Consider the following 54,487-nt stretch of genomic DNA (forward strand, 5'->3'; position numbering starts at 1 on the left):
CCCCCCCGCGGCGGGCGCCCACCCCCCCCCCCCCCACGCCCGCCCCGGGGGGGCCGGGGGGGCGCCCGGCCCCGCGGGGGGGCCCCCCCCCCCCCCCGGTGCGGCATGCTGCCTGCGCAGCGTTTGTCCGGACCCGGTGGTGCACACCTGTGTCCTGACGGACCTCGGTCGACCCAGGAGGCAGTTTTGGACATCACCGCGACCGGCGAGTGGAGCGCGCTCGCCGCCCACCACGCCGCGATCGAGGGCACCACCCTGCGGCAGCTGTTCGCCGACGACCCGGGCCGGGGGCACCGCCTCACCGGCACCGCCGGCGACCTGCACGTCGACTGGTCCAAGCACCGGGTCACCGACGAGACGGTCCGGCTGCTGGTCGCGCTCGCCGAGCGGGCCGGGCTGCCCGAGCGCATCGAGGCGATGTTCCGCGGTGAGCACATCAACGCCACCGAGGACCGCGCGGTCCTGCACGTCGCGCTGCGCGCGCCCGCCGACCGGGAGCTGGTGGTCGACGGGCAGGACGTGCGGGCCGACGTGCACGAGGTGCTGGCGAAGATGCGCGGCTTCGCCGACCGGGTGCGGTCGGGGGAGTGGACCGGCCACACCGGGCAGCGGATCCGCGCCGTGGTCAACATCGGCATCGGCGGCTCCGACCTCGGCCCGGCGATGGCCTACACGGCGCTGGCCGACTACAGCGACCGGGACATCACCGCCCGGTTCGTCTCCAACATCGACCCGACCGACTTCGCCGAGAAGACGCGCGACCTGGACCCGGCGACCACCCTGTTCGTGGTCTGCTCCAAGACCTTCACCACGCTGGAGACGCTGACCAACGCGAAGGTGGCGCGGGCCTGGCTGCTGGCCTCCGGCGCCGACGAGTCCGCGGTGGCCAAGCACTTCGTCGCCGTCTCCACCAACGCCGACGCGGTCGCCGAGTTCGGCATCGACACCGAGAACATGTTCGGGTTCTGGGACTGGGTGGGTGGCCGGTACTCCTTCACCTCCGCCGTCGGCCTGTCGCTGATGGTGGCGATCGGGCCGGACGCCTACGACGAGATGCTGGCGGGTTTCCACGCCGTCGACGAGCACTTCCGCCGCACGCCCCTGGCGGAGAACCTGCCGGTGCTGCAGGGGCTGCTCAACGTCTGGTACACGAACTTCTTCGGCGCCCAGACCCACGCCGTCCTGCCCTACAGCCAGTACCTGTCCCGGCTGCCGGCCTACCTGCAGCAGCTGACCATGGAGAGCAACGGCAAGTCGGTCCGGTGGGACGGCGAGCCGGTCACCACCGCCACCGGCGAGGTCTACTGGGGCGAGCCGGGCACCAACGGCCAGCACGCCTTCCACCAGCTGCTGCACCAGGGCACGTCGCTGATCCCCGCGGACTTCATCGGCTTCGGCGAGCCCAACCACGACATCGAGGACATGCACGACCTGCTGATGGCGAACATGTTCGCGCAGAGCGCCGTGCTGGCGTTCGGGCGCACGGCGGAGGAGGTCGCCGCCGACGGCACCGCGGCCGACGTCGTGCCGCACAAGGTGATGCCGGGCAACCGGCCGTCGACGACGATCCTGGCGCCCAAGCTCACCCCGGCGACGCTGGGCCAGCTGGTGGCCTTCTACGAGCACACCGTCTTCACCGAGGGCGTGATCTGGCAGATCGACTCCTTCGACCAGTGGGGCGTGGAGCTCGGCAAGGTCATGGCCCGCCAGCTCGCCCCCGCGCTGACCAGCGAGGGCGCTCCGGAGATCGACCAGGACGACTCGACGGTGGCGCTGGTCGAGCACTACCGCCGGCTGCGCAACCGCCCCGTCTGATGAAGGACCCCTCTGCCCCCCCACGCCTCGCAGACTCGGCGCGGGACCCTGCAGAGGGGCCGTTCCCGGCTCACCTTCGCGGTGGGCCGGGAACGAGCGGGACGACGCCCGGGAAGCTGCGGTGGCTGACCTCCGCGCCCGACTGGGACGATGATCGACGACGACGTCGCCCGTGCCGCACCATCCGCCTCCCGGTGGACCGGTGCGCCGGACAGGAGGAGCCATGCCCAACCCGTTCGTGAAGCTGTGGAAGTACCTGACGGCGTCGGCCAACCAGCAGATCGACCAGCGTGCGGACCCCAAGGTCCAGATCGCCCAGGCCATCGAGTCCGAGCAGCAGCGGCACCAGGCGCTGGCCAACCAGGCCGCTGCTGTGCTGGGCAACCAGCGCCAGCTGGAGATGCGGCTGAACCGGCAGCTGAGCGAGGTCGAGCAGATGCAGGCCTCCGCCCGGCAGGCGCTCGTCCTGGCCGACCAGACCCGCGCTGCCGGTGACGCCGCGAAGGCCGCCGAGTACGAGCAGGCGGCGCAGGCGTTCGCCACCCAGCTGGTCAGCGCCGAGCAGGCGATGGAGGACCTCAAGCGCAGCCACGACGAGGCGCTGCAGGCCGCTGAGCAGGCCAAGGGCGCCGTGGAGACCAGTCGCATGCGGCTGCAGACCACCCTCGCCGAGCGCACCAAGCTGCTGTCCCAGCTGGAGCAGGCGAAGATGCAGGAGCGGGTCTCGGACTCGCTGCGCCAGGTCAACGAGCTGTCCGCGCCGGGCAACACCCCCAGCCTCGGCGAGGTCCGGGACAAGATCGAGGCCCGCTACGCCAACGCCCTCGGCCAGGCGGAGCTCGCGCAGGACTCCGTCGAGGGCCGGATGCTCGACGTGCAGAAGGCCACGCTGGACGTGGCCGGCTCGTCCCGGCTCGCCGAGATCCGCGCTGCGATGAGCGGGCAGCAGGCCGTGGGTGGGGGCGGTCAGCAGGCGGTCACCGGCGGTCCGTCGGCCGCGGCCATCGAGCAGGGCACGGGTGCAGTCCCCGGCACCGAGCAGCAGCCGGCCGCCCAGCCGGCGGAGCGCCCCGAGCAGGGCTGACCTCCCGTTCCACGTTCCATCGCCCCGGTGCCGGATCTGGTCTGGCACCGGGGCGGTGTCGTGTCCAGGCTCCGGGCGGCGCCCAGAGGACTCCGCCGCTCAGCCGGCGGCCGCCTGGCGGTCCGAGACCAGGCGGCTCGCCTGGCCGGGGCGTGTCTCCGGGTGGTCGATGAGCGGCGTGGGAACATCCGTCGGTGGGTGGCGGCGTCGAACAACCGCCGTCCGAGGCGTGGACGCTCCGGTCCCAGGCGGCCGTGCGGTGGGGATGGGCTGCCCTGCTGGCAGCCTGTGTGCTGCTGGTCCTGTCCGTCCATGGGCTCTTCCAGGCGTGGAGCACCGATACCGCCCGCGACTGCTTCAGGCAGGGGATGACGTACAGCCGGGAGTACCGACTGGAGCACCACGCGACGTCATTCCCGTTCTCCAACCCGTGCAACGCACACCAGGACCTCGTTCCGGGCTACGTCAATCCGGGCATCGCGGCCGCTGCGTTGACCGGTCTGGTCTCCGTCGGCGGTGTGTGTGCCAGTGAAGTGCGATACCGGCGGTCGCAGCGGACCCGCAGGTACGCCGGGCTGGAGAGCTGGACAGCGCGCTGATGCCTCAGCGGCCGGCCAGTGACGGCGGGTGGTCGCGCTCGCCGGTGCGGGCGGTGGGGTCGATCGGGCTGCGCGCGGCCTGGCAGCGGGGGCACCACCAGGTGACCCGCTCCTGGGTGTCCGGGCCCTGGTCGCCGAGCAGGATCGTCGTCCCGCAGCGCCGGCACGGCCGGCCCTTGCGGCCGAACACCCAGTGGTCCTCCCCGCGCCGGGTGCTGCCGGTGGTGCTCTGCTCGGGGTGGTGCTTGTTGGCCTGCATCAGCGTGCGGGCCCGGGTGACCAGCGCGGCCAGGTCGGGGACGTCGGCCACCCGCGTCCACGGGTGCACGCCGGCGAGGAACAGCGACTCGACCTTGTAGAGGTTGCCGATGCCGGCCAGGTTGCGCTGGTCCAGCAGGGCGACGCCGATCTGCTCGTCGGGGTGGCTGCGCAGGCGGCGCAGCGCCTCGTCGAGGTCCCAGTCGGGTCCGAGGACGTCGGGGCCGAGGTGACCCACGAGCTGTGCCTCGTCGGCGGTGGCGACCAGCGCCAGGTCGTGCAGGCGGTAGCCGACGCACTCCCACTCGTCGCTGGCGAGCACCGCCCGGACGGTGAAGGCAGGGCCGCCCTGCCACTTCGCACCGGGCCGGTGGACGTGCCAGCTGCCGTCCATCCGGTAGTGGCTGCGCAGCGTGCGCCCGTCGGCGAAGCGGATGAGCATGTGCTTCCCGCGCGGCACCACCTCGGTGACGGTGGCCCCGGTGAGGTCGACGGCGGCGAGCTGGGGCACCCGGAGCTCGCCGCGGCGCAGGGTGGCCCCGGCCAGTGCGGTGTTCATCCGCTGGCTGGCCAGCCAGACGGTGTCTCCTTCGGGCACGCGGCCATGATCCCCCGCGCGCTCCGGGCCCGCCGGGGCAGGCGGACCCGGGCGCGGGTCAGCGGTGGACGACGACCTTGCCGACGGTGCGGCCGGTCTCCAGCAGGCGGTGGGCCTCCCGCAGGCCGGCGGCGCTGAAGTCCTCGATGGTGGTGGTCAGCGTCGTGCGCACCCGGCCGGCGTCGACGAGAGCGGCGGTCTCCGCCAGGATCCGGCTCTGCTCGGCGAGGTCCTGGGTGCCGTACAGGGAACGGGTGAACATGAGCTCCCAGTGCCAGGTGATGCTCTTGGACTTCAGCGGCAGCAGGTCCAGCTGCACGGGGTCGTCGATGGCGACGATGTCGCCGAAGGGCCTGACCACCGCGGCGAAGGCCTCGACGTTCCCCGTCGAGTGCGGGGTGAACAGGCGGTCGACACCGGTGGGGGCGAGCGCCTGCACCGAGGCGACCAGGTCGGTGTGGTCGACGACCTCGTCCGCGCCCAGGCCGGTCACCCAGGCGCGCGACTCGGCCTTGCCCGCGCTGGCGAGCACCCGCACCGAGGTCAGCTGCTTGGCCAGCTGGACCATGACCGAGCCGACGCCGCCGGCCGCGCCGAGCACCAGCAGGTCGCCGCTGGAGGAGGCGTCGAGCCGGAAGCGGTCGAACAGCGACTCCCAGGCGGTGAGGGTGGTGAGCGGGAGGGCCGCGGCCTCCGGGAAGCCCAGCGACGCCGGCTTCCGGGCGACGATCCGCTCGTCGACGGCCTGCAGCTCCGCGTTGGAGCCGGCGCGGGTGATGTCCCCGGCGTACCAGACCTCGTCGCCGACCCCGAGCGTCCCGACCTCGGCGCCGACCGCCTCGACGACCCCGGCCGCGTCGTAGCCGAGCACCCTCGGCGCCGCCTGGGGCTCGAGGCCGGCGCGGACCTTGACGTCGACCGGGTTCACCGAGACGGCGTGCACCCGCACGAGCACGTCGTGGGGTCGCAGTTCGGGGACGGGCACCTCGACGTCCACGAGGGAGTCGGGGTCGGAGATCGGCAGGCCGCGGAGGGCGCCGACGGCGCGCATGGTGGTCATGCACGCCATGAACCCGGCAGCGGGGCACCGCATGCCCGGTATCCGACGGAACGACGGCTCGCTCGTCGGAGTGGCCCGCTGTGAGGGGGCCGACAGGGCGGAACAGCCTGGGGTTCGTCGGTGCTGGTGCCCCTCGTGGACGTGACCTCGCGACTGCGGCACCTGACCGGCACCGCCATCACCCGGGAGCCGGCGCACGAGCCGGTCACGGTGACCGTGGCCCGGGTGGTGCGCCCCGAACAGCACGACGCGTTCGAACGGTGGGCGGCCGAGGTGCAGGAGCTGGTCGCCACGTTCCCCGGGCACCTCGGGTCCTCGCTGCTGCGGCCGGGGCCGGCCAGCGACGAGTACCACCTCGTCTACCGGTTCGCCGACGACGAGTCGCTCGCAGCCTGGGAGCGCTCACCGCAGCGGCGGGCCGCGCTCGACCGGGTGCACCGGCTGGTCGAGGACGAGCGGGTGGCCCGCGCGGTGGGCCTGGAGACGTTCTTCGCGGTGCCGCCGCGGCCGGGCCCGGTGTGGCGCAGCTGGCTGCTGACGGTCGCGGTCGTGCTGCTGTTCACCACCAGCTTCCAGCTGCTCGCCGTGCCGTTCGTGGGCGACTGGCCGTGGCCGCTGCGGCTGCTGCTGTCGGCGGTCTACGTCGTGACGGCGCTGCGCGTGCTCATGCCGCGGCTGAGCCGGTGGCTCGCCCCGTGGCTGCAGGGCCCGCGCCGCCACTGACCGGTCAGCCGCGCAGGCGGAGGCCGCGCGGGGTGGCGGCGAAGCCGGCGGCCTGCAGTGCGTCGGTGAGCGGGCCGGCCTGGTGCACCGAGGCGCCGTCGGCCTTCTGCACGGTCATCCGGCCCAACGCGCCGGAGGCGACGGCGCCGGACAGCGCGGTGGCCGCCTCCTTGAGCACCTGCTCGTCCTCGGTCCAGGACAGCAGCGTCTTGCCGCCGCGCTCGACGTAGAGCACCAGTTCGCCGTCGACCAGCACCACCAGGGCGCCCGCCTTGCGGCCGGCCCGGTGGCCGGTGCGGCGGGAGCCGGTGCCCTCGCCGAGGTCGACCGCGTCCTCCTCGCCGCTGGGCCGCTCCGGCCAGGGCAGCGCGGCGCCGTACACGTTGGCCGGGTCGGTCGCGGCCAGCACCACCGCGCCTGCGGGGGCCCGGTCGGGGCTGGCGAAGCTGCGCAGCCGGTCGACGGAGCCGGGGGTGCCGAACTGGGCGGCGCCCAGGGTCTCCACGAAGTAGCCACGACGGGCCCGGCCGTTCTCCTCGAAGGCGCGCAGCACCGGGTACACCGCGGAGAAGCCCCCGGCCACCTGCTCGGCCTGCACCGCCCCGCGGGTGAGCACCCCGTGCCGCTCCAGCAGCGCCTCGGCCCGCGCCGTCGTCCGCTTGGTCGCGTTGGTCTCCAGCGCGGGCAGCGCCGACCAGCGCCCGGCCATCGCCGGTGGGCCGGTGCGGCTGGGCAGCGCGGGGCGGCCCAGCCGGGTACGGCCGTAGCGGGTGCGGTCCAGCCGTGCGCGGGGTGCGGCCGGCGCCTTGCGGTGGGTGCCGCCGCCGGCCAGCCGGGCGCGCAGGGGAGCGAGGGTGTCGTTGGTCAGCGCGCCGCTCCAGACCAGGTCCCACACGACGTCCGACAGCGCCTGGTCGTCGGTGGACCCGACCCGGTCGGACAGCGACCGGAAGAACAGCGCCTGCCCACCGGCGAGCTCCTCGAGCACCTGCTGGGCCACCCCGCCCTCGAGCTGCGCACCGCCCGGGGGCTCGGGCAGCAGCAGCGGGGCGAGGTCGGCCGGCACCAGGGTGACCCACCCGTCGCCGCCGGAGAGCCCACCCGCGCCGGCCCACAGCACCTCACCGGCGCTGGTCAGCTCGTCGAGCATCGCGGGGGAGTAGTCGCGCACCCGCGAGGGCAGCACCAGTGACTCCAGCGCCGACGCCGGCACCAGCGCGCCGGCCAGCTGCTCGACGACCGCGAGGACGCCGTCGACGCCGCGCATCCGCCCGCCCACGGACTGCCAGGAGGGGGTGAACCGGGCCAGGGTGCCGACCGGGACCGGCTCGACCTCCTGGCGCAGCTTGGCCAGCGACCGGCGCCGGATCGACCGCAGCACCTCGGCGTCGCACCACTCCTGGCCGACCCCGCCGGGCCGGAACTCACCGGTCACCAGCCGCCCGGTGCCGACCAGCCGTTGCAGCGTCGCGGTGACCACGGCGACGCCCAGGCCCAGCCGGGTGGCGACGTCGGCCGGCACGAACGGCCCGTGCGTGCGGGCGAAGCGGCCGACGAGGTCACCGAGCGGATCGGCGACCGGCTCGGTGAACGCCTCGGGCACCCCGACCGGCAGGGCGGTGCCCAGGGCATCACGCAGCCGCCCGGCGTCCTCGATCGCGACGTACCGCTCCTCGCCGGCGATGCGGACGACGATCGCCCGGCGCGAGGCGACCAGCTCGGCCAGCCACTCGGCCGGCACGCCGCGGGGTGCGGCTTCGGCGACGGTGAGGTCGCCGACGCCCCGGAGCAGGTCGCTGGCGCCGTCGACGTCGCGGGGGTGCCGCTCGGCGGGCAGGCGCTGCAGCTCGGTTTCCACCTCGGCCATCGCGTCACCGTCCAGCAGCTCGCGCAGCTCCGAGCGGCCCAGCAGCTCGGCGAGCAGGCCGGTGTCCAGCGCGAGGGCCTGCGCGCGGCGTTCGGCCAGCGGCGCGTCGCCCTCGTAGATGAACTGGCCGACGTAGCCGAACAGCAGCGACTGGGCGAAGGGGGAGGCGGTCTGGGTCTGCACGTCGACGACCCGGACCCGGCGGCTGCGGACGTCGCGCATCAGCTCGACCAGGCCGGGCACGTCGTAGACGTCCTGCAGCACCTCCCGCACCGCCTCCAGGGTGATCGGGAACGAGGAGAACTCGCTGGCCACCGAGAGCAGTTGTGCGGCGCGCTGGCGTTGCTGCCACAGCGGGGTGCGGCGGCGGGGGTCGCGGCGGGGGAGCAGCAGGGCACGCGCGGCGCACTCGCGGAACCGGCTGGCGAACAGCGCGGAGTTGCCGACCTCGGCGGTGACCTCGCGTTCGACGTCGTCGGGGTCGAGGATCGCCAGGTCGGCCTCCGGCGCCTCGCCGGTGGTGTCGGGGAGCCGCAGCACGATGCCGTCGTCGGAGTGCATGGAGGCGACGTCGACCCCGTACCGCTCGCGGAGGCGGGCGGCCAGCACCAGCGCCCAGGGGGCGTTGACCTGCGCGCCGAACGGGGAGTGGACGACGAGCCGCCAGTCGCCGAGCTCGTCGCGGAACCGCTCGACCAGCATCGTGCGGTCGTCGGGCAGGTGCCCGGTGGCCTGCTTCTGCTCGGCGAGGTAGGCGAGCAGGTTGGCCGCACCCCAGTCGTCGAGGCCCGCGGCCCGAGCGCGCTCCGCGCCGGCCTCGGGGGTCGCGGAGCCCACCTCGCGCAGGAACGCACCCAGCGCCCGGCCGAGCTCCAGCGGGCGGCCGAGGGTGTCGCCGTGCCAGAACGGCATCTTCCCGGGCAGCCCCGGCGCCGGGCTGACCAGCACCCGGTCGTGGGTGATCTCCTCGATCCGCCAGGACGAGGAGCCCAGCAGGAACACGTCGCCCACCCGGGACTCGTAGACCATCTCCTCGTCCAGCTCGCCGACCCGCTTGCCTCCCTCGCCCTGTCCGGAGACGAGGAAGACGCCGAACAGCCCGCGGTCGGGGATGGTGCCGCCGCTGGTGACCGCCAGCCGCTGCGCGCCGGCCCGGGCGGTGAGGGTGTCGGTGACCCGGTCCCAGGTCAGCCGCGGCCGCAGCTCGGCGAAGGCGTCGGAGGGGTAGCGGCCGGCGAGCATGTCCAGCACCGCGTGCAGCGCGGAGTCCGGCAGCGAGGCGAACGCCGCCGACCGGCGCAGCACCCCGGCCACCTCGTCGACCGTGCGCGGCCGCTCGGACACCATCGCCACGATCTGCTGCGCCAGCACGTCGAGCGGGTTGCGCAGGTAGCGGGTGGACTCGATGGCCCCGGCGCGCATCCGCTCGGCGACGACGGCGCTCTGCACCAGGTCGCCGCGGAACTTGGGGAAGATGACGCCTTCACTCACCGCGCCGACCTGGTGGCCGGCGCGGCCGACCCGCTGCAGCCCGGAGGCGACGGTGGGCGGGGACTCGACCTGCACCACCAGGTCGACCGCGCCCATGTCGATGCCCAGCTCCAGCGACGAGGTCGCGACGACGGCGGGCAGCTGGCCGGACTTCAGCGCCTCCTCGGTGACCGCCCGCTGCTCGCGGGAGACCGAGCCGTGGTGCGCGGCGGCGATCGGGCGGACCTCCGGCGGCAGCCCGCCACCGGCGCCTGCCTGGGCCATCAGCTGGGCGGGGTCGGCCCCGTGCGGCAGCGGCTCGCCCGTCGTCCGCTCGTGGTGCAGCTCGTTGAGCCGGCTGGTGAGCCGCTCGGCCAGCCGGCGGGAGTTGGCGAAGACGATGGTGCTGCGGTGCGCCTCGATCAGGTCGAGCACCCGTTCCTCGACCGCCGGCCAGATCGACGTCCGCGGCTGGTTGCCCGCCGCCGACCCCTCCAGCTCGCCGGTGGGCTGCCCCAGCTGGGACATGTCCTCCACCGGGACGACGACCGACAGGTCCCACTGCTTGCTGGCCGGTGGCGCGACGATCTGCACCGGGCGGCCGCCGGCGAGGAAGGTGGAGACCTCCTCGATCGGGCGCACCGTGGCCGACAGCCCGATCCGCTGCGCCGGGCGCTCGAGCAGCTCGTCGAGCCGGTCCAGGGAGACCGCCAGGTGCGCGCCGCGCTTGGTGCCGCAGACGGCGTGCACCTCGTCGACGATGACCGTCTCCACCCCGCGCAACGCCTCGCGCGCCTGGCTGGTGAGCAGCAGGAACAGCGACTCGGGGGTGGTGATCAGGATGTCGGGCGGACGGCGGGCGAAGGTGCGCCGTTCGTCGGCCGGAGTGTCACCGGAGCGGACCCCGACGCTGATCTCCGGGCGCGGCAGCCCCAGCCGCGCGGCCGCCTGCCCGATGCCGGTGAGCGGTGCGCGCAGGTTGCGCTCGACGTCGACCGCGAGCGCCTTGAGCGGGGAGACGTACAGCACCCGGCAGCGGGCCAGCGGGTCGGCCGGGGGCGGCGTGGCGGCCAGCCGGTCCAGGGACCAGAGGAAGGCCGCCAGCGTCTTGCCCGAACCGGTGGGGGCCACCACCAGGGCGTGCTCGCCGCTGCTGATCGCCGACCAGGCGCCTTCCTGCGCGGGGGTGGGGCCGGCGAACGCGCCGGTGAACCACGCCTGGGTGGGCGTGGAGAAGCGTTCGAGGGCCGACACGCCTCCAGTCTCCCCGCGGGTACGACAGTTCGCCGTCCCCGCCCGCACGGATCCGGTCGGGGCCAGCGCCCTCCGGGCAAGCGCGGGGCCCGGTGGACAGCCCCCGGTGGCCAGCACGGCAGCCAGCACGGTGGCCGCACCGGCCAGGCGTCCGGTCAGCAGCCGCGCCTGCCCCGGGCCGGGCGCTCCCCGTGGCCCGCCCGGTGGACCAGGAGTCCCACCCGTCGGTCGGTGCCGCCTCGCCCTCCTCGACCAGGTCCGCGACGGCGCGCACCGCGACGGGGCGCGTGCGGCAGGCCGGTCGACAAGGGGATTCGTCGACGGCGCCCGAGCCGGAGCACACTGGTGGAACTACGCCGGTGTGGTTCTGGGGGACCGATGAGACGGGCACACGTGCGGTCGTCCAGCGTCCGGTCGGTGGGCTACGACCTCGACCACCGGGTGCTGGAGCTGGAGTTCGTCGACGGCGGGGTCTACGACTACCTCGACGTCCCTCCGGAGGAGGCGCTGGCCATGCTGGAGTCGGCCAGCATCGGACGGCACGTCAACCGGGAGATCAAGCCGCGCTACCGCTGCCGCGTGGTCCGCTCTGCGGCCTGACCGGGACCGCCCGACGGCTGCGGCAGACTCCTCGCCGTGACCGTGCCGACGACGATCCCCGACCGCGCGGCCGTGCAGCGACGCACGGTCGCCGTCCTCTCCGGCGCGGTGGCGCTGGGCGGGCTCGGGGTGACCGTCGGCATCACCGTGGGTGGGCTGCTCGCCCGTGAGGTCGCCGGCAGCGACGCCGCCGCCGGGCTGGGCCAGACCGCGAGCGTGCTGGGGGCGGCGCTCATCGCCGTGCCGCTGGCCCGGGTGAGTGACCGCGCCGGCCGGCGGGCCGGCCTCGCCCTCGGCTACGCGGTCGCCGTGCTGGGGGCGCTGGTCGTCGTCGCGGCGGCGGCGCTCTCGTCGCTGGCGCTGCTGCTGCCCGGCCTGCTCCTCTTCGGTGCGGCCACGACCAGCGGCCTGCAGGCGCGGTACGCCGCCGCGGACCTGGCCGAACCGGAGCACCGGGGTCGGGCGCTGTCGCTGGTCGTGTGGGCGACCACCATCGGCTCGGTGCTCGGGCCCAACCTGGCCGGTCCCGGCGACGACCTCGGTCGGGCCCTGGGTCTGCCCGCGCTGGGCGGTGCGTTCGTGCTGCCGGTCGCCGTGTTCCTCGCCGTCGTCCTGGGTGTGCTGGCCCTGCTCCGCCCCGACCCGCTGCTGCTGGCCCGGCGGCTCGCTCCGACCGCACCCGCCGCGGGGCCGGCGCCCCGCGCCGGCGCCCTCGGTGCCGTGCGCGCGGTCTGGGCGACGCCGGACGGCCGGCTCGGGATCACCGCCGTCGTGGTGGCGCACTCGGTGATGGTCGGGCTGATGGTCATGACGCCGGTGCACATGGGTGCCGGAGGCGCGCACGCAGACGGCACCACGCTCCGGGTGATCGGCCTGGTCATCAGCGTGCACGTCGCGGGGATGTACCTCTTCTCCCCGCTGGTCGGCTGGCTGGCCGACCGGTTCGGCCGTTCCGCGACGGTGGCGCTGGGTGGCGGCCTGCTGCTGCTCGCTGCGCTGGTCGCCGGCACCGCCCCGCCGGGCGCCGCCTGGCAGCTGGGCATCGGGCTGTTCCTGCTCGGGGTCGGCTGGTCGTGCGGCCTGGTGGCCGGCTCGACCCTGGTCACCGAGTCGGTCTCCGAGGAGCTGCGCCCGACCGCGCAGGGGGCCACCGACCTGCTGATGGGGCTCGGGGCTGCGCTGGCCGGGGCGGTCGGCGGGCCGCTGCTGGCCGGCGGGGGCTTCGGGCTGGTGGCGGCGGTGAGCGCGGCGCTCGTCGTCCCGCTGGTGGTGGTGTGGGCGGCTCAGCGCCGGTTGCGGTAGCTCCGCCACATCAGGACCAGCCAGGCGATCAGCGCGCACACGATCGCGATCTCCAGGACGGTGTCCCAGGTCGGGGAGCCGGTGCTCGGGACCATGCGCCGAGGGTAGTCCGGTCACCGCCGGCGGGTACCGTGCTCGCCGTGCGTCTGCAGGAGTTCTGGTCCCGGATGGAGCAGCAGTTCGGCTCGATGCGGTCGCAGAGCGTCGTGCGCGACCACTCGTTCGGTGCCCTCGGCGGGCGGACGGCGGCCGAGGCCATCGAGGCCGGCGTGCCCGTGCGCACCGTCTGGCTGGAGATCTGCAAGGAGTACGACGTCCCGCCGAAGGACCGCTGAGGCCGCTCCGGCGGGACGCCGGCGGATCAGGAGCCCAGGACCGTGCGGGCGTACTGCTCCAGGGTGGTCGGTGCCCGGCCGATGAGCCGGTGCAGGTCGGTGCTGCCGGTGTCCAGCGCGCCCTGCGCGATCGACTGGTCCAGCGCCACGACGAACCCGGCGGTGGCCTCGGGCAGCCCCGCCTCCACCAGCGTGCGCTGGTGCTCCTCGGGGGAGAGGTCGCGGTAGACGACGTCGCGGCCGGTCTGCGCCGCGACGACCGCGGCCAGGTCGGCGAGGCTGAACGCCTCGTCACCGCCGAGCTCGAGCACGCCGGTCTCCGGCTGGTCGGCGGTGAGGACGGCGACCGCCCCGGCCGCGTAGTCCGCCCGGGTGGCGGCGGCGATGCGCCCGCTGCCGGAGCTGCCGGTCAGCTCCCCGGTGTCGGCGGCCTGCTGGATCTGCTGGTCGTAGTTCTCCAGGTACCAGTTGTTCCGCAGCACGACCGCCGGGATCCCGGACTCGGCGATGAGCCGCTCGGTGGCGATGTGCTCGGGGGCCAGCGGCAGCGGGGTGTCGTCGGCCCGCGTCGCGCTCGTGTAGACGACCAGCTGCACGCCGGCCGCCTTCGCCGCCTGCAGCACGTTGCCGTGCTGGGCGACCCGCTGGCCGACCTCGCTGCCGGAGACCAGCAGCAGCCGGTCGGTGCCCTGCAGGGCCGCCTCGAGCGCGGCCGGGTCGGCGTAGTCGGCCTGGCGCACCTGCACCCCGCGGTCGGCGAGGTCGGCGGCCTTGGCCGGGGTGCGGACGACGGCGACGACCTCGGCGGCGGGCACGCCGGCGTCGAGGAGGCCGAGGAGGGCGAGCCGGCCGAGGTGGCCGCTGGCTCCGGTGACGGTGATCACGAGATCCTCCGAGAGGTGGGTGCTGCGTCGGTGACGCTAACTAATCGTTAGTGCAGTCCGTTCGCACCGTACACTCGGGGTCCGCACCGGAGAGGAGGGGTTCCGTGGAGCAGACGGTCGAGCAGCTGGTCGCCGACGTCTTCCGGCGCGCCTGCACCTCGCGCGAGGCCCTCGAGCACGTCACCGGGAAGTGGTCGCTGCTGGCGCTCTCCGCGCTGGCGGAGTCGCCGCACCGGTTCGGCGAGCTGCGCCGGCGGATCGAGGGGGTCAGCGAGAAGATGCTGGCCCAGAGCCTGCAGACCCTCGAGCGCGACGGCTGGGTGCACCGTGAGGTGCGCTCGTCGATCCCGCCGCACGTGGAGTACCGGCTCACCGAGGCCGGCGTGCAGCTGGTGCCGCACCTGCTGGCGCTGATCGAGTTCGTCGAGGGGCGGATGCCCGCGGTGCACGCCGCCCGGGCCGTGGCGGACGAGGCGCGCGCAGCCCGCTGAACCGGCGCCGGGGTCCGCTGGTGGGGCGCGTGTGGCGCTGCGGCGGCGTGTCGCTGGCTTCGAACACCTGTTCGGTCTACCGTGTCCACAGGTCCGGTGCTCGTCCACAGATGACGTCGGCCCGGCGAAACTGTCAGACCCCCGCCCTAGCGTCGGCGACGACCCGCAGACAGCGCACAGCGACACCCGAAGGTGGCCACCATGGCAGCAACCCTGGACCGCGACAAGGCCCTCGACATGGCCCTCGCTCAGATCGACAAGCAGTTCGGCAAGGGCTCGGTCATGCGCCTCGGCGACTCGCCCGAGGTCGCCATGAAGGTCATCCCGACCGGCTCGGTCGCGCTCGACATCGCCCTCGGTGTCGGCGGCCTGCCCCGGGGCCGGGTCGTCGAGGTGTACGGCCCCGAGGCCTCCGGTAAGACCACCGTCGCCCTGCACGCGGTGGCCAACGCCCAGGCCGCGGGCGGCATCGCGGCCTTCATCGACGCCGAGCACGCGCTCGACCCCGAGTACGCGCGGTCGATCGGCGTCGACACCGACGCCCTCCTGGTCAGCCAGCCCGACACCGGTGAGCAGGCGCTCGAGATCGCCGACATGCTGATCCGCTCCGGTGCCCTCGACATCATCGTCATCGACTCGGTCGCGGCCCTCGTGCCCCGCGCCGAGATCGAGGGCGAGATGGGCGACAGCCACGTCGGCCTGCAGGCCCGGCTGATGAGCCAGGCGCTCCGCAAGATCACCGGTGCGCTGAACAACTCCGGCACCACCGCGATCTTCATCAACCAGCTGCGCGAGAAGGTCGGTGTGGTCTACGGCTCGCCGGAGGTCACCACCGGTGGCCGGGCACTGAAGTTCTACGCCTCGGTCCGCCTCGACGTCCGCCGCATCGAGACCCTCAAGCAGGGCACCGAGGCGGTCGGCAGCCGGGTGCGCGTGAAGATCGTGAAGAACAAGGTCGCTGCCCCGTTCAAGCAGGCCGAGCTCGACCTGCTCTGGGGCCACGGCTTCAGCCGCGAGGGCGGTCTCATCGACATGGGTGTCGAGCAGGGCTTCGTCCGCAAGTCCGGTGCTTGGTACACCTACGAGGGCGACCAGCTCGGCCAGGGCAAGGAGAACGCCCGCTCCTTCCTGCGCGACAACCCCGACCTGGCCGACGAGATCGAGAAGAAGATCAAGGAGAAGCTCGGCATCGGTGTCGTGGCCGAGGCCCCGGCGGCCGAGCCGGCCGACTTCTGAGTCCGGCCGTGTCCGACTCGCTGTTCAGCAGCGACGGGCCGGCCGAGGAGCACGCACGGCCGGCCGGTGGGGAGACCCACCGCGCCGGCCGTCGTCGTCCCGGGCGGTCCGACGCCGGCCGATCGGGCGCCGGTGACCGGGGTTCCCGGCGTCCCCGCGGCGAGCGGCGCACCCGACCCGGCGATGACGAGGCCCCCGGTCACTCCGACGGCGAGCACGCCGATCCCGCGCAGGCCGCCCGGGCGATCTGCCTGCGCGCGCTGACGGGTGCGTCGAAGACCCGCAAGCAGCTCGCCGACCTGCTGGCCAAGCGCGAGATCCCCGACGAGGTCGCCGCGGCCGTGCTCGACCGGTTCACCGAGGTCGGGCTGATCGACGACGCCGCCTTCGCCGCCGCCTGGGTGAGCTCCCGCCAGTCCGGTCGCGGGCTGGCGCGCCGGGCGCTCGCCGCCGAGCTGCGGGCCAAGGGCGTGGACGGCGAGGTGGCCGCCGCGGCGGTCGCGGAGGTCGACCCGCAGGACGAGTGGGACGCCGCCCGGCGGCTGGTCGAGCGGAAGCTGCCGTCGATGCGCCGCCTGGACCGGGTGACCGCCGAGCGCCGGCTGGTCGGCATGCTGGCGCGGAAGGGCTACGGCGGCGGGCTGGCCGGCTACGTGGTCCGGGAGGCGCTGGACGCGCTCACCGCCGAGCTGCTGGCCGAGGACGAGCGCCTCGATGACGGCGCCGCGGACGCCCCGGACGACGGCCCAGGCCGTGTCGGGTCCGGTCCCGAGGTGGGGGAGGGGCAGGTGCGTGGGCTCCGTCGCCGCGCGGCACAGCCGGGCGACGTCTGGGAGGACCACCTCCCCTGACCTCCCAGGTGGTTCCCGGTGCGGTCGCCGGGGCACGTCGGGGTCAGCAGCCCCGCTGGTGGGCAGTCGAACGGAGGCCGTTGGTGGAGTGGGTCCTGGTCCTGGTGCCGACCGTGGTGGTGATCGCCGCCGTCGTGTACCTGGGGAGCCGCCGGCGCCGCTGGGAGCGGATGTCGGAGCCGGAGGTCCCCAGCAACGACCCGCCGGGTCGTGGCACCGGCGCGGAGATGCAGCCGCCCGATGCCCGTGGCGCGGTCAACAAGAACAGCTGGATGCTCGGTGGGGGCGGCTCCGGCGGCTGACGCACAGCCGGAACGCCGATGAGGCCGGTACGACGTCCAGGACGTCGTACCGGCCTCATCGGCATCAGCCCCTCGTGGTGTGGGCACAACGCTCAGTGCGCGGTGTCCGAACCCGCCGCCTCGCGGGGCCGGACACGTCGGGTCAACGCGGGCGCGGGACGAACGCGCCGGGGGCGCGGTCCAGCCAGGCGGTCACGTCGACCGCGACGCCGTCGGCGGCCTCGTCGTCGGGCACCAGCCAGCGCCGGCTGCGCTGCTGGCCCGCACCCAGCCACTGCTCGATCGAGGCGTCGAACTCCGACATGGACAGGTACTTGCCCAGGTCCGGGGAGACCACCGGCCCCAGGAAGGTCACGTCGCTCTCCCGCCCGCCGGGGTAGCGCAGCACCACCCGGCACCGGGAACGGCGGTGGCGGGCCGGGGGCACGGCCTCGCGGACGATCGCCTCCTCGGCGCCGGCGGCGGCGGCGAAGTTCGCGGCGGACGTCCGGAGCCGGTTCACGAACAGCTGCGAGGTGTGGTCCAGGTCGTAGTCCATGTCGAACCTCGCGGCGAGGGGGGAGGCGGTCACACCCCAGTTCTCGGCAGGCCGGGACCGCGACCCCACCGGCGGGAGTTGCCAAGCCGCCGGCCGCAGTACGGCGCGGTCTGACGTTCCGGACCGGCTCGTTCCGGTCGGGGGAGCGTCGCGGACCGCTCGGGACGCCGAGGGCCCGCACGCCAGCGGCGTGCGGGCCCTCGGTGGGTCGGTCGATGTCCGGTCCGCAGGTGGCGGGGCGACCGGCCTCAGGGAGCGCCTGCGCCGGCGCCCATCTGGTCCGCCGGCTCGGCCTTCACGGCCTTGCCGCGCCCCTTGCGGTTGCTGTTGGTCCGCCGCTCCAGGTACTTGGCCAGCATGGACAGCAGCACGTTGATCACGATGTAGATGAGTCCGGCCGCCACGTAGAGCTGGAAGCTGTACCGGTTGCCGAACTCGAAGGTGAAGAACTCGACGAGCTGACGGGCCTGCCGCAGCAGTTCGAGGTAGCTGATGATGAAGCCCAGTGAGGTGTCCTTGAGCAGGACCACCAGCTGCGCCACCAGGACCGGCAGCATCCGCCGGGTCGCCTGGGGTAGCAGCACGAGGGTCATCACCTGGGTCTTGCGCAGGCCGAGCCCGAGGGCCGCCTCGCGCTGGCCGCGGTCGATCGACAGGATCCCGGCGCGGAAGATCTCCGCGAGCACCGCCATGTTGTAGAGCACCAGGCCGCCGGTGAGGGCGGTGAAGGCGCTCAACCGGATTCCGTACTTCGGCAGCACGAAGTAGAGCGCGAAGATGACGACCAGCAGCGGGATCGCCCGGAAGAACTCGATGAGCGCCGCGACCGGGACCCGGATCCATCGGTGCTCGGAGAGGCGCCCGACCGCCAGCAGCAGTCCCATCACCGTCGCGAAGACCATGGCGACGGCCGCGACCTGCAACGTGCGCAGTAGCGCCCGGCCCAACGCCTGGGGCACTCCGCTGCTCGGGTCGAAGAGGATCGCCCAGCGGTCGGCCTCCAGTTGCCCGTTGCCGGCCAGCCGGACGAGCACGAAGGCGATGATCGCCAGGATCAGGGCGGCGCCGACGACCGTGCCGATCCGGCTGCGCGCCCGGGCCCGCGGGCCCTGGACGTCGAAGAGCACCGGCGTGGTCATCGCAGGATCGCCACCCGTCGCTCGATGCGGTGCACCGCCAGCGCCGACGGCAGCGTGATGACCATGTAGCCCACGACGACCCCGATCAGGATGGCGGTGAGGTCAGGAGCGCTGGCGTTGACCAGCCGGGGCAGCAGCGAGCTGAGTTCGCTGACCGAGAACCCGGCCGCGATCGAGGTGTTCTTCACCATCGCGATCAGCACGTTGCCCAGTGGCGGGACGACCGTCCGGAACGCCTGGGGGAGCACCACCTGGCTCAGCGACTGGCCGAAGGTCAGCCCCAGGGCGCGCGCTGCCTCGGCCTGGCCGGGGTTCACCGAGTTGATGCCCGAGCGCAGCGCTTCGCAGACGAAGGCGGCGGTGTACAGGCCGATCGAGAGCACCGCGCCGGGGAAGAAGTCGATGGCGAAGTCGATCTGCGGCAGCCCGAAGATCATGAAGAACAGCACGACCGTGAGCGGGGTGTTGCGGAACGTCTCGACGTAGAACGTGGCCAGCCCGCGCAGCGGTGCGATCGGGCTGACCCGCAGCGCCGCCAGGAGCGTGCCGAGGACCAGGGCCACCAGGCCGGCCAGCACCGACAGGCTCAGGGTCGTGAGGAAGGCGTCCCAGAAGAGGTCGAAGTTGTCGATCAGGAACTGCACCACGCCTCCTCTGAGGGCGAGCGGCGGCGAGGCGCCGGCGGACGGGGGTGGGCCCGCCGCCGGCGCCTCGCCGGGGTCAGCAGGGGATCAGTAGCGGTTGACAGCCGGCGGCTCGGGTGCCTCCGTGCCGGTGATGGCGCCGGCGGTGCGGTCCCAGGCCTCGGCCCAGGAGCCGTCCTCGTAAGAGGCTTCCAGGACGTCGTTGATGAAGCTGCGGAACTCGTCGTCGCCCTTCGCCAGCCCGATGCCGTAGGGCTCCTCGGTGAACGGGTTGCCCACCAGCTCGAACTCGTCGGGCGCGCCGGCGACCAGGCCGGTGAGGATGACGTTGTCGGTGGTGACCGCGTCGACCTGACCGTTGCGCAGCGCGTCGGCGCACTTGGAGTAGACGTCGAACAGCGTCAGCTGCGCCTCGGGGTAGTTGGTGCGGATCTCCTCCGCGGGCGTCGAGCCCTCGACCGAGCAGACGTTCCGGCCGGCGAGGTCGTCCGGTCCCTCGATGCCGAGCGGGTTGCCGGCGGCGACCATGATGTCCTGCCCGGCCTCGTAGTACGGGCCGGCGAAGTCGATCAGCTCCTTGCGCGTGTCGTTGATCGTGTAGGTGGCCACGACGATGTCGACGTCGCCGTTCTGGATGAACGACTCACGGTTGGCCGACACCGTCTCCACCCACTCGATGCCCGACGCGGGGATGCCGAGCTCGGCGGCGATCAGCTCGGCGATCTCGACGTCGAAGCCCTCGGGCACTCCGTCCGGGCCGGCCAGGCCGAAGCCGGGCTGGTCGAACTTCGTGCCGACGGTGATCGTGCCGGCGTCGGCGAGCTCGGCCATGGTCGTGCCCTCGTCGAACGAGACGTCGTCGGCCACCTCGGCGCTGCCGCCGGCCGCCTCCTCGGTCTGGTTGCCGGCCTCGCTGGAGCAGCCGGTCAGCACGATGCCCAGGGCCGCGAGGCCTGCGGCGTAGCGGGTGATGCGCATGAGGGGGTCCTCTCGTCGGTGGTGCGGCGGGTCAGTGGTTGAGGATCTTGGAGAGGAAGTCCTTGGCCCGGTCGGAGGACGGGTTGGTGAAGAACTCCTCCGGGGTGGCGGACTCGACGATCCGGCCGCCGTCCATGAACACGACCCGGTTGGCCGCCCGGCGGGCGAAGCCCATCTCGTGGGTGACCACGACCATCGTCATGCCGTCGCGGGCCAGCCCGGTCATCACGTCGAGGACCTCGTTGATCATCTCCGGGTCCAGCGCGGAGGTGGGCTCGTCGAAGAGCATCACCTTCGGGTCCATCGCCAGCGCACGGGCGATCGCGACCCGCTGCTGCTGGCCGCCGGACAGCTGGGCGGGCACCTTGTCGGCCTGGGCGCCCACGCCCACCCGGTCGAGCAGCTCACGGGCCCGCTTCTCGGCGTCGGCCTTCGACTGCCGGCGCACCTTGATCGGCCCGAGGGTCACGTTCTCCAGCACGGTCTTGTGCGCGAAGAGGTTGAAGCTCTGGAAGACCATGCCGACGTCGGCGCGCAACCGGGCCAGCTCCTTGCCCTCCTCGGGCAGGCGCTGGCCGTCGATGGTGATCTCGCCCTGCTCGATCGACTCCAGCCGGTTGATCGTGCGGCAGAGCGTCGACTTCCCCGACCCGGACGGGCCGATGACGACGACCACCTCGCCGCGGTCGACGGTCAGGTCGATGTCCTGCAGGACGTGCAGTTCGCCGAACCACTTGTTGACGCCGGACAGGCGGACGAGAGGCTCTCCGGTCGGACGTTCGGTCACGGGGAGGGACCCTAGGTGCCGCCCCGACGCCGGGAGGTCGCCGGGGCATCACGATGCCGTAACGAAGCCGTCCGCCGAGCCCGGGTTCCCGGGTCCGGTCTCGCTCCGGTCACGATCCGCGCGTCGTCGGGGCCGGTCCGGGTACCGGCGGGGCATGGCGACCTCTGGACTGCTCAGCTCCCTCGCTCGCGGCGCGACCGCCGGACTGGCCGGCACGGCGGTGATGACCGCCTTCCAGCGGTTCGTCGAGCAGCCGCTCACCGGCCGCCCGGACAGCTACGCGCCGGCGGCGATCGCGGAGGCAGTGCTGCGGGTGCGGCCCAGGACCCCGGCGGGCCGGACCCGGCTGAACTGGGCGGCGCACTTCGGGTTCGGCACCGTCTGGGGCGGCGGCCACGCGCTCGCCATCCGGGGCGGGCTCCGGGGGCAGCGGGCCGTGCACGTCGTGTTCGCCCTCGGCTACCCCGCCGACGTGCTGGCCGGGAAGCTGCTGGGCGTGTACTCGCCGAGCCGGTGGACCCGGCAGGACTGGGTGGTCGACGTCCTCGACAAGTACGTGGCGTTGCAGGCCACCGCGTTCGTCTCCGAGCGGTTCCTGGCCGCCCGCCGCTGAGCGGACACCGGCCCGCGCCGGCGGGTCCGTACGATGCGGTGGTGAACGGCAAGACCTACCTCGTCCGCACGTACGGCTGCCAGATGAACGTGCACGACTCCGAGCGCCTCTCCGGGCTGCTGGAGTCGGCCGGCTACACCGCCGCCGCCGAGGGCACTGACGCCGACGTCGTCGTGCTCAACACCTGCGCGGTGCGGGAGAACGCGGACAACCGGCTCTACGGCAACCTCGGTCACCTGCGCCCGGTGAAGGACGCCCGCCCCGGGATGCAGATCGCGGTCGGCGGCTGCCTGGCGCAGAAGGACCGCGGCGAGATCGTCCGGCGCGCCCCCTGGGTCGACGTCGTCTTCGGCACGCACAACGTCGGCTCTCTGCCGGCCCTGCTGGAGCGGGCCCGGCACAACGACGAGGCCCAGGTCGAGATCGCCGAGGCGCTGGAGGTGTTCCCCTCGACGCTCCCCGCCAAGCGGGATTCCGCCCACTCCGGGTGGGTGTCGATCAGCGTCGGGTGCAACAACACCTGCACGTTCTGCATCGTCCCGGCGCTGCGTGGCAAGGAGAAGGACCGCCGTCCCGGCGAGATCCTGGCCGAGGTGCAGGCGCTGGTCGACCAGGGCGTGCTCGAGGTGACCCTGCTCGGCCAGAACGTGAACGCCTACGGCGTCGAGTTCCGCGACCGCGGGGCCTTCGCCGACCTGCTGCGGGCGACGGGTGCGATCGAGGGACTGGAGCGGGTCCGCTTCACCAGCCCGCACCCGCGCGAGTTCACCGACGACGTCATCGCCGCGATGGCCGAGACGCCGGCGGTCTGCCACCAGCTGCACATGCCGCTGCAGTCGGGCTCCGACGAGGTGCTGCGCCGGATGCGCCGCGGCTACCGCCAGGACCGCTACCTGGGGATCATCGACCGGGTTCGGGCGGCGATGCCGGACGCCGCGATCACCACCGACATCATCGTCGGCTTCCCCGGTGAGACCGAGGCGGACTTCGAGCAGACCCTGCACGTCGTCCGGGAGGCGCGGTTCGCCAGCGCCTTCACCTTCCAGTACTCCAAGCGCCCGGGCACCCCGGCCGCGGAGATGGCCGACCAGCTGCCCAAGGAGGTCGTCCAGGAGCGCTACCTGCGGCTCACCGCGCTGCAGGACGAGATCAGCTGGGCGGAGAACCGCGCCCTGGTCGGCCGCCGGGTCGAGCTGCTCGTCGCGGCGGGGGAGGGCAGCAAGGACGCCGACCGCGGTCGGCTGTCCGGGCGGGCCCGGGACGGCCGGCTGGTGCACTTCACCGCCGCCGACGGCGTCCGCCCGGGCGACGTCGTCGAGACGGTGGTCACGGAGGGCAAGCCGCACTTCCTGGTCGCCGACGGGGAGCTGCTGTCCCACCGCCGGACCCGGGCCGGTGACGCCGCGGAGGCCGGCACCCGGCCCACCACGCCCGGCGTCCAGCTCGGCATGCCGGGGATCGGTGTCCCGGCACCGCTGCCGGCCGCCGTCCCCGCCTGCGGCTGACGCCGCCGCCCACCGCCTGGTCGCGCGGTTGTGCACTGATCGTCGGATTCAGCATCCGGGACCGACGATCAGCGCACAACGGCGGTGCAGTGCCTCTTACTGGCCGGGCTTGAGCAGCACCTTGGTCCAGCCCTTGTCCCGGTCGTCGAAGTGCTGGTAACCCTCGACGGCCTGGTCCAGGCCGAGCTCGTGGCTGGTGATCAGCCCAGGGTTCGCCTTGCCGTCGATGATCAGGTCACGCAGTTGCCGGTTGTACCGCTTGACCGGCGCCTGCCCGGTGCCCATCGACTGGCCCTTGGTGAAGAAGGTGCCGAACTGCCAGGGGATGCGCCCCTCCTTGGCCAGGTCGCTGGTGGCACCCGGGTCCTGCGGCATGTAGACGCCGACGACGCCGAGGCCGCCGGTCGAGCGGACCATCTGGACCAGGTTGTCCAGCACCAGCTCCGGGTGCTCCTCGCCGCCGGAGTCGTGCGCCTGGTAGCCGACGGCGTCGACGCCGCGGTCCACGCCGCGTCCACCGGTGCGCTCCATGACCTGCTCGACCGGGTCGCCGGCGCTGAAGTCGATCGGGGTGGCGCCGTACTTCTCCGCCAGCGCCAGCCGGTCGGGCTCCTTCTCCACGACGAAGACCTCCGACGCGCCGCGGATCATCGCGCTGTGCGCGGCCATCAGCCCGACCGGGCCACCGCCCAGCACGGCCACCCGGTCGCCGACCTGGAAGCCGGACAGCTCCACGCCGTGCCAGCCGGTCGGGAAGATGTCCGAGAGCATCGTGAAGTCGTTCTCGTGCTCGGTGCCCTCGGGCAGGTGCAGCAGGTTGAAGTCCGCCCACGGCACCCGCAGGTACTCGGCCTGGCCACCGTCGTAGGGCCCCATGTTGGCGTAGCCGTAGGCCGCCCCGTCCATCCCCTCGGTGGGGTTGGCGCGCAGGCAGAACGACGTCCAGCCCTCGGTGCAGTTGCGGCAGGTGCCGCAGGCGATGTTGAACGGGACCGACACCCGGTCCCCGACCTTGATCCGGTCGACGCCGTCGCCGACGGCCTCGACGACGCCCATGTTCTCGTGACCGAGGACCTTGCCCTCCTCCACGGAGGTGCGGCCCTCGTACATGTGCAGGTCCGACCCGCAGATGTTGGTGGTGGTGATCCGGATGACCGCGTCGGTCGGCGCCTGGATCGTGGCGTCCGGCACCTCCTCGACGGTGACGTTCTTGGGGCCTCGGTAGATGACGGCCTTCATGTGCGCGTGCTCCTTCCGGTGGGGGAGACGCTCAGCGGCTGCTGAACGCGCGGGTGAGATGCGCGGCGGCGTCCTGCTGGGCCTGCTCGGCCTCGTCCAGGACGGCGGCGGCGCCGAAGAACTCGTGCATGACGCCGGCGAAGTAGCGGTGGGTGGTGGGCACCCCGGCGGCCTCGAGGTCGCGGGCGAACTGCTGGCCCTGGCTGCGCAGCACGTCGCGCTCGTCGGTGATGACCAGCGTGGGCGGCATGCTCGCCCGCTGCTCGGGCGTCCAGTCCAGCAGCGCGACCCGCGGGTCGGTGGCCGCCTCCGGCTTGCCCTGGAAGGCGTGCATCGCCATCCAGGACAGCAGCGCCCGGTTCAGCGGGCGGCCGTCGGCGGCGTCCTCCATCGACTCGCCGAACTGCTCGCCGGTGGTCAGCGGGTAGACGCAGACCTGCGCCACCGGCGTCGGCTGGCCGTTGGCGGCGAGCTGCAGCGAGGTGGCCGCGGCCATCGTCGCGCCCACGGACTCCCCGCCGATGGCCATCCGGTTGGGGTCCCCGCCCAGCTGCCGGGCGTTCTCCCGCACCCAGGTCCAGGCGGTCAGGACGTCGTCGTGCGAGGCGGGGAAGACCGCCTCGGGCGCCCGCCGGTAGTCCGGGGAGACGACGATCGCGTTGGTCTTGTTGCACAACCCGCGGCAGGACGCGTCGTAGGTGTCGATGTCGAACAGCACCCAGCCGCCGCCGTGCACCCACATGATGATCGGCACCGGGCCGACCCCGGGGTTGCTCGGGGTGTAGACGCGCAGCTTCTGCTCGCCACCGGCGCCGTCGGGGATCGTCAGGTCCTGCACGGAGCCGACCGGCTCGGGGCCGGAGATGCCGCGGTCGGCCAGGACCTTCTTCACCGCGTCGTCCGGGCCGGGCTGCTTGCGGGCCTCGGCGGGGGTGAGGATCTCGAACGGCAGCGGGCCGAGCGAGGAGTGGGCGTCGACGATCGCCTGGGCCTGCGGGTTGAGCAGGCCGCTGGCGTCGGTGGCCAGCTCCTTCTGCCGCCCGGAGAGCATGTCGCGGACGTGGTCCAGCGGCTTGGCCAGCATCCCGGCGATCTTCTCCGCGATGCCCTCGTCGGGGGCGTGCGGGTGCGGCCGGGTGGGGGCCATCCGCTTGTTGGTCAGGAACTCCTCGCCCAGCTCGGCCATCCGCTGCGCACCGGCCTTGGCCCGGAACTCGGGCAGCTCCTCGTTCTCCTCGTCGTCGACGTGGTGCCGGACGACGGAGATGAGCTGACCCACGGCCTCCTCGAACTCCGGCTGACCGGGCTCCGTGCGACCGAGGACGACGAGCAGCTCCTTGATCTGCTGGTGCTCGTGCTCGGCGTCGTCGTGCTCGTCGGTCATCCCGATCTCCGGCCAGATCGGGTAGAGCACGACCTCCTCGGCGAAGGCGTGCGCGGCCAGCTCGAAGGAGATCTGGTCGACCAGCACCCGCCGGTTGCCGCGGCCGGCCTCGAGGTGCTGGAACTGCCGGTCGACGATCGCGTGGTCGTCGGCGATCAGGTGGTCGATGTCGCCGGGCTGGGTGGGGTAGGACAGGGCCACGACGGGCTCCTTCCGGATCGGTGTCTGCTCCGCACGCATGCGGCGCGGCGCATTCCGTTGTCCACGGCCTACCCGTCGTCCCAGGAGCTACACGACCGTGCCGGAGAACACCGAGGGCCCGTCCGGCAAACGGACGGGCCCTCGGTGACGTGCTGGAGCGGTCAGGCCCCGTCCCGAGGCTCACCCCGAGCTTGCGAGGGGTGAGGAGGACGGGGTCCTCCTTCAGCGGCGGGAGGCCTTCTCGGCCTCGGCCAGCCACTCGCGGCGGGTGGCCAGGTTGGCCTCCGCCTCGCTGATCCGCTTGGCATTGCCGGCGGCCTGCGCCTTGGCCAGCTGGTCCTCGGCCTTGGTGACCGCGGCCCGCATGGAGGTCAGCAGCGGGTTCTCCGGCTGCACCCGCGGCCGCGAGGAGTCGGCGACGCCGCGGAACTTCTCCTCGACGGCGCGCATCCGGTCCTCGAGCTGGCGCATCACACCGCGGGGCACGTGGCCGATCGCGTCGTAGCGCTCCTGGAGCTTGCGGAGCTGGTTCTGCGCGGCCCGGTTGGCCGGGTCCAGCTGCTCGACCTCGGCCAGGATCTCCTCCTTGGCCTTCTGGTTGGCCAGCTCGTCGGAGCTGCGGGCCTGGTCGTTGGCGGTGCGGGCGGCGAAGAAGACGTCCTGGGCGGCCCGGAACCTCTTCCACAGGTCGTCATCGGTGTCGCGGCCGACCCGCGGCACCGCCTTCCAGCGGTCCATCAGCGTGCGCATCGCGGCGCTGGTCGGGCCCCACTCGGTGGAGGTGGACAGCCGCTCGGCCTCGGCGATGAGCTCCTGCTTGGCCGCCCGCGACTCGCCCCGCTGCTTGTCCAGCTCGGCGAAGTGGGCGCCCCGGCGACGGCCGAAGGCATCCCGCGCCGCCGCGAAGCGCTGCCACAGCGCCTCGTCGGTCTTGCGGTCGATGCCCTTGATCGTCTTCCACTCCTCGACGATCGCCTTGAGCCGGTCCCCGGCGGCCTTCCACTGCGTGGACTCCGCGCCGATCTGCTCGGCCTCGGCGACGAGGGCCTCCTTGCGCTCCACCTGGGCGGCCCGCTGCGCGGCCCGCTCGCGGCGGTTGGCGGCGACGGCGGTCTCGGCCATGCTGCTGATGGCCCGCGCCCGCAGGGCCAGGTGGTCCAGGTCGCCGACGGCGGCCGAGGTGAGGATCTGCTCCGCCAGCTCCTCGGCCTTGGTCTTGATCTCGTTGGGGTTGCCGGTGTGCGCGGCCAGCCGCGCCTCCAGCAGGGCCACCTCGGTGGCCAGGTCGTCGTAGCGGCGGCCGAAGTGTGCCAGTCCCTCGTCGGGGGCCCCGGCCTGCCAGGAGCCGACGGCGCGCTCACCGGTCGCGGTGCGCACGTAGACGGTGCCCTCGTCGTCGACCCGGCCCCACTCGGTGGGGTCGGAGGGGGTGACGGCCGGGACCACCAGCGGTTCGGGGGAGGGGGTGGCGCCACCGCGGCCACGGCCGCGGCCGCGGTTGCGGCCCGGCTTGGGCGCCGGGGCGGAGCCGGACTCGGCAGCAGGGGACTCGGTGGGGGCGTCGCCGGCCGGGGTGCCGGCGGCGTCGGTCACGGCCTGGGCGGGGGCGTCGGTGCCGGTGGGGACGGCGGCGTCGGGGGTCGCCGCGAGCGGCCCCTCGTCCACCGGGGCGACCTCGACCGACGGCTCAGCCGGGGCGGCTGCGGCGCCGTCCGCTGGTGCCGGGGCCTCGGGGGCGGCGCTGTCCTGCTGGGGTGCGGCCTCCTCGGCGGCGCCGGTGGGGACGGCGGCGTCCGGCGTCGCGGCCAGGGGCCCCTCGTCGACCGGCGCGACCGCGGTCGCCGCCGTCTCGGGGCGCTCCTCGGCGCCGGGGGTGGCCTGCTGCGTCCGGTCTCCGGTGTTCTCCGTGCTCGACACGCCAGCAGTCTCCCACGATGCATCCGCGACACTGCCTGGCGTGAGTCCTCCCTCTCCGGTGGCGGTGGCGTTCTGCCCGCAGGCGCCGGTGCTGCTGCCCGTCGTCGCCGGTGCGCCCAGCTACGTCCTGTCCGTGCTGCGGGCCGCGGTGTCGTCCGCCGTGCAGACCGTGCTGGACACCGAACCCGAGGTCGTGGTCGTCGTCGGCGACGGCGCCGGCGGGGTCCGGTTCGGCCCCGGGGACGGCGGTGACCTGCGCGGATACGGCGTCGACCGGGACGTCCCCTTCGCCGGGCGGGTGCGGCCGGGGGGCCGGCGGCTGCCGTTGCCGCACCTGGTCGGGGCCCACCTGCTCGACCACGCCGGCCACACCGGTGCCCGCCTGGGGGTGGGCCCCGACGACCTGGCGTGCGCGCTGGCCGACCTGCCCGGCCCGGTCGGCGTGCTGGCCATGGGCGACGGGTCGGCGCGGCGCACCGAGAAGGCGCCCGGCGCCCTCGACCCGGCGGCCGCGCCGTTCGACGCCGCCGTCGCGGCGGCGCTGGCCGCCGGTGACACCGCCGCCCTGGCCGGCCTGGACGCCGGTGAGGGTGCCCGGCTGCTCGCCGCCGGGGTGCCGGTCTGGCGGGCCGTGGGCGCCGCCCTCCGGGGCAGGCCGGTCGCCGCGGAGCTCCGCCACGACGCCGCGCCCTTCGGGGTGGGCTACCTCGTCGCCTCCTGGACCGCGCGGTGACCGGGCCGACCCCGGCCGGGCCGTCGGTGGTGGCCGTCGTCGGCCCGACGGCGACGGGCAAGACGGCGCTGGCCGTCGCCCTGGCCCAGCGGCTGGGCGGCGAGGTGGTCAACGCCGACTCCATGCAGCTCTACCGCGGCATGGACATCGGTACGGCCAAGCCCACCGCCGCCGAGCGCGACGGCGTGCCGCACCACCTGATGGACCTGTGGCACGTGCGGGAACCGGCGTCGGTGGCCGAGTACCGGCAGCGGGCGCGCGTCGAGATCGACCGGCTGCGCGCCGCCGGCGTCGTCCCGCTGCTGGTGGGCGGGTCGGGGCTGTACGTGCGCGCCGTCCTGGACGAGCTGGACTTCCCGGGCACCGACGCCGCCCTGCGGGCACGGCTGGACGGCGAGCTGGCTGTCGAGGGGGCGCAGGCGCTGCACGACCGGCTGGCGGCACTGGACCCCGCCGCCGCGGCGGCGATCCTGCCGAGCAACACCCGCCGGGTGGTCCGCGCGCTGGAGGTCATCGAGCTCACCGGGCAGCCGTTCACCGCCCGGCTGCCCGAGCCGCGCCCGCACTACCCGTCGGTGACCGTCGGCCTGGACCGCGCACCCGAGGACCTCGACGACCGGGTCGCCCGCCGGGTCGACGCGATGTGGGCTGCCGGCTTCGTCGCCGAGGTCGAGGCGCTGGCCGAAGACGGGCTGCGCCAGGGGCCCACCGCCTCCCGGGCGCTGGGCTACGCCCAGGTGCTGCAGCAGCTCGACGGCGCGCTCACCGCCGACGAGGCGCGGGAGCGCACGGTCACCGCCACCCGGCGGTTCGTCCGCCGCCAGCGCTCCTGGTTCCGCCGCGACCAGGCCACGGCCTGGTTCGACGCCGCCCGGCCGGACCTGGCCGACGCGGTGGCCACGGCGATCACCGACCGTACGATCGGGCGGTGATCGACAGCGCTGGTCCCCGGGTCCTCCTCGGCCACGGCACGGAGAACGACTTCGTCGTCCTGCCCGATCCCGACGGCTCGGTGTGGCCGGCGGACCGGCTGGACGCCGAGCTGGTCCGCCGGCTCTGCGACCGGCGGGCGGGGCTGGGCGGGGACGGCGTGCTGCGGGTGGTGCCCAGCCGGCACGTGCCCGACGCGGCCGGCGTGCTGGGCGAGGCGCTGGGGCAGTGCGAGTGGTTCATGGACCACCGCAACGCCGACGGGTCGTACGCCGAGATGTGCGGCAACGGCATCCGGCTCTTCCTGCACGTGCTGCTGACCGAGGGGCTGCTGGACCGGGCGGTCGCCGAGGCCGGCGTGCTGGTCGGCACCCGCGGCGGCCCGCGCCGGGTGGGCGCCCGGCCCGACGGCGGTTACTGGGTCGACATGGGGCCGGCCCGGGTCCTCGGCCGCAGCGCCGCCCGCATCGGTGGCGCCGACTTCCCCGGCCTGGGCGTCTCCATGGGCAACCCGCACCTGGTCGCGCTGACCGACGTCCCGGTCGACACCCTCGACCTGACGGTCCTGCCGGGCGTGGACGCCGACTTCTTCCCCGACGGGGTGAACGTCGAGGTGGTCAACGTGCTGGCCGCCGAGGACGCCCCCGGCGGGGCGTGTGCGCACATCCGGCTGCGGGTGCACGAGCGCGGGGTGGGGGAGACGCGCTCCTGCGGCACCGGGGCCTGCGCCGCGGCCTACGCCGCGCTGGAGGCCGGTGGCCGGACCGCCGGGACGGTCACGGTGGACGTCCCGGGCGGCCGGCTCTCGGTGGAGTTCGACGGGACGACGACGGTGCTCGCCGGCCCCGCCGTCGTCGTCGCCACCGGCGTGCTCACCCCGGAGTGGCTGGCCGGCTGACGCTCAGGGCCGGTCGGGCTCGTCGGCCCGGGTCTCCGGGTCGTCGGTCGGCGCCTCGGGCTTGTCGCCCGGACCGACGTTGCCGACACCGCGCGGTTCGCCGCGGCCGGTGTCCTGGTCCGCGCCGCCGAGCGGGTTGCGCGGCGGGGTGAGCCCCACGGGGTCGCGGCCGGGGTCGTCGAGCTCCTCGTTCGGGCTGGTCATCGTCGTCCTCCCTGGTGCGGATGTGGTCCCCGGCGGGCTACCCGGCGCCTGCCCGCCCAATCCGCCCGGGCGGCCGTCTGCTCAGCCGGCCCGTTCGGGATCGGCCCCTGCGGTGGGGGTGCGGGCCTCGGGCAGCGACGTGGCGTCGACCGACCCGGGCGCCGGCTCGGCCGCGGCGTCGAGCCCGCCGGGGAGCTCCCGCAGGTGCAGCAGCGGGCTGGCCACCACCCAGCCGGCGGCGAGCACCTGCCCGGCGGCGGCGATCCACAGCGTCGGCAGCACCCCCAGCCAGGTGCCGAGCACGCCACCGAGCAGGCCGCCCAGCGGCATGGTGCCGAAGACGATGAACCGCACCGAGGCGTTCATCCGGCCGAGCAGCGCCGGTGGGCAGAGCCGCTGGCGGAAGCTCACCTGGGTCACGTTGTAGACGACGACCGACCAGCTGAAGCCCAGCTGGCCCAGCGCGAGGAGCACCAGCGGGGCGCCGACGGCGGCGAGCGGGGTGAGCGCGGTGAACGGCAGGGCCACCAGGAGCGCCAGCGGGATCGCCCGGCCCTCGCCCACCCGCCTCGCGAACCGGGCCGCGGTCGCCGCGCCGACCAGGCCGCCCACCGCGCCGGCGGAGAACACCAGGCCCAGCGTGCTCTCGGACAGCTCGAGCTCGCGCAGTGCGAAGAGCACCAGCAGCGTCGTGGTGATCGAGGAGAACAGGTTCGACGTCCCGGTGCACGCCACGATCCGGCGCAGCAGCGGCTGCCGGACCACGAAGGACAGCCCCTCGCCGATCTCGGCGCGCAGCGACCGGCGGCCGGCCCGGTCGGGCACCACGTCGGGCCGGCGGATGCGACCGAGGAGGAGCGCCGACAGCAGGAAGGACGCCGCGTCCAAGGCCACGAGGAACGGCGCGCTCATCACCCGCAGCAGCACGCCGGTCACGCCGGGGCCGGCCACCTGGGCCACCGCGCGGCTGGCCTCCAGCTTGCCGTTGCCGTCGACGAGCTGGTCGCGGTCGACCAGTGCGGGCAGGTAGCTCTGGTAGGCGACGTCGAAGAAGACCGTGGCCGTCCCGGTCAGGGCGGCGACGACGAACAGCTGGCCCAGGGTGAGGACGTCGAACAGGTACGCCAGCGGCAGCGTGCCGAGCACTCCCGCCCGCACCAGGTCGGCGGCCACCAGCACCCGCTTGCGGCGCCACCGGTCCACCCAGGCACCGGCCGGGAGGCCGATGAGGAGGAAGGCGGCGGTCTCCAGCGCGGTGAGCACGCCCATCTGCAGCGGCGTCGCGTCGAGCAGCGAGACCGCCATCACCGGCAGGGCGAGGAGGGTGACCTGGGTGCCGACCTGGCTCACGGTCTCCGCCGCCCACAGCCGGCGGAAGTCGGAGTGCCGCAGCAGGCTCCGGTCGCTGGTCACCCGGCGAGCCTGGGCGAGTGATCGGGAAGTGTCAATCACTGGGCGGCGCGTCGCCCTAGGCTGACCGGGATGAGCGAGCAGGAGGCGGATCGGGCTGCGCGGTTCGCCGGCCCGCGCCGGCCGGCCACCGATGCCGAGGCGCGGGCGCTGGCCTCCGCCGTCCGGCTGCGGATCCTGCGGCTGTGCCTGCATGAGGCGCTGACCAACAAGGAGATCGCCGCTCGCCTGGACCGCAACCCGGCCACCGTGCTGCACCACGTCCGCACCCTGGTCGACACCGGCTTCCTGGCCGCCGAGCCGGTGCGGCGCGGGAACCGCGGCGCCCGGGAGGTGCCCTACCGCGCCACCGGGAAGAGCTGGCTGATGGACGGCGCCGGCGCGGCGGGATCCGGGGCGGACGTCTCGCTCGCCGCCTTCCTCCAGGAGGTCGCCGCCGTGGGCGAGGAGCACCTGGAGAGCACCCGGCTGGGTCTGCAGCTGGGCCCCGAGGCGCTGGCGGAGTTCCGCGGCCGGCTCCACGGCCTGCTGGACGAGTTCGCCCGCCGGCCGGTGGACCCGGCGGGGGAGCGGTGGTCGCTCTACCTCGGGATGCATCCGGACCCCTGAGGCGTTGTACCGGGCGATGACGACACAGTCGATGACGACAACTCACTCGCCCCGCACCGAGGGCCGTGCCACGCTGGACCCGATGACCACCGCTGCTGACCGCGACGCCCTCGCCGCCGAGGACCGCGCCCCGGCCTCTCCCGACCCCGCCCGCACCCGCCCGGCGTCGTCCGGTTCCTGGGACGAGCCGGACGACACCACCGGCTCCTACGCGCTCGAGGAGCGCGGCGCCCTGCGGCGCGTGGCCGGGCTCTCCACCGAGCTCACCGACGTCACCGAGGTCGAGTACCGCCAGCTGCGCCTCGAGCGCGTCGTGCTGGTCGGGGTCTGGACCGAGGGGACGGCGGTCGACGCCCAGCGCTCGCTGGCCGAGCTCGCCGCCCTGGCCGAGACGGCCGGCTCCGAGGTCCTGGAAGCCCTGGTCCAGCGCCGCGACAAGCCCGACCCGGCCACCTACGTCGGCTCGGGCAAGGCCACCGAGATCCGCGACATCGTCGCCGCCACCGGTGCCGACACCGTGGTCTTCGACGGTGAGCTCACCCCCGGCCAGCTCAACCAGCTGGAGAAGGTGCTCAAGGTCAAGGTGGTCGACCGGACCGCGCTGATCCTGGACATCTTCGCCCAGCACGCCACCAGCCGGGAGGGCAAGGCGCAGGTCGAGCTCGCCCAGATGCAGTACATGATCCCGCGGCTGCGCGGCTGGGGTGAGTCGATGAGCCGGCAGGCCGGTGGCCGTGTCGCCGGCGGTGGCGGCATCGGCACCCGCGGCCCCGGTGAGACGAAGATCGAGACCGACCGCCGCCGGATCCGCGCGCGGGTGAGCAAGCTGCGCAAGGAGATCGCCGGCATGGCGACGGCCCGGGCCACCCAGCGCTCGAGCCGGTCCCGCAACGCCGTGCCGAGCGTGGCGATCGCCGGGTACACCAACGCCGGCAAGTCCAGCCTGCTCAACCGGCTCACCGACGCCGGGGTGCTGGTGCAGGACGCGTTGTTCGCGACCCTGGACCCGACGGTCCGCCGGGCGCAGACCCCGGAGGGGCGCGAGTACACCCTCACCGACACCGTCGGGTTCGTCCGGCACCTGCCGCACCAGCTGGTCGACGCGTTCCGGTCGACGTTGGAGGAGGTGGCCGGCGCCGACCTGCTGCTGCACGTCGTCGACGGCTCCGACCCCGACCCGATCGGCCAGATCAACGCGGTGCACACCGTGCTCGGGGAGATCGACGCCGCCGCCGTGCCCGAGCTCATCGTCGTCAACAAGGTCGACGCGATGAGTGAGGAGGACGTGCTGATGCTGCGCCAGGCGCTGCCCGGTGCGGCCTGGGTCTCCGCCCGCACCGGTGAGGGGATCGACGCGCTGCGCGACGTCGTCGCCGCCCGGCTGCCGCACCCGCACGTCGACGTCGACGTCCTGGTGCCCTACGACCGGGGTGACCTGGTCGCCCGGGTGCACCGGGACGGCGAGGTGCTCGAGGAGCGGCACGAGGCCGACGGCACCCGGCTCACCGCGCGGGTCGACGACGGCCTGGCGGCCGCGCTCGACGGGTTCGCCACCCCCGTCGCCGGCGGCTGACCACCGGCCGGGGCCGGGCGCGGCGTACGGGGCGCCGGCGTCGGGCTCGACCACCGCGCCGTCCCGGGAGGGTCACGGTCAGGTCACGGTGCCGGTACCGTGACGCCGTGGCGAGCGGAGCGGTGCGCGTGAGGTCCAGCGCCGCCGATCGTCGCGGGCCTCGAGCGCAGCCGGTGGTCGGTGTCGGCCGGCCGCGGTGGTGGCTGGTGCTCGTCGCCGCGCTGGTCGCCGTGGGCGTCACCGTCGACCTCCTCGCCGGCGGGCTCCTGGAACGACTGGACCTGGCGGTCTCCGACCGGATCGGGTCCTGGGGCCTGCGCGACTCCGCCGCCTACTGGCCGGTGTGGGTGTTCACCCAGGCCGGTGGGCGGGTCACCATCCTGGTGGTGCTCGCCGGCCTGGTGGGCTGGCTGTTCTGGCGCCACCGGACGGCGGCCCCGCTGCTCCGCGTGCTGCTGGCGCTGGCCCTGCTCACCGCGGCGGTCTACGCCCTGAAGTGGGGTACCGGGCGTACCGCGCCGGCCTATCCCGGCTCCTACTTCCATCGCGGTGGGGAGAGCTTCCCGTCCGGGCACGTGGCCAACGCCGTGCTCATGTGGGGCGTGGCTCGCTGGCAGGTCGTCCAGTACGGCCTGCACGCCCGGCTGCAGCGCGCCGCCGGGGTGCTCAGCGTGCTGGGGCCGCTGGCCACGGGAGTGGCCATGGTGGCGCTGAACTTCCACTGGGTCACGGATGCAGTCGTGGGAGCTGCTCTCGGCATCGTCCTCTTGGGCGTGGTTCACGCACTGGACGCAGTCGTGGTGTCACGCTGGGTCCGTGCCAGAGCGGGCCGCCCGGCCGCGTAGCCGCGCCGTCCGCCACCGTCTGGCGGACCCGGCGCTGCTCGCCGTGCCCGCTGCGGTCGTGCTCGCGCTCCTGCCGGCCTCGGCAGCGCTGGCCGAGGAGACCGCGCCGAGCACCCGCTGCACCATCACCGACCCGCGGCTGCCCGAGATCTCCGGGCTGGCCAGCGCCGGGGAGACGCTGCTGGCGATGAACGACGGCGGTGACCGGGCCGAGGTGTACGTCCTCGACGCGTCCTGCGCTGTCGCCGAGCTGCGTGCGGGGGACGTCGACCCCTACGACCCCGAGGACCTCGCCCTGGCCGCGGACGGCACGCTGTGGCTGGCCGACACTGGGGACAACAACGCCGTCCGGGAGACCGTGGCGCTGATCGGGCTGCGGCCCGACGGCAGCACCACGCTGACCCGGCTGACCTATCCGGACGGGGCGCACGACGCGGAGGCGCTGCTGCTCGCCCCGGATGGCACGCCCTACCTGGTCACCAAGGAGGTGCTCGGCTCCTCGGGGGTGTACCGGCCCGATGCGCCCCTGGCCGACGGGGCCACGATTCCGATGACCCGGGTGGTGGGGCTCGGCCTCTCCCTGACCGGCACCCCCGGCGGACCGGTGGGCCGGGCGGGTCAGCTGCTGGTGACCGGGGGAGCGGTGTCGGCCGACGGGCAGCGGATCGCCCTGCGGACCTACACCGACGCCTACGTCTGGCCGCTGACCGGTTCGGACGTGGCCGGGGCACTGTCCGGCTCGCCGATCAGGATCGCGCTCCCGGAGTCGCCGCAGGGCGAGGCGATCACCTTCGCGGCGAACAACCGCGACCTGCTCGTCACCAGCGAGGGGCTGCCCGCTCCGGTGACCCTGGTCCCCCTGCCCGGTGATCCGGCCGCCGACGCCACGCCGACCGACGCCGCGCCCAGTGCCGAGCCGACGGGGGAGCTGGTGACCGCGGCCCGCGGGGTGCCGCCGGTGACGGCCGGCGTCATCGCGGCCGGCGTCGCGACGGTCGTGGTCTGGATCGCCGGGAAGCTGCGCCGCCGGCGGGAGTGACCCCGCCGGCGGCGGCCGGGGTCAGACCCGGCGCAGCACCGTCACGACCCGGCCGAGGACGGTCGCGTCGTCGCCGGGGATCGGCGCGTAGGCCGGGTTGTGCGGCATCAGCCACACGTGGCCGTCGCGTCGCTTGTAGGTCTTGACGGTCGCCTCGCCGTCGATCATCGCGGCGACGATCTCGCCGTTCTCGGCGTTGGGCTGCTGGCGGACCACGACCCAGTCGCCGTCGCAGATGGCGGCCTCGACCATCGAGTCACCGGTGACCTTGAGCATGAACAGCGTGCCCTCGCCGACCAGCTCGCGGGGCAGCGGGAAGACCTCCTCGACCGCCTGCTCAGCCAGCACCGGGCCACCCGCGGCGATGCGGCCGACCAGCGGCACGTAGGTGGGGGCCGGCGCCCCTGCCTCGTCGACGCCGGTGGCGGCGCCGGCGGCCGCGAGCGCCTCCACGGATGCGTCGGGTCCGGTCGCCGCGCCGTTCTCGCCGGGCAGCCGCACGTCCAGCGCACGCGGGCGGTTCGGGTCGCGGCGCAGCCAGCCCTTGCGCTGCAGCACCGACAGCTGGTGGGCCACGGAGGAGGCGGAGGAGAGGCCGACCGCCTCGCCGATCTCGCGGACCGAGGGTGGGTAGCCGCGGCGCTCGATGGAGTCGCGGATGACCTCCAGGACCCGGCGCTGGCGCTGCGTCAGTCCGTCACCGGCCTCGCCCCGGTCGGGGAACTCGCGGATCGCGGCACCGCCGGTGCCCGCGGTCGGCTCCGCTGCCTGCCCAGCCGTGCGCTTGCGTCGGCTGGACCCCTTGCGCTCGTCCGCCGTCCGGCCGTCGACCGCCATGTGTCCTCCTCGTCCGGCTGCGCGCGCAGCTGCCCGGTGGCGCCCCGCTCGGAGAGGTGGGGTGGGACGCCGTCGTGGTCTCACTGCGCACGGTAGCGGCTCGACCGCTGCTGTTCAAACAGGTGTTCGAACACGCGCCGTGTCGGAGCACTCCTGTCGGCGGGGTGCGGTAGACATCGCACAGACGTTCGAATCGAACAGACGTTCGAGAAGGTGCCCGAGCGGGCGCCCGATGTGAGGAGTGCACCGATGGTCCACGCCCAGTCCACCGCCACCACCACCGGCACCGTGCCGCCCACCTCGCCTCGCCCGTCGCTGCGCTTGGTGTCGGCGGGACCCGGGGTCGGCCGTGCCTCCGCCGCGGTGGCCGGGGCTCGCGTCGGGCGGCGCCCGGCGGTGCGGCCGAGCGGGCGGCCGGCGGCACGCTCCGGGGCTGCGGGTGCACGGCCGGTCCGGGGTGGGGGCTGGTATCCGGCCGGCCCCGTCGTGGCGCCCTCGTCGGGCGGGTGGCATGCGGAGCCGCCGTTGCGGCTCACCCGGTGGGGTCGGCGGGTGGTGGCGGCGGTGTCGGTGGCGATCGGCCTGGGGGTGGCCGCGGGCGCGGTCGCGGTCGTCGCTGCCGAGGAGCCCGCGCTGCAGCTCGCCGGCGCCGTCACCGTGGTCGTCCAGCCCGGCGACACGCTGTGGTCGATCGCCGGCGACGTGGCGCCGGACGAGGATCGGCGGGCGGTGGTCGACGCGATCCGCGACCGCAACGACCTCGACGACGTCGTCCTCCACCCGGGCCAGGTGATCGAGCTGCCCTGAACGGGCTGGCGGGTCAGGCGGGTGGCCGGTGCTGTGACTGGTGAGGGTGGGAGCGGCGGGCGGGGCGGCTGCGGAACACGACACGCGCAGCAGGGCTTGCACACCTGTAGGGGTGGCCGTACGGTTCCACCACAACATCTAGTGCTTACACGGATGTAAGTCGTCCACAGCCGTTCCACACGTTCTCCCCGGCCCATCCACCGGATGTCCCCGGAGCAGTCCACAGGAACGGTCCACGGGCCGGGTGGTCCACGGTGTCACAGCACCGCAGGGAACCCGGCCGCGACACCTCGGGAGGAGGTGGACCCGCAGTGCGCTGCCCCTTCTGCCACAACCCCGACAGCCGCGTCATCGACTCGCGCGAGACCGACGAGGGTGCGACCACCCGTCGGCGCCGTTCGTGCCCCGGTTGCGGACGGCGGTTCACCACCGTCGAGGAGGCCGTGCTCGCCGTGGTGAAGCGCAGCGGCGTGAGCGAGCCGTTCACCCGGGCCAAGGTGGTGGCCGGTGTGCGCCGCGCCTGCCAGGGGCGTCCGGTCGACGAGCACCAGCTGGCGCTGCTGGCGCAGCAGGTCGAGGACGCCGTCCGGGCGACCGGGTGCGCCGAGATCCCCAGCCACGAGGTGGGCCTGGCGATCCTGGGCCCGCTGCGCGACCTGGACGAGGTCGCCTACCTCCGGTTCGCCAGCGTCTACCGCAGCTTCAGCTCCGCCGCGGACTTCGAGAAGGAGATCGCCGAGCTGCGCGCCGCGGTGAACGCCCGCGCCGGCGGGGCGGCCACCGCGGGCGGCGGACCGCCGGGTGCGCCCGCCGGGTCCTGAGGACCGGGTCCCGCCGCCGGCCCACCGAAACCGTCACACCCCCCGACTACACAGGTCTCGACGAGGAGACCGCACCGCACCACCCGGCTCCGGCACCCGCCGGCTTCCCCAGCCGCTCCGCCAGCACCGCCGCTCAGCTCGACGCCAGAGCATGTACACCCAGGGAGCCCTCGCACGATGACCGAGACAGCCGACCGCCTCGCCACCACCCGGAACCGCCGCAGCCCGAAGGCGCCCACCCGGGGGAAGGGCCTGAAGGTCAAGCGCGTCTTCACCACCGCCGGTGTGCACCCCTACGACGAGGTCGTCTGGGAGCGCCGCGACGTCGTCATGACCAACTGGCGCGACGGCTCGATCAACTTCGAGCAGCGGGGCGTCGAGTTCCCGGCCGAGTGGAGCATCAACGCCACCAACATCGTCACCACGAAGTACTTCCGTGGTGCGGTCGGCAGCCCGCAGCGCGAGACCAGCCTCCGCCAGCTGATCGACCGGGTCGTGCTCACCTACGGTGCGGCCGGTCGCGAGCACGACTACTTCGCCTCCGAGGGCGACGCCGAGATCTTCGAGCACGAGCTCACCTGGATGCTGCTGCACCAGGTGTTCAGCTTCAACTCGCCCGTGTGGTTCAACGTCGGCACCGCCTCGCCGCAGCAGGTCAGCGCCTGCTTCATCCTCGCGGTCGACGACACGATGGACTCGATCCTGAACTGGTACCGGGAAGAGGGCCTGATCTTCAAGGGCGGCTCCGGCGCCGGCCTGAACCTCTCCCGCATCCGCTCGTCCAAGGAGCTGCTCTCCTCCGGTGGCACCGCCTCCGGCCCGGTCTCGTTCATGCGTGGTGCCGACGCCTCCGCGGGCACCATCAAGTCCGGTGGCGCCACCCGCCGCGCGGCGAAGATGGTCGTCCTCGACATCGACCACCCCGACATCGAGGAGTTCATCGAGACGAAGGCGCGCGAGGAGGACAAGATCCGCGCGCTGCGTGACGCCGGGTACGACATGGACCTGGGCGGCAAGGACATCACCAGCGTCCAGTACCAGAACGCCAACAACTCGGTCCGGGTCAACGACGAGTTCATGCGGGCGGTCGAGGAGGGCACCGAGTTCGGTCTGCGCGCCCGCTCCGACGGCTCGGTCATCGAGACCGTCGACGCCCGTGAGCTGTTCGGCAAGGTCACCAAGGCGGCCTGGGAGTGTGCCGACCCGGGCATCCAGTACGACGACACGATCAACGACTGGCACACCAACCCCGAGACCGGGCGGATCAACGCGTCCAACCCCTGCTCGGAGTACATGAGCCTGGACAACAGCTCGTGCAACCTGGCGTCGCTGAACCTCATGAAGTTCCTCAAGGACGACGGCACGTTCGACTCGAAGAACTTCGTCAAGGCCGTCGAGCTGATCATCACCGCGATGGACATCTCGATCTGCTTCGCCGACTTCCCGACCGACCCGATCGGTGAGACCACCCGGGCCTACCGGCAGCTGGGCATCGGCTACGCCAACCTCGGCGCGATGCTGATGGCCACCGGCCACGCCTACGACTCCCGTGGCGGGCAGACCCTGGCCGCGGCGATCACCTCGCTGATGACCGGCACCGCCTACCGGCGCTCGGCCGAGCTGGCCGGAGTCGTCGGTGCCTACGACGGCTACGCCCGCAACGCCGACGCCCACGCCCGGGTCATGCGCAAGCACGCCGCGGCGAACGACGCCATCCGTCCGGTCGGCGCCGACGACGCCGACGTGCTGAAGGTCGCCACCCAGCAGTGGCAGGAGTGCCTGGCCATCGGCACCGAGAACGGCTGGCGCAACGCGCAGGCCTCGGTGCTGGCCCCCACCGGCACCATCGGCTTCATGATGGACTGCGACACGACCGGCATCGAGCCGGACTTCTCGCTGGTCAAGTTCAAGAAGCTGGTCGGCGGCGGCTCCATGCAGATCGTCAACCAGACGGTGCCGCGGGCGCTGAAGAGCCTGGGCTACCAGGAGGAGCAGGTCGAGGCGATCGTCGAGTACATCGCCGAGCACGGCCACGTCGTCGACGCGCCGAGCCTGCGCCCGGAGCACTACGAGGTCTTCGACTGCGCGATGGGCGAGCGCTCCATCTCCCCGATGGGCCACGTCCGGATGATGGCCGCGGTGCAGCCGTTCATCTCGGGCGCGATCAGCAAGACCGTGAACATGCCCGAGTCGGCGACCGTCGAGGACGTCGCGGACATCTACTTCCAGGGCTGGAAGATGGGCATCAAGGCGCTGGCCATCTACCGCGACAACTGCAAGGTCGGCCAGCCGCTGTCCGGTGGCAAGGGCAAGAACGACGGCGCCAAGGCCGAGGTCGCCGTCGAGGAGACGGCGCCCGCCGCCACCGCGCTGTCGCACCCGGTGCGCAAGCGGCTGCCGAAGAAGCGGACCAGCATGACGACGTCCTTCAGCGTCGCCGGCGCCGAGGGCTACATGACCGCCGGGATGTACGAGGACGGCAGCCTCGGTGAGGTCTTCCTGAAGCTCGGCAAGCAGGGCTCGACCCTGGCCGGGGTGATGGACGCCTTCTCGATCGGCATCTCGATCGCGCTGCAGCACGGTGTGCCGCTGGAGACCTACATCCAGAAGTTCACCAACATGCGCTTCGAGCCGGCCGGCATGACCGACGACCCGGACATCCGCATCGCCCAGTCGGTGATGGACTACATCTTCCGTCGCCTGGCGCTGGACCACCTGCCGGTGGACAAGCGGGCGAACCTCGGCATCTTCAGCGCCGAGGAGCGGGCCGCCCAGGTCGCCGGCTACGACACCTCCGCCGCCACCCCGCAGGTGACCGAGGAGGACGAGGTCGACGTCGAGGCGATGCGCGGCTCCGTGCCCACCGAGGCGCCGGCCGAGGCCTCGGCCAAGGCGAAGGAGCAGGAGTCGCCGAAGGAGGCCATCAAGGAGGCCCACTCCTCGGCCGAGCTCCTGGAGCTGGTCACCGGCACCGCGACCGACGCGCCGCTGTGCATGACCTGCGGCACCAAGATGCGCCCGGCCGGCAGCTGCTACGTCTGCGAGGGCTGCGGCTCCACCAGCGGCTGCAGCTGACGCGGCCGGTCACGGAGCGCCCCAGCCGGGGCGCTCCGTGACCACAGCGCCACCGTCCACTGGCCCGGTCCCCGTCGGGGACCGAGCCAGTGGCGTCCAGGGCACGGACGCCGGAGCGTTGGCGGCTGCCTCGAAGGCAGCTGGGAGCGGATCCGCGCCCGGCCTCACTGACCCGGTGCGGGGAACAGCACGGTCACGTGCAGGCCGCCGGCCGGGGGAGCGGACAGCTGCAGGTCAGCACCGTGCGCCTGCGCCACCCGGGCGACGATGGCCAGCCCGAGGCCGCTGCCGGATGCGGTGGAGCCCGTGGTGACCCGACCGGTGCCGCGGACGAAGGGCTCGGTGAGGGTGCCCACCAGCTCCGGAGGCACCCGCGGGCCGGTGTTCGCCACCTGCAGCTCGGCTCGGCCCTCGCCGGTGCTGCCCGTCGTGACGTGCACGGTCCCACCCGGTCCGGTGTTGTGCCGGACCCCGTTCAGCACCAGGTTCGTCACCAGCTGGCGGATCAGCGGCTCCACACCGTCCAGGTCGCCCTCACCCAGCTCGGTGCGCACGTCGACCCCCGCCCGATCGGCCAGCGGGGCGAGGTCTGCCACGACCCCGGCGGTGATCTCCGCGAGGTCGACCGGAGCGCGCGCCGGGGCCCGGCCGGCGTCCAGGGCGGCCAGGGCGAGCAGCGCCTCGACGGTCTCCGTCCCCCGGCGGTTGGTCTCGTCCAGCCGGGAGAGCAGCCGGGGTACGTCCACACCTGCCGGGTCGGCCAGCGCGACGTCGAGCATCGCGCGCTCCACCGCGTACGGGGTGCGGAGCTCGTGCGAGGCGTTGGCGGCGAAGCGGCGCTGCTCGTCGAACGCGGCCTGCAACCGGTCGAGCATCGTGTCGAAGGTTTCCGCCAGCTCGCCGAACTCGTCGTGCCGCCCGGTCAGCCGGACCCGGCGGTCCAGCGACCCGGCGGCGACGTGCCGGGCGACGGCGTGCACTTGGTGCAGCGGTCGGAGCATCCAGCCGGCCAGCAGCCAGCCCCCGACCGTCCCGACCACCAGGAGCACGGCCAGCACCTGCCAGACCCGGGGCCAGAGGGCGGCCAGCAGGTCGCTGCGGTCGGGCAGCCAGGGCGCGCCGGGCCGGCTGAGGTTCCCCTCCGGCACGAACCGGAGGACGTACACCAGCAGGGCCACCAGGGCGGCGGAGGCGACGAGCAGGAAGCCGGCGTAGCTGAGGGTCAGCCGCAGCCGGGCGCTCACCGGGCCCCGCGCTCCGGGCCGGCCGGCGGCCCCACCCGGTAACCGGCGCCGGGCACGGTGTGGATGAGCCAGGGGTCGCCCAGTCGCTTGCGCAGCGAGGAGATGGTGATCCGGACCGCGTTGGTGAAGGGGTCGGCGTTCTCGTCCCAGGCCCGCTCCAGCAGCGACTCGGCGCTGACCACCCCGCCCCGGGCGGCCAGCAGCACCTCCAGCACGGCGAACTGCTTGCGGGTGAGCCCGACGTAGCGCCCGTCGCGGTACACCTCGCGGCGGAACGGGTCCAGGGTCAGGCCGGCGTACTCCACGACCGGTGGGGTGCCGTCGACCGGCCGCCGCCCCAGTGCCCGCAACCGCACCACCAGCTCGCGCATCTGGAAGGGCTTGGTCAGGTAGTCGTCGGCACCCAGCTCGAAGCCGCGCACCTTCTCCTCCAGCCGGTCGGCCGCGGTCAGCATCAGGATGCGGCAGGGCAGGCCGTCGGCGACGACCCGCCGCGCGACCTCGTCCCCGGAGGTGCCGGGCAGGTCGCGGTCCAGCACGAGCACGTCGTAGCCGTGCACCGCCAGCGCCTCCAGGGCCGCGTCCCCGTCCCCGACGACGTCGGCGGCGATCGCCTCCAGCCGGAGGGCGTCCCGGACGGCATCGGCCAGGTAGGGCTCGTCCTCAGCGATCAGCACTCGCACGGTCGGAGGATAGGGAGCGCGGCGTATCGCGGGCGTATCGCCGCGGAGCCCGGTCCGGCGTCGCCGCCGGGCGGGAGAGGGCAGCGCCGGCCGGCCGCGCGCGTGCGCCTCGGCGGCCAGCTGCCGGGCCGCGACGACGCTGGCGGGCTCCTGAGCGGGCGTCATGTGCTCAGCCGGCGGTGGGGTCGGCGGCCGGCGCGGGGCACTGGCCACCGCGCTCGACGGCCAGTTCGAAGTGCCACATCTCGTTGCCGTAGGTCTGGCACAGGCCGTAGTCCGACCCGTGCTGGGACAGCCAGCTCATCGCGTCCGTGGGGCCGATGTCGACTGCGTCGCCGGTGACGTGCGAGGACTCGTCGGCTCGGAGCACCCACTGCCGGGCCGCCTCGGGACTGCCGTACTCGGCCACCGCGGCGTCGAACAGCGCCTGTTGGTACGCGGCGCTGCGCCACCCGCTGGAGACGTGGAACGCCACCCCGGCGGCGGTTGCGTCCCGGGCCGCGTCCTGCACCGCCCGGCGCAGCGCGGGCTCCAGGTTGGTGATGGCCGGCACGTCGGCGAACGGGGAGAGCGGCTCCCCGTCGGGCACCCAGCCGTCCGCGGCGGTCAGCGCGCCTGCGGTGGGGCGGCCGGTGGCGGGGGGAGAGCCCGCGACGGTGAGGCCCGGGGTGACCGAGCCGGTCGCGCCGGTCGTCTGGCAGGCGGTCAGCGCGGCGAGCAGCCCAACGGTGAGCAGCGGCACGGTGAGCAGGCCGGCGGGCAGCCGCCGCCGGCGTCCGGCCCGCGCGCGGCGGGTCAGGACCAGGGCCGCCAGCCCGACCCCCAGCGCCGTGCCCGCGGTGTTCGCCGCGAGGTCGACCGGGTCGGGCACCCGGCCCGGCAGCGCGGATTGGGCCAGCTCCAGCGCCCCGGACAGCCCGGCGCCCAGGAGCAGGGGGAGCAGCCGGCTGCGCCGGGCCAGCACCAGCGTGGCCAGGACGCCGACGGGCAGGAAGAGCAGCACGTTGGCCACGGCCTCGACGGGAGCCCGGTGCACCGTGCCGACCCACGGCGCGAGCAGGGCCTCGACCGCGGTCATCAGCGCCGAGCGGGCGCCGGCGACGACTCCCGGCGGGCCGAGCGTCACGTAGGCCACGGCGGCGGAGACGGACAGCGCGCACGACGTGAGCAGCGCGAGCCGACCGGGCTGGCGGGGGGTCGGGTTCAAGGTGGGGCTCCTCTCCCGCGCCGGGCGACCGGCGCGGACTGGACAGGTCCGAACACCGACCAGTGCAGCGACCGACCTGTTGCCCGGGCGTCTGCCGGAGCGCATACGTCCACGACACGTCCCCGTCCCCGGAGGAGACGGACCGGCAGCGCGGCGGCCGGCTCCGCCACGGCGACGCGCGCTCGCCCGCGCTCCCGTCGACAGGAGCCCTCCGCCGCCTAGGCTGGCTGGCGATGAGCGCCGGCGAGCCGAGCGGACCGTCCGACGACACCGGTCCCGAGCAGACCGCGCCCGCCGAGGAGGCCGGCGCGGTCCGGGTCGACCCCGCACCCGATCAGCCGGCCGCCGGTGGACCGAGGCCCGGTGCACCCGCGAGCACCACGGTGCCGGCGCGGCGGCGGGGCCGGCGCCGACTCGTGCTGTCGGCCGTCAGCGGCGTCCTCGCGCTGGCGCTCGGGCTGGGGATGACCATCCAGATCCGGGCCAGCAACACCGACGATCCGCTCAGCACGGCCACCGAGGAGGACCTGGTCACCATCCTCAAGGACATCGACGCCAACGAGGACCTGCTGCGCCAGCAGCTCGCCGAGAGCCGCCGCGCGCTCGACGAGCTGACCGGCGACCGGTCGGAGGCCGACGGCGCGCTCGAGCAGGCCCGGGAACGGGCGCAGGCGATCGCCGTGCTCACCGGAGCCGCCCCGGTCCGCGGGCCCGGCATCCGGCTGTCGATCGTCGACCCCGAGCAGCAGGTCGACGCCGCCCTGTTGGTGGAGACGGTGCAGGAGCTGCGCGGCGCCGGCGCGGAGGCGATCCAGCTCAACGGCGTGCGGGTGGTGGTCTCCACCGCCCTGGTCGACAGCGCCCGCGGTGTGCTGGTCGACGGGGAGCGGATCAGCAGCCCGTACGAGGTGCTGGCCATCGGCCCGGCCGACGACATGATCGGCGCGCTCAGCGTGCCCAGCGGGGTGCTCAGCGACGTCTCCCGCGCGGAGGCGACCGCGCGGATCGTGGCGCAGGAGGACGTCGCCATCGACGCCCTCGTGGGCGGTCCCATCGAGGACTGACCCCGGCGGTCAGCCGGAGCGTGAGCGCGGCGACGTGTGGGGTGAGCTCGGCGGCCACCGTCGTGACCACCCGCGAGGAGGCGTCCAGGGCCGGCTCGGTCCCCGGTCCGACGACTGCGTCCCGACCTCCCTGATCACAGGATCACCTGCACCGGTGAACGCCGGTTCGAGGCTGTCCGGGGCACGCCCTCAGCGAACACCGCGCCGGTTCAGCCGCAGGTCGGCCCGTCGTCCTCCGGGCGGGCGATCGGCTCGGCCGGCGGGGTGGTCGTGGCGACGGCAGGGCGGTCTGCGGCGGTGGTCCGGCCGAACTCCTGGGTGGCCCACACCGAGCCGTCGGGCGCGCAGAAGACGCCGACGCCCAGCCGGTCCCACCCCGGGTTGAGCACGTTGACGCGGTGGTCGTCCGACCGCATCCACCCGGTGTGGATCGTGCCGGCCGGCACCGGCCCGGTGGCGCGGAAGATGTTCTCGCCCACCGAGACGAACCCGGACAGCTCCTCGCGCTGCAGCACCTCGCGGATGTCCTGGTGCTGGAACGCGTCGGTGTCGGCCATCTCCGCGCTCCAGTCCCGGGCCACGTCGGCCAGCGTGTCGTTCCAGGACACCGGCTCCAGGCCGCGCTCCTCCCGCTCGGCGTTGACCCGGTCGAAGATCGCGCGGGCCATCCGGTCCTCGGCGGGGGCGGACGGGTCGTCGGCCGGGGCCGTCTGCGGTGGCGGGGCCGAGGCGCCACCGTCGGCGACGGAGCCGGTGTCCACGACGAGGCAGCCGGTCGCGCCGAGGAGGAGCAGGAGGGCGAGCACGAGGACCCGGACGCGCGTCATGCGCGGCTCCGTACCCGGCCGGCAGGGGCACACCCGCCGGTGCCGGAGAGGTCACGAGACGGACATGCGCTCCCGGAGGGGGCGGCGGGGCCAGGCGCCCGCGGGAACGGCGGGTCCTCGCCGCCGGCGAGGGCGGGCGTCGCTGGCTGGTGCGCCCGACGATCCGGTCAGGTGCGCCGCCGGGTGGCCAGGGTGCTCAGGAGCGCGGCGACCGCGGCGCAGCGCCACCAGGCCCTCGGCGCGCAGCACGGTGTCCACGTTGCCCCCCAGCGACGCCGCCAGGTCGCGGGCGCCCGGCAGCCGCTCGCCCGGGGCGATCTCGCCCTCGGCGGTGGCTCGCCGGACCGCCGCCGAGATCTGGGCGTGCAGCGGTGCCGCGGAGGTGGGGTCGATGCGCACGAGCACCCGGCCACGCTGGCTGTTCCAGCTCGAACAGGACGAGCTCGCCGCGACCGGCTGCTTCCCCCGGGCGAGCGTGGGGTAGCGGGCCGGCATGACCGAGACCAGTCAGCAGTCGACCAGCCAGCAGCGCGTCGCCGTCGTCACCGGGTCGGAGTCGGGGATCGGCCGGGCGGTCGCCGTGGCCCTCGCCGAGTCCGGCCACGACGTCGGGGTCACCTGGTACCAGGACCGGGCCGCAGGGGAGGAGACCGCCGAGCAGGTGCGCCGCACCGGCCGGCGGGCCGAGGTCCGGCACCTCGACCTGACCCGGCTGCCGGGTGCCGCGGGCGTCGTCGACGAGCTGGCCGATGCGCTCGGCGGGCTCGACGTGCTGGTCAACGACGCCGGCACCGGCCACATGTCGACGATCCTGGACACCGACTACGAGACCTGGCGCACCGTGCTCGCCACCGACCTGGACGGCGCGTTCCTCTGCCTGCAGCGGGCGGCCCGCCGGATGGTCGACGCCGGCCGCGGAGGCCGGATCATCAACATCACCAGCGTGCACGAGCACCTCCCGCGGGTCGGTGCGGCCGCGTACTGCGCGGCCAAGGGCGGGCTGGGCCTGCTCACCAAGGTCGCCGCGCTCGAGCTCGGCGAGCACGGGATCACCGTCAACGCCGTCGCCCCGGGGGAGATCGCCACCCCGATGACCGGTCAGGAGGACGAGGACCCGACGGCGCCGGGCAAGCACCGCGGCGGCATCCCGGTGCCGCGGCCCGGTGACGCCCGGGAGGTCGCGGCCACCGTCGCCTTCCTCGCCTCCCCGGCGGCCGGCTACGTCACCGGCGCGTCGTGGGCGGTCGACGGCGGGATGATGCAGATGGGCCCGATGGCCGGCTCGCACCTGGAGTCCGACGACTGGCGCCGCCCCTGATCCGGCACGATCAGCGCGTGCAGCTCGCCGACGTCGCCGACGAGCTCTACGGCGTGCCGCCCGAGGAGTTCGTCGCCGCCCGCACCGCGGCCCGGGACCGGGCCCGCGCCGCCGGGGACAAGCAGCTGGCCAAGGACGTCGCCGCACTGCCCAAGCCGACGACCGCGGCCTGGGTCTGCAACCTGCTCGCCCGCCGCGCCCCCGACGAGGTCGCCCAGCTGACCGAGCTCGGCGAGCTGCTGCGATCGGCGCAGCTGGACCTCGCCGGCGACCAGCTGCGCGAGCTCGGCCGCCAGCGGAACCAGGTGGTCGCGGCGCTGGCCCGGCAGGCCCGGGGCCTCGCGCACCGGGAGGGGCACGACGTCAGCACCGCCGTCGCCGAGCAGGTCGAGGCGACCCTGCGGGCGGCGATCGCCGATCCCGACGCCGGGGCGGCGCTGCAGGGCGGCCGGCTGACCGCGGCGCTGTCCTACACCGGGCTCGGCCCGGTCGACCTCTCCGCCGCCGTCGCCGCCCCGGCGCGCCGTGCCCCGGCGCGGCGGCCGCACACCTCACGGGCGCCGGCCCCCGCGGACGACGACCGGGACGCCCGGGAGCAGGCCCGCCGGGAGGCGGCCGAGCGCCGGCGCCGGGAGCTGGTCCAGGCCGAGCGCGATGCCGAGGAGGCGGCCGCCGTCGCGCGGGACGCCGGCGCGGCCGCCGAGGACGCCGAGCGGGAGCTGGGCGAGGCGACCGAACGGCACGCGCAGCTCCAGGCCAGGGTCGAGGAGCTCACCGCCGAGCTGCGCCGCGCCGAGCAGGACGCCGCCGCCGCAGGTCGCACCGTCCCCGAACGGGAACACCGCCGGGACGCCGCCGCGCGCCGGGCGGCCACCGCGACGGCCATCGCGGAACGGGCCGCCGACCGGGTGACCCAGCTGCGCGGGGACGACGACGGGGGCTGAGCCGGCGCGGGCTCAGACGGCGTCGGGCTCGGGCGTGCGGCGGGCCCGCTTCGCCAGGTAGAGAGCGGCGTCGGCGCGGCGCAGCAGCGCGGTGAGCGTGTCGCCGTCCTCCCGGGCCGCCGTCCCCACCGACCAGCTGGCCACCGCGCCCTCCCGCAGCCGGTCCAGGATCTCCGCCGCGCCGGTCCGGTCGGTGTCCGGCAGGCACAGCACGAACTCGTCGCCGCCGTGCCGGCCGAGCAGGTCCGAGGCCCGCAGCCGGCCGGACCAGGCGTGGGCGAGCCGGCGCAGCAGCGCGTCCCCGGCGTCGTGGCCGTCCCGGTCGTTGATCGCCTTGAAGCCGTCCAGGTCGAGCACCGCGACGGTCAGCGGCGCCCCCGTGCGGTGGGCCCGGGCCAGCGTCCGCGCGGCCTCGGCCTGCCAGGCCCGCCGGTTGGCCAGGCCGGTCAGCGGGTCGGTGGAGGCGATCGACCGCAGCCGGCCGCTGAGCTGGGCCTGTGACTCGGTGAGCGCCAGCGCGGCGACGCCGGCGATCAGCCACGGCACGGCGATCCCGTCCGGAGCGGCGGCCACCGCACCCGCGGTGCTCAGCGTCAGCGCGGTCAGCACGTGGGCGCGCGCCGCGGGCAGCGGGGTGAAGTGCGCGGCGTAGGACCCCAGCGCGATGACCATCGGCCCGAGGCCGACGACCCCCACGGCGGTCGCCGAGCGCCAGGCCAGCAGCCCGGTGGCGGCGGCCAGCACCACGAGGGCGGCGTGCACCGCGACCGCGCTCACCCGGGAGGCGGCTGCCCAGAGCAACGCCCCGAGGAGCAGGCCGGTGACGCCCAGCGCCGCGTTGAGCGTCCCCGGAGCGGCCGGGGACAGCGGCCGCGCCGCCGCGGCCAGGCAGAACGCCCCGCCCACCAGGAACAGGGTGGCCAGCAGGACGACCCGGACGGGCCGCCCGCGCAGCACCGTTCCGCCGTCCATGAGGGGGGACTGTCGACCAGCGGCGCGGCGACGGCAAGAGGGCACGCTCGCGAGGTCACCCGGACACGGGACTCGTCCCACGGTGCGGACGCCGGCGGACCCCCTTCCGCTGCGCGGGAGGTCGAGGTGGACGCTGGACGGGTCGGGTGGCAGAACGGCACCCAGGCTCGATGAGGAGACGGAGATCCCATGGCACTGCTCGAGGACGGCGCGTGGCGCGGCAAGATCTGGACGGGGACGTGGACCGACGGCAGTGGGGGCACCTACACCGCGGTCGAGCCGGCCACCGGCGCGGAGCTCGGTGAGGTCGGCCAGGCGACGCCGGCCGACGTGGAGAAGGCCGGCGCCCGGGCCGTCCAGGCGCAGCGGGAGTGGGCGGCGCTGCCGTTCGAGCAGCGGGCCGCGGTGCTGCGCCGCGCCGGGGACCTGCTGACCCAGCACGGCGGCGAGGTCAAGGAGTGGCTGGCCCGGGAGTCCGGCGCCATCCAGCCCTTCGGTGACTTCCAGGTGCACACCACCGCGCAGGAGTGCTACGAGGCCTCCGCGCTGCCCAGCCACCCCTACGGCGAGCTGCTGCGCACCGGCTCGCCCCGGCTGTCCTTCGCCCGCCGGGTGCCCGCCGGTGTGGTCGGGGTGATCGCGCCGTTCAACGTGCCGACGATCCTCGCCATCCGCGCGATCGCCCCGGCGCTGGCCCTGGGCAACGCCGTCATCCTCAAGCCCGACCCGCGCACCGCCATCTGCGGCGGTGCCGTCTTCGCGCGGGTGTTCGAGGAGGCCGGGCTGCCCGCCGGGGTCTTCCAGGTGCTGCCCGGCGGGGCCGACGTGGGGCAGGCGCTGGTCACCGACCCTGCGGTGCGGGTCATCGCCTTCACCGGGTCGACCAAGGCCGGGCGGGCCGTGGGTGCCCTGGCCGGTCAGCACCTCAAGCGGGCGCACCTGGAGCTGGGTGGCAACTCCGCGCTTATCGTGCTGCCCGACGTCGACGTGACCGCGGCCGCGTCGGTGGGTGCCTGGGGCACGTTCTCCCACTCCGGGCAGATCTGCATGGCCACCAGCCGGCACCTGGTGCACGAGTCGATCGCCGAGGAGTACACCCAGGTGCTCGCCGACAAGGTGAAGGACCTCCCGGTGGGTGACCCCTTCCGCGAGCAGGTCGCGCTCGGTCCGCTGATCGACGCCACCCAGCGTGACCGGGTGCACGGGCTGGTCACGGCCAGCATCGACAGCGGCGCCACGGTGCGCACCGGCGGCACCTACGAGGGGCTGTTGTACCGCCCGACCGTGCTCGGCGGCGTGCCGGTGGAGTCCCCGGCCTACCAGGAGGAGATCTTCGGCCCGGTCGCCCCGGTGACGTCGTTCTCCTCGCTCGACGAGGTCGCCGCGCTCGCGGCGGGCACCGAGTACGGGCTGAGCCTGGGCATCCTGACCCGCGACGTCTACGCCGGGCTGCAGCTGGCCGAGCGGATCCCCTCGGGGCTGGTGCACATCAACGACCAGACGGTGAACGACGAGGCGGTGGCCCCCTTCGGCGGGGTGGGCGCCTCCGGCACCGGCTCCCGGCACGGTGGTCCCCAGGCCAACATCGAGGCGTTCACCGAGACCCAGTGGGTCACCGTGCGCGGTGACCTGCCGGCCTACCCGTTCTGAGCCACTCGCGCTGACCCGCGGACGACGACGGCCCGGCCCCCGCAGCAGCGGGGACCGGGCCGTCGTCGGTCAGGCGGTGGAGCTCAGGCGGAGTCGCGTCCGCTGACGTCGACCGGCTCGCCCAGGTGGCGCTTGCCGCCGGTCTTGGAGACCTCGAAGTCAGGCCCCAGGTGCTCCAGGGCCAGGCGGCCGTAGACCTGCTGCTGGGTGCCCACCCGCTGCGAGCGACCGCGGCCCAGGAAGCTGACCAGCCAGTGCACGACCGTGCTGAACCGGTTCTTGAAGCCGACCTGGTACATCAGGTGCACGACCAGCCACAGCACCCAGGCCGGGAAGCCGCCGAACTTGAACTTCCAGGTGTCGGCGACCGCGTGGAACCGCGAGATCGTCGCCATGCTGCCCTTGTCGAAGTAGTGGAACTCCGGCTTCGTCGGCCGGCCGGCGACCCGGGCGGCGACGGCGTCGGCGGCGAAGCGGCCACCCTGGATCGCCACCTGCGCGACCCCGGGAAGGCGGTTGAGCGAGATCATGTCGCCGACCACGTGCACCTCGGGGTGGCCCGGCAGCGTCAGGTCCGGCAGCACCGAGATGCGGCCGGCCCGGTCGACCTCGGCACCGGACTGCTCGCCGAGCAGCTTGCCCAGCGGGCTGGCCTGCACGCCGGCGGCCCAGATCTTGGTGGCGGCGTTGATCCGGCGCTCGTGGCCGTCGCCGTCCTTGACCACGATGCCGTCGGCGTCGACGTTGGTGACCATGGCGCCCAGCTGGACCTCGACACCGATCTCGTTCAGCTGCTTGTGCGCCTTCTGGCCGAGCTTGTCGACGAAGGGCGGCAGCACCTTCGGTGCGGCGTCGAGCAGGATGACCCGCGCGCTGGTCGGGTCGATCCGGCGGAAGTCGTGGCGCAGGGTGCGGCGCGCCAGCTCGGCGATCTGCCCGGCCATCTCCACGCCGGTCGGGCCGGCGCCCACGACGACGAAGGTCAGCAGCCGGTCGATCTCGGCCGGGTCGGTGGCCAGCTCGGCCAGCTCGAAGGCGCCGAAGATGCGGCCGCGCAGCTCCAGCGCGTCGTCGATGCTCTTCATGCCGGGGGCGAACTCGGCGAACTGGTCGTTGCCGAAGTAGGACTGGCCGGCACCGGCGGCGACGATGAGCTCGTCGTACTGGTGCACCGTGGTGCGGCCGAGCACGGTCGAGGTGACCGTCTTCGCCGTCAGGTCGATGTCGGTGACCTCACCGAGCACCACGCGGGCGTTGTCCTGCTTCTTCAGGATCTCCCGGGTGGGCGGGGCGATCTCGCCCTCGGAGAGGATGCCGGTGGCGACCTGGTAGAGCAGCGGCTGGAAGAGGTGGTGCGTGGTCTTCCCGATCAGGGTCACGTCGACGGGCGCCTTCTTCAGGCGCTGGGCGGCGAACAGACCGCCGAACCCGGACCCGACGATGACGACGCGGGGTCGCTGTCCGGTGGACGGGGTTGCGGTGGTCACACTGCCTCCTGATGTCGTCATGATGACTCATCCTCCCACTCCGGTCCTGCCGCCGGTCGGCACCCCACGCCGGGGTGACCCTGCCGGGGCATCCGGGGTCTCATGAGGATCAGCAGCGAGGGCGCTGCGGGTGTTCCGGTTCCCGGTGTGGTGTGGGTCCCGGGTCTGGGACTGGACCACCGGTCCTCGGCACGGGTGCGCGGCCGCATCGGCGGGGCCGTCGTGCACCTGCCCGGCCTGGGCCGGCGGGAAACGGTACCGCCGCCTGCCGTTCTCGTGGCGGAGCTGGCCGCCCGGTTGCCGGCGGGGCGTGTCGTGCTGGTGGGCCACTCGCAGAGCTGCGGCGTCGTCGCCGCGCTGGCCGAGCGCGATCCCCGGGTGGTGGCGGTGCTCCTGCTGGGCCCGACGCCCGACCCGCGGACCCGGCGGCTGCGGGTGCTCGCCGGGCGGTGGCTGCGCACCGCCGTCCACGAGCCGTGGTGGCAGGTGCCGCTCCTGCTGGCCCAGTGGGGAACCACCGGACCGGCCCGGATGTCCGCGCTGTGGCGGGCGACCTCGGGCGAGCGGCTGGACCAGCGGCTGCCCCGGGTGCCGGTGCCCGTCGTCGTCCTGCGGGGCAGCGCCGATGCGCTGTGCCCGCACGACTGGGCCCAGGCGCTGGCCGAGGCCGCACCGCGTGGCCGGCTGCTGGAGCTGCCCGGAGCGGCGCACATGACCCCGCACACGCATCCGGACGACGTGGCCGCGGTGCTGGCCGACCTCGTCCGGGAGGTGTCGACCTAGGCGGCGGAGGACTGGGCGGCGGAGGACTGGGCGGCGACGGCGTCGCGGGCGCGGGCGGTGACCGCGCCGGCGGAGGCGGCGGCCCGCGCCAGCGCCCGGTTCTCCGCCGCCGCCAGCTTCGCGCCCTTCCGGCCGGCCGTGCGGCTGCCCCGGTGGGCGGCCTTGCCGGTGGCGCGACGGGCGCTCTGCCGGGCGGCGGCGCGCTCGGACCGGCCGGTCAGCGCCTGGGTCAGCAGGCCGAGGCCGATGCCGAGCATCCACACGTCCTTGGCGATCGTCAGGCCGTCCTGCGTGGGGGCGACGCTGCGGCCCGGCTTGGTCATGCCGGGGGTGCGCAGGTACAGCCCGACCAGGCCACCGGAGAAGCCGGTCAGCGCGGCGCCAGCGACGGCGGTCGGGACGAACGGGGTGAGCAGCGCGGCCCCGAGCGCGATCTCCGTGGTGGACAGCGCCTTGGCGAACGTGGCCGGCTGCACCTTCTTCAGGAAGGGGTAGGCGCCGGCGGCGAAGCCGTGGAGCCCGGCGGCGGTGCCGCCGTCGACGCTGCGCTTGCCCAGGCCGGAGTTGAGGATGAACGCGCCGGTCGCGATGCGGGGCGCGATCTCGGCGGGGGTGATGGGCAGGCGCATGGGGACCTCACTGGCGACGGGGATGCTGCAGTGCTCAACATCATCGTCTCCGTCCGGCTGCCGCTGCGCGACCGGGGCCGCGGACGGCGACGGGGGGGGGGGGGGGGGGGGGGGGGGGGGGGGGGGGGGGGGGGGGGGGGGGGGGGGGGGGGGGGGGGGGGGGGGGGGGGGGGGGGGGGGGGGGGGGGGGGGGGGGGGGGCGGGGGGGGGGGCGGGGCGGGGGG

Annotated in this window: 51 protein-coding genes; 28 read left to right on the forward strand and 23 right to left on the reverse strand. The window is 74.4% G+C overall.

All coding sequences use genetic code 11. From position 1 onward, the window contains the following. Nucleotides 1-186: 186 nt before the first annotated feature. The 3 genes from pgi (at nucleotide 187) to ACI795_RS17140 (ending at nucleotide 3,498) form a co-directional block, all read left to right on the forward strand. Nucleotides 187-1,815, forward strand: coding sequence for a glucose-6-phosphate isomerase (gene pgi / locus ACI795_RS17130; RefSeq protein ID WP_457076770.1), 1,629 nt, complete (start codon nucleotides 187-189; stop codon nucleotides 1,813-1,815). Nucleotides 1,816-2,038: 223 nt separating this feature from the next. Beyond that, nucleotides 2,039-2,899, forward strand: a complete 861-nt coding sequence (locus ACI795_RS17135; RefSeq protein ID WP_457076771.1) for a PspA/IM30 family protein — start codon at nucleotides 2,039-2,041, stop codon at nucleotides 2,897-2,899. A gap of 194 nt (nucleotides 2,900-3,093) precedes the next feature. Continuing rightward, nucleotides 3,094-3,498: a hypothetical protein gene (locus tag ACI795_RS17140; protein ID WP_457076772.1), complete on the forward strand. Its 405-nt coding sequence runs from the start codon at nucleotides 3,094-3,096 to the stop codon at nucleotides 3,496-3,498. A 4-nt stretch (nucleotides 3,499-3,502) separates the two neighbouring features. On the opposite strand, the gene ACI795_RS17145 is transcribed toward ACI795_RS17140, so the two are convergent. Both ACI795_RS17145 and ACI795_RS17150 read right to left on the reverse strand, forming a co-directional pair. Further along, nucleotides 3,503-4,354 carry an Fpg/Nei family DNA glycosylase gene (locus ACI795_RS17145; protein WP_457076773.1) on the reverse strand — a complete coding sequence of 284 codons (852 nt, stop codon included), beginning with the start codon at nucleotides 4,352-4,354 and terminating at the stop codon, nucleotides 3,503-3,505. Nucleotides 4,355-4,412: 58 nt separating this feature from the next. Then, on the reverse strand, nucleotides 4,413-5,414 hold the full coding sequence (locus ACI795_RS17150) for a zinc-binding alcohol dehydrogenase family protein (RefSeq protein ID WP_457076774.1): 1,002 nt from the start codon (nucleotides 5,412-5,414) through the stop codon (nucleotides 4,413-4,415). A 141-nt stretch (nucleotides 5,415-5,555) separates the two neighbouring features. Here ACI795_RS17150 and ACI795_RS17155 point away from each other — a divergent pair, with 141 nt between their 5' ends. Continuing rightward, complete coding sequence (locus ACI795_RS17155) at nucleotides 5,556-6,137, forward strand: antibiotic biosynthesis monooxygenase (protein ID WP_457076775.1); 582 nt, start codon at nucleotides 5,556-5,558, stop codon at nucleotides 6,135-6,137. A 4-nt stretch (nucleotides 6,138-6,141) separates the two neighbouring features. Here the strand turns inward: ACI795_RS17155 and ACI795_RS17160 are convergent, their stop codons facing one another. Next, a complete protein-coding gene (locus tag ACI795_RS17160; RefSeq protein ID WP_457076776.1) occupies nucleotides 6,142-10,728 on the reverse strand; it encodes an ATP-dependent helicase in 4,587 nt (1,528 codons plus the stop codon). A 378-nt stretch (nucleotides 10,729-11,106) separates the two neighbouring features. On the opposite strand from ACI795_RS17160, the gene ACI795_RS17165 reads away from it, so the two are divergent. The 3 genes from ACI795_RS17165 (at nucleotide 11,107) to ACI795_RS17175 (ending at nucleotide 12,965) form a co-directional block, all read left to right on the forward strand. After that, complete coding sequence (locus tag ACI795_RS17165) at nucleotides 11,107-11,328, forward strand: KTSC domain-containing protein (RefSeq protein ID WP_457076777.1); 222 nt, start codon at nucleotides 11,107-11,109, stop codon at nucleotides 11,326-11,328. A 36-nt stretch (nucleotides 11,329-11,364) separates the two neighbouring features. Beyond that, nucleotides 11,365-12,630, forward strand: coding sequence for an MFS transporter (locus ACI795_RS17170; protein WP_457076778.1), 1,266 nt, complete (start codon nucleotides 11,365-11,367; stop codon nucleotides 12,628-12,630). Nucleotides 12,631-12,770: 140 nt separating this feature from the next. Continuing rightward, the gene (locus ACI795_RS17175) at nucleotides 12,771-12,965 is read left to right on the forward strand and encodes a DUF3046 domain-containing protein (protein ID WP_457076779.1); all 195 of its coding nucleotides are present in this window, start codon (nucleotides 12,771-12,773) and stop codon (nucleotides 12,963-12,965) included. Between the two features lie 26 nt (nucleotides 12,966-12,991). On the opposite strand, the gene ACI795_RS17180 is transcribed toward ACI795_RS17175, so the two are convergent. Further along, complete coding sequence (locus tag ACI795_RS17180; protein WP_457076780.1) at nucleotides 12,992-13,849, reverse strand: NmrA family NAD(P)-binding protein; 858 nt, start codon at nucleotides 13,847-13,849, stop codon at nucleotides 12,992-12,994. Nucleotides 13,850-13,953: 104 nt separating this feature from the next. On the opposite strand from ACI795_RS17180, the gene ACI795_RS17185 reads away from it, so the two are divergent. The 4 genes from ACI795_RS17185 (at nucleotide 13,954) to ACI795_RS17200 (ending at nucleotide 16,729) form a co-directional block, all read left to right on the forward strand. After that, a complete protein-coding gene (locus ACI795_RS17185) occupies nucleotides 13,954-14,340 on the forward strand; it encodes a winged helix-turn-helix transcriptional regulator (RefSeq protein WP_457076781.1) in 387 nt (128 codons plus the stop codon). A gap of 201 nt (nucleotides 14,341-14,541) precedes the next feature. After that, the gene (gene recA, locus ACI795_RS17190; RefSeq protein ID WP_457076782.1) at nucleotides 14,542-15,576 is read left to right on the forward strand and encodes a recombinase RecA; all 1,035 of its coding nucleotides are present in this window, start codon (nucleotides 14,542-14,544) and stop codon (nucleotides 15,574-15,576) included. An 8-nt stretch (nucleotides 15,577-15,584) separates the two neighbouring features. Then, nucleotides 15,585-16,427: a regulatory protein RecX gene (locus ACI795_RS17195; protein ID WP_457076783.1), complete on the forward strand. Its 843-nt coding sequence runs from the start codon at nucleotides 15,585-15,587 to the stop codon at nucleotides 16,425-16,427. Nucleotides 16,428-16,510: 83 nt separating this feature from the next. Further along, nucleotides 16,511-16,729, forward strand: a complete 219-nt coding sequence (locus tag ACI795_RS17200; RefSeq protein ID WP_457076784.1) for a hypothetical protein — start codon at nucleotides 16,511-16,513, stop codon at nucleotides 16,727-16,729. Nucleotides 16,730-16,871: 142 nt separating this feature from the next. On the opposite strand, the gene ACI795_RS17205 is transcribed toward ACI795_RS17200, so the two are convergent. From ACI795_RS17205 to ACI795_RS17225, 5 genes are all read right to left on the reverse strand, one after another. Then, nucleotides 16,872-17,300, reverse strand: a complete 429-nt coding sequence (locus ACI795_RS17205; protein WP_457076785.1) for a hypothetical protein — start codon at nucleotides 17,298-17,300, stop codon at nucleotides 16,872-16,874. 215 nt (nucleotides 17,301-17,515) lie between these two features. After that, nucleotides 17,516-18,406 (reverse strand): amino acid ABC transporter permease, encoded by an 891-nt coding sequence (locus ACI795_RS17210; RefSeq protein WP_457076786.1) that lies wholly within the window; start codon nucleotides 18,404-18,406, stop codon nucleotides 17,516-17,518. Beyond that, on the reverse strand, nucleotides 18,403-19,050 hold the full coding sequence (locus ACI795_RS17215; RefSeq protein ID WP_457076787.1) for an amino acid ABC transporter permease: 648 nt from the start codon (nucleotides 19,048-19,050) through the stop codon (nucleotides 18,403-18,405). Before ACI795_RS17215 ends, ACI795_RS17210 begins: the two co-directional genes overlap by 4 nt. Before the next feature lie 87 nt (nucleotides 19,051-19,137). Further along, complete coding sequence (locus ACI795_RS17220) at nucleotides 19,138-20,028, reverse strand: glutamate ABC transporter substrate-binding protein (RefSeq protein ID WP_457076788.1); 891 nt, start codon at nucleotides 20,026-20,028, stop codon at nucleotides 19,138-19,140. A gap of 31 nt (nucleotides 20,029-20,059) precedes the next feature. After that, a complete protein-coding gene (locus ACI795_RS17225; RefSeq protein WP_457076789.1) occupies nucleotides 20,060-20,815 on the reverse strand; it encodes an amino acid ABC transporter ATP-binding protein in 756 nt (251 codons plus the stop codon). A 154-nt stretch (nucleotides 20,816-20,969) separates the two neighbouring features. Here ACI795_RS17225 and ACI795_RS17230 point away from each other — a divergent pair, with 154 nt between their 5' ends. Both ACI795_RS17230 and miaB read left to right on the forward strand, forming a co-directional pair. Then, the gene (locus ACI795_RS17230; RefSeq protein ID WP_457076790.1) at nucleotides 20,970-21,428 is read left to right on the forward strand and encodes a hypothetical protein; all 459 of its coding nucleotides are present in this window, start codon (nucleotides 20,970-20,972) and stop codon (nucleotides 21,426-21,428) included. A 41-nt stretch (nucleotides 21,429-21,469) separates the two neighbouring features. Next, on the forward strand, nucleotides 21,470-22,933 hold the full coding sequence (miaB, locus tag ACI795_RS17235) for a tRNA (N6-isopentenyl adenosine(37)-C2)-methylthiotransferase MiaB (protein ID WP_457076791.1): 1,464 nt from the start codon (nucleotides 21,470-21,472) through the stop codon (nucleotides 22,931-22,933). 96 nt (nucleotides 22,934-23,029) lie between these two features. On the opposite strand, the gene ACI795_RS17240 is transcribed toward miaB, so the two are convergent. The 3 genes from ACI795_RS17240 to ACI795_RS17250 form a co-directional block, all read right to left on the reverse strand. Next, nucleotides 23,030-24,172, reverse strand: a complete 1,143-nt coding sequence (locus tag ACI795_RS17240; protein WP_457076792.1) for a glutathione-independent formaldehyde dehydrogenase — start codon at nucleotides 24,170-24,172, stop codon at nucleotides 23,030-23,032. Nucleotides 24,173-24,203: 31 nt separating this feature from the next. Then, nucleotides 24,204-25,757: an alpha/beta hydrolase fold domain-containing protein gene (locus ACI795_RS17245; protein ID WP_457076793.1), complete on the reverse strand. Its 1,554-nt coding sequence runs from the start codon at nucleotides 25,755-25,757 to the stop codon at nucleotides 24,204-24,206. 222 nt (nucleotides 25,758-25,979) lie between these two features. After that, entirely contained in the window at nucleotides 25,980-27,674 is a 1,695-nt protein-coding gene (locus ACI795_RS17250) for a DUF349 domain-containing protein (RefSeq protein ID WP_457076794.1), read from the reverse strand. 40 nt (nucleotides 27,675-27,714) lie between these two features. On the opposite strand from ACI795_RS17250, the gene ACI795_RS17255 reads away from it, so the two are divergent. Genes ACI795_RS17255 through dapF form a run of 3 tightly spaced genes read left to right on the forward strand, consistent with a single transcriptional unit; the run spans nucleotide 27,715 to nucleotide 30,235 of the window. After that, on the forward strand, nucleotides 27,715-28,407 hold the full coding sequence (locus ACI795_RS17255; RefSeq protein ID WP_457076795.1) for a hypothetical protein: 693 nt from the start codon (nucleotides 27,715-27,717) through the stop codon (nucleotides 28,405-28,407). Next, nucleotides 28,404-29,339 (forward strand): tRNA (adenosine(37)-N6)-dimethylallyltransferase MiaA, encoded by a 936-nt coding sequence (miaA, locus tag ACI795_RS17260; RefSeq protein WP_457076796.1) that lies wholly within the window; start codon nucleotides 28,404-28,406, stop codon nucleotides 29,337-29,339. Before ACI795_RS17255 ends, miaA begins: the two co-directional genes overlap by 4 nt. Then, the gene (gene dapF / locus ACI795_RS17265) at nucleotides 29,336-30,235 is read left to right on the forward strand and encodes a diaminopimelate epimerase (protein ID WP_457076797.1); all 900 of its coding nucleotides are present in this window, start codon (nucleotides 29,336-29,338) and stop codon (nucleotides 30,233-30,235) included. Before miaA ends, dapF begins: the two co-directional genes overlap by 4 nt. Nucleotides 30,236-30,238: 3 nt before the next feature. Here dapF and ACI795_RS17270 read toward each other — a convergent pair whose 3' ends face one another. Both ACI795_RS17270 and ACI795_RS17275 read right to left on the reverse strand, forming a co-directional pair. Further along, nucleotides 30,239-30,439, reverse strand: a complete 201-nt coding sequence (locus ACI795_RS17270) for a hypothetical protein (protein ID WP_457076798.1) — start codon at nucleotides 30,437-30,439, stop codon at nucleotides 30,239-30,241. 81 nt (nucleotides 30,440-30,520) lie between these two features. Next, complete coding sequence (locus ACI795_RS17275) at nucleotides 30,521-31,852, reverse strand: MFS transporter (RefSeq protein ID WP_457076799.1); 1,332 nt, start codon at nucleotides 31,850-31,852, stop codon at nucleotides 30,521-30,523. Between the two features lie 69 nt (nucleotides 31,853-31,921). On the opposite strand from ACI795_RS17275, the gene ACI795_RS17280 reads away from it, so the two are divergent. From ACI795_RS17280 to ACI795_RS17295, 4 genes are all read left to right on the forward strand, one after another. Beyond that, the gene (locus ACI795_RS17280) at nucleotides 31,922-32,458 is read left to right on the forward strand and encodes an ArsR/SmtB family transcription factor (protein ID WP_457076800.1); all 537 of its coding nucleotides are present in this window, start codon (nucleotides 31,922-31,924) and stop codon (nucleotides 32,456-32,458) included. Nucleotides 32,459-32,540: 82 nt separating this feature from the next. Next, entirely contained in the window at nucleotides 32,541-34,031 is a 1,491-nt protein-coding gene (hflX, locus tag ACI795_RS17285; RefSeq protein WP_457076801.1) for a GTPase HflX, read from the forward strand. A gap of 107 nt (nucleotides 34,032-34,138) precedes the next feature. Beyond that, nucleotides 34,139-34,876 (forward strand): phosphatase PAP2 family protein, encoded by a 738-nt coding sequence (locus ACI795_RS17290; protein ID WP_457076802.1) that lies wholly within the window; start codon nucleotides 34,139-34,141, stop codon nucleotides 34,874-34,876. Then, nucleotides 34,848-35,915 (forward strand): hypothetical protein, encoded by a 1,068-nt coding sequence (locus ACI795_RS17295; RefSeq protein ID WP_457076803.1) that lies wholly within the window; start codon nucleotides 34,848-34,850, stop codon nucleotides 35,913-35,915. Before ACI795_RS17290 ends, ACI795_RS17295 begins: the two co-directional genes overlap by 29 nt. Before the next feature lie 21 nt (nucleotides 35,916-35,936). Here the strand turns inward: ACI795_RS17295 and lexA are convergent, their stop codons facing one another. Then, nucleotides 35,937-36,752, reverse strand: coding sequence for a transcriptional repressor LexA (gene lexA, locus ACI795_RS17300; RefSeq protein ID WP_457076804.1), 816 nt, complete (start codon nucleotides 36,750-36,752; stop codon nucleotides 35,937-35,939). A gap of 525 nt (nucleotides 36,753-37,277) precedes the next feature. On the opposite strand from lexA, the gene ACI795_RS17305 reads away from it, so the two are divergent. The 3 genes from ACI795_RS17305 to ACI795_RS17315 all read left to right on the forward strand — a co-directional run bounded on the left by ACI795_RS17305 (nucleotide 37,278) and on the right by ACI795_RS17315 (nucleotide 41,455). After that, nucleotides 37,278-37,559, forward strand: a complete 282-nt coding sequence (locus ACI795_RS17305) for a LysM peptidoglycan-binding domain-containing protein (protein ID WP_457076805.1) — start codon at nucleotides 37,278-37,280, stop codon at nucleotides 37,557-37,559. A 311-nt stretch (nucleotides 37,560-37,870) separates the two neighbouring features. After that, nucleotides 37,871-38,380 carry a transcriptional regulator NrdR gene (gene nrdR, locus ACI795_RS17310; protein ID WP_457076806.1) on the forward strand — a complete coding sequence of 170 codons (510 nt, stop codon included), beginning with the start codon at nucleotides 37,871-37,873 and terminating at the stop codon, nucleotides 38,378-38,380. 177 nt (nucleotides 38,381-38,557) lie between these two features. Beyond that, nucleotides 38,558-41,455 carry a vitamin B12-dependent ribonucleotide reductase gene (locus tag ACI795_RS17315; RefSeq protein ID WP_457076807.1) on the forward strand — a complete coding sequence of 966 codons (2,898 nt, stop codon included), beginning with the start codon at nucleotides 38,558-38,560 and terminating at the stop codon, nucleotides 41,453-41,455. 164 nt (nucleotides 41,456-41,619) lie between these two features. On the opposite strand, the gene ACI795_RS17320 is transcribed toward ACI795_RS17315, so the two are convergent. The 3 genes from ACI795_RS17320 to ACI795_RS17330 form a co-directional block, all read right to left on the reverse strand. Further along, nucleotides 41,620-42,699 carry a sensor histidine kinase gene (locus ACI795_RS17320; protein ID WP_457076808.1) on the reverse strand — a complete coding sequence of 360 codons (1,080 nt, stop codon included), beginning with the start codon at nucleotides 42,697-42,699 and terminating at the stop codon, nucleotides 41,620-41,622. After that, nucleotides 42,696-43,382 carry a response regulator transcription factor gene (locus tag ACI795_RS17325; protein ID WP_457076809.1) on the reverse strand — a complete coding sequence of 229 codons (687 nt, stop codon included), beginning with the start codon at nucleotides 43,380-43,382 and terminating at the stop codon, nucleotides 42,696-42,698. The genes ACI795_RS17320 and ACI795_RS17325 overlap by 4 nt, the downstream gene beginning before the upstream one ends. Before the next feature lie 169 nt (nucleotides 43,383-43,551). Beyond that, entirely contained in the window at nucleotides 43,552-44,589 is a 1,038-nt protein-coding gene (locus ACI795_RS17330; RefSeq protein ID WP_457076810.1) for a VanZ family protein, read from the reverse strand. Nucleotides 44,590-44,822: 233 nt separating this feature from the next. Between ACI795_RS17330 and ACI795_RS17335 the strand changes: the two genes are divergently transcribed. Then, on the forward strand, nucleotides 44,823-45,653 hold the full coding sequence (locus ACI795_RS17335) for a DUF881 domain-containing protein (RefSeq protein WP_457076811.1): 831 nt from the start codon (nucleotides 44,823-44,825) through the stop codon (nucleotides 45,651-45,653). A gap of 209 nt (nucleotides 45,654-45,862) precedes the next feature. Here the strand turns inward: ACI795_RS17335 and ACI795_RS17340 are convergent, their stop codons facing one another. Then, nucleotides 45,863-46,480 (reverse strand): CAP domain-containing protein, encoded by a 618-nt coding sequence (locus tag ACI795_RS17340; RefSeq protein ID WP_457076812.1) that lies wholly within the window; start codon nucleotides 46,478-46,480, stop codon nucleotides 45,863-45,865. Nucleotides 46,481-46,531: 51 nt separating this feature from the next. Next, a complete protein-coding gene (locus tag ACI795_RS17345; RefSeq protein WP_457076813.1) occupies nucleotides 46,532-46,975 on the reverse strand; it encodes a GntR family transcriptional regulator in 444 nt (147 codons plus the stop codon). On the opposite strand from ACI795_RS17345, the gene ACI795_RS17350 reads away from it, so the two are divergent. Both ACI795_RS17350 and ACI795_RS17355 read left to right on the forward strand, forming a co-directional pair. Next, nucleotides 46,974-47,798, forward strand: coding sequence for an SDR family oxidoreductase (locus ACI795_RS17350; protein ID WP_457076814.1), 825 nt, complete (start codon nucleotides 46,974-46,976; stop codon nucleotides 47,796-47,798). The two genes, ACI795_RS17345 and ACI795_RS17350, sit on opposite strands and share 2 nt — an antisense overlap. Nucleotides 47,799-47,815: 17 nt before the next feature. Next, nucleotides 47,816-48,742 (forward strand): hypothetical protein, encoded by a 927-nt coding sequence (locus tag ACI795_RS17355; protein WP_457076816.1) that lies wholly within the window; start codon nucleotides 47,816-47,818, stop codon nucleotides 48,740-48,742. A 12-nt stretch (nucleotides 48,743-48,754) separates the two neighbouring features. On the opposite strand, the gene ACI795_RS17360 is transcribed toward ACI795_RS17355, so the two are convergent. Further along, the gene (locus tag ACI795_RS17360) at nucleotides 48,755-49,714 is read right to left on the reverse strand and encodes a GGDEF domain-containing protein (protein ID WP_457076817.1); all 960 of its coding nucleotides are present in this window, start codon (nucleotides 49,712-49,714) and stop codon (nucleotides 48,755-48,757) included. A gap of 189 nt (nucleotides 49,715-49,903) precedes the next feature. Here ACI795_RS17360 and ACI795_RS17365 point away from each other — a divergent pair, with 189 nt between their 5' ends. Then, nucleotides 49,904-51,364 carry a benzaldehyde dehydrogenase gene (locus ACI795_RS17365; RefSeq protein ID WP_457076818.1) on the forward strand — a complete coding sequence of 487 codons (1,461 nt, stop codon included), beginning with the start codon at nucleotides 49,904-49,906 and terminating at the stop codon, nucleotides 51,362-51,364. Between the two features lie 83 nt (nucleotides 51,365-51,447). Here ACI795_RS17365 and ACI795_RS17370 read toward each other — a convergent pair whose 3' ends face one another. Next, on the reverse strand, nucleotides 51,448-52,851 hold the full coding sequence (locus ACI795_RS17370) for an NAD(P)/FAD-dependent oxidoreductase (protein WP_457076819.1): 1,404 nt from the start codon (nucleotides 52,849-52,851) through the stop codon (nucleotides 51,448-51,450). Between the two features lie 102 nt (nucleotides 52,852-52,953). Between ACI795_RS17370 and ACI795_RS17375 the strand changes: the two genes are divergently transcribed. Next, nucleotides 52,954-53,634, forward strand: coding sequence for an alpha/beta fold hydrolase (locus ACI795_RS17375; RefSeq protein ID WP_457076820.1), 681 nt, complete (start codon nucleotides 52,954-52,956; stop codon nucleotides 53,632-53,634). Here the strand turns inward: ACI795_RS17375 and ACI795_RS17380 are convergent. Beyond that, nucleotides 53,631-54,263: a hypothetical protein gene (locus ACI795_RS17380; protein ID WP_457076821.1), complete on the reverse strand. Its 633-nt coding sequence runs from the start codon at nucleotides 54,261-54,263 to the stop codon at nucleotides 53,631-53,633. The two genes, ACI795_RS17375 and ACI795_RS17380, sit on opposite strands and share 4 nt — an antisense overlap. Nucleotides 54,264-54,487: the final 224 nt, after the last annotated feature.

Source organism: Modestobacter sp. SYSU DS0290 (assembly GCF_054050955.1).

Coding starts and splice junctions, on each gene's coding strand:
- ACI795_RS17350 (WP_457076814.1), top strand. CDS start 46,974: ATGACCGAGACCAGTCAGCAGTCGACCAGCCAGCAGCGCGTCGCCGTC.
- ACI795_RS17165 (WP_457076777.1), top strand. CDS start 11,107: ATGAGACGGGCACACGTGCGGTCGTCCAGCGTCCGGTCGGTGGGCTAC.
- ACI795_RS17365 (WP_457076818.1), top strand. CDS start 49,904: ATGGCACTGCTCGAGGACGGCGCGTGGCGCGGCAAGATCTGGACGGGG.
- ACI795_RS17340 (WP_457076812.1), bottom strand. CDS start 46,480: ATGACGCGCGTCCGGGTCCTCGTGCTCGCCCTCCTGCTCCTCCTCGGC.
- ACI795_RS17375 (WP_457076820.1), top strand. CDS start 52,954: ATGAGGATCAGCAGCGAGGGCGCTGCGGGTGTTCCGGTTCCCGGTGTG.
- ACI795_RS17360 (WP_457076817.1), bottom strand. CDS start 49,714: ATGGACGGCGGAACGGTGCTGCGCGGGCGGCCCGTCCGGGTCGTCCTG.
- ACI795_RS17150 (WP_457076774.1), bottom strand. CDS start 5,414: ATGACCACCATGCGCGCCGTCGGCGCCCTCCGCGGCCTGCCGATCTCC.
- ACI795_RS17380 (WP_457076821.1), bottom strand. CDS start 54,263: ATGCGCCTGCCCATCACCCCCGCCGAGATCGCGCCCCGCATCGCGACC.
- ACI795_RS17280 (WP_457076800.1), top strand. CDS start 31,922: ATGAGCGAGCAGGAGGCGGATCGGGCTGCGCGGTTCGCCGGCCCGCGC.
- ACI795_RS17135 (WP_457076771.1), top strand. CDS start 2,039: ATGCCCAACCCGTTCGTGAAGCTGTGGAAGTACCTGACGGCGTCGGCC.
- ACI795_RS17345 (WP_457076813.1), bottom strand. CDS start 46,975: ATGCCGGCCCGCTACCCCACGCTCGCCCGGGGGAAGCAGCCGGTCGCG.
- lexA (WP_457076804.1), bottom strand. CDS start 36,752: ATGGCGGTCGACGGCCGGACGGCGGACGAGCGCAAGGGGTCCAGCCGA.
- ACI795_RS17210 (WP_457076786.1), bottom strand. CDS start 18,406: ATGACCACGCCGGTGCTCTTCGACGTCCAGGGCCCGCGGGCCCGGGCG.
- ACI795_RS17270 (WP_457076798.1), bottom strand. CDS start 30,439: ATGACCAGCCCGAACGAGGAGCTCGACGACCCCGGCCGCGACCCCGTG.
- ACI795_RS17220 (WP_457076788.1), bottom strand. CDS start 20,028: ATGCGCATCACCCGCTACGCCGCAGGCCTCGCGGCCCTGGGCATCGTG.
- hflX (WP_457076801.1), top strand. CDS start 32,541: ATGACCACCGCTGCTGACCGCGACGCCCTCGCCGCCGAGGACCGCGCC.
- ACI795_RS17335 (WP_457076811.1), top strand. CDS start 44,823: ATGAGCGCCGGCGAGCCGAGCGGACCGTCCGACGACACCGGTCCCGAG.
- ACI795_RS17230 (WP_457076790.1), top strand. CDS start 20,970: ATGGCGACCTCTGGACTGCTCAGCTCCCTCGCTCGCGGCGCGACCGCC.
- ACI795_RS17240 (WP_457076792.1), bottom strand. CDS start 24,172: ATGAAGGCCGTCATCTACCGAGGCCCCAAGAACGTCACCGTCGAGGAG.
- recA (WP_457076782.1), top strand. CDS start 14,542: ATGGCAGCAACCCTGGACCGCGACAAGGCCCTCGACATGGCCCTCGCT.
- ACI795_RS17315 (WP_457076807.1), top strand. CDS start 38,558: ATGACCGAGACAGCCGACCGCCTCGCCACCACCCGGAACCGCCGCAGC.